Genomic DNA, 56,763 nt, shown 5'->3' with positions numbered 1-56,763 from the left:
ACCGCCTGCCGGGCGCCGACGCGAACCCGTACCTGGCGATTGCCGCGAGCCTGCTCTGCGGTTACATCGGCATGGTCGAAGGCATCGACCCGAGTGCGCCGGTGGTGGGGCGTGGCTATGAACGCCGCAACCTGCGCCTGCCACTGACCATCGAAGACGCGCTGGAACGCATGGAAAATAGCGCGACTGTCGAGAAGTACCTGGGCAAGAAATTCATCACTGGCTATGTCGCGGTCAAGCGGGCCGAGCATGAAAACTTCAAGCGCGTGATCAGTTCGTGGGAACGGGAGTTCCTGCTCTTCGCCGTCTGATGCGCCGGGCGCGGCTGGAAATTGCCGCGCCTTTCACTGAAATCTTAGGAGCATTCGCATGACCAGCAACAACCCGCAAACCCGTGAATGGCAAACCCTTAGCAACGATCACCACCTGGCCCCGTTCAGCGATTTCAAGCAACTGAAAGAGAAAGGCCCACGGATCATCACCAACGCCAAGGGCGTTTACCTCTGGGACAGCGAAGGCAACAAGATCCTGGACGGTATGGCCGGCCTGTGGTGCGTGGCGATCGGCTACGGTCGCGATGAACTGGCCGATGCCGCCAGTAAACAAATGCGCGAACTGCCTTACTACAACCTGTTCTTCCAGACGGCTCACCCGCCGGTGCTGGAACTGGCCAAGGCCATCTCCGACATCGCGCCACAAGGCATGAACCACGTGTTCTTCACCGGTTCCGGCTCCGAAGGCAACGACACCATGCTGCGTATGGTTCGTCACTACTGGGCGATCAAGGGCCAGCCGAAGAAGAAAGTCATCATCAGCCGCAAGAACGGCTATCACGGTTCCACCGTGGCCGGCGCGAGCCTGGGTGGCATGACCTACATGCACGAACAAGGCGATTTGCCGATTCCGGGCATCGTCCACATCGCGCAGCCGTACTGGTTCGCTGAAGGCGGTGAGATGACACCGGAAGAGTTCGGTATCTGGGCGGCCAATCAGCTGGAAGAGAAAATTCTGGACGTCGGCGTAGACAACGTCGGGGCCTTTATTGCCGAGCCGATCCAGGGTGCCGGCGGCGTGATCATTCCGCCAGACACCTACTGGCCGCGCATCAAGGAAATCCTCGCCAAGTACGACATTCTGTTCGTGGCTGACGAAGTGATCTGTGGTTTCGGCCGTACCGGTGAGTGGTTCGGTAGCGATTTCTACGACCTCAAGCCCGACATGATGACCATCGCCAAAGGCCTGACGTCCGGCTACATCCCTATGGGTGGCCTGATCGTGCGTGACGAAGTGGTCGCGGTGCTTAACGAAGGCGGTGATTTCAACCACGGCTTCACCTATTCCGGGCACCCGGTGGCCGCTGCGGTGGCTCTGGAGAACATCCGCATCTTGCGCGAAGAAAAAATCATCGAGCGCGTTCATGCAGAAACGGCACCGTATTTGCAAAAGCGTCTACGGGAACTGAACGATCACCCGTTGGTGGGGGAAGTGCGTGGGGTAGGACTGCTGGGGGCGATCGAGCTGGTGCAGGACAAGGCCACTCGCAAGCGTTACGAAGGCAGGGGCGCTGGCATGATTTGCCGCACGTTCTGCTTCGAGAACGGCCTGATCATGCGCGCCGTCGGCGACACCATGATCATCGCTCCGCCACTGGTGATTACACCGGCTGAAATCGATGAGTTGGTGACCAAGGCACGCAAGTGCCTGGACCTGACCCTGAGTGCATTGCAGGGCTAAGTGCTAGGCTCTGAGCGGGGTGTGACGTTCGCATTTCGCTCAGCGCAAACAATGGTTGGGTCTTTCCTTGAAAGCCTGCCTTGGAAGTTGCCAGGCTACCGGTTGTTGCAGATGCCCAGGAAAGGCCGCTGAACACGTGGTTAAAAAGAAAAATTGGAGCATTACCCATGAAGGCTTTAGGTATCAAGATAGCGGGCAAGACCCTCCTCGCCATGTCCCTGATAGGCGTGATGGCGGGCGCAGTTCAGGCGGACGACAAGGTGCTTCACGTGTACAACTGGTCCGACTACATCGCACCGGATACCGTCAAGAAGTTCGAAGCCGAGTCGGGGATCAAGGTTATTTACGACGTATTCGACAGTAACGAAACCCTGGAAGCCAAGTTGTTGGCAGGCAAGTCCGGCTACGACATCGTCGTGCCGTCGAACAACTTCCTGGCCAAGCAGATCAAGGCCGGCGTTTACCAGAAACTCGACAAGTCCAAGCTGCCGAACTGGAAGAACCTGAACCCTGACTTGCTCAAAGCTGTATCGGTGAGCGACCCGGGCAACGAACACGCGTTCCCGTACATGTGGGGGTCGATCGGTATCGGCTTCAACGCCGAGAAGGTCAAGGCCGCACTGGGTGCCGATGCGCCAACCAATTCCTGGGATCTGATTTTCAAACCTGAAAACGCCGCCAAGTTGAAGTCGTGCGGTATCAGCTTCCTCGATTCGCCAACCGAGATGATTCCGGTGGCGTTGCACTACCTGGGCTATCCAACCGACAGCCAGGACAAAAAACAACTGGCCGAAGCCGAAGCACTGTTCCTGAAGATTCGTCCTTCGGTGGGCTACTTCCACTCGTCCAAGTACATCTCCGACCTGGCCAACGGCAACATCTGCGTGGCCATCGGTTACTCGGGTGACATCTACCAGGCCAAGTCCCGCGCGGCTGAAGCCGGTGACAAGGTGAAAGTCAGCTACAACATTCCGAAAGAAGGTGCGGGTAGCTTCTACGACATGGTCGCCATCCCTAAAGATGCCGAAAACGTCGAAGGCGCCTACGCGTTCATGACCTTCCTGCAGAAGCCGGAAGTCATGGCTGAAATCACCAACGCCGTTCGCTTCCCGAACGGTAACTCGGCGGCCACGGCATTGGTCGATAAAGACATCACCAGCGACCCAGGTATTTACCCGCCAGCGGACGTGCTGGCCAAGCTGTACGCGATTGCCGACTTGCCGGCCGCGACCCAGCGGATCCTGACTCGCAGCTGGACCAGGATCAAATCCGGCAGGTAAGTAAAAACCCCTGTAGCCGTTACCGAAGGCTGCGGTAGCGGCTACAGGGATCTTCATAACATTTGCTGGAACGGTTTTTCGAGGGTAAGTTGCGCGCCGGTTTTGTTGGCGGGCCGCCATGGCTGTCATGTAACGCTGGGCAACTTGGGCCCAACTAATTTTAGAGGACTTCCACGTGCCTATTTTTTCTTTGTTGCGCAATGCACTGCTGACCGGTGCCGGACTGACGCTTGCCGTTAGTGTCCAGGCCGCTGGCACTGTGCATATTTATAATTGGTCGGATTACATCGGTTCGACGACCCTGGCCGACTTCCAGAAAGAGACCGGCATCAAACCGGTTTATGACGTTTTCGACTCCAACGAAACCCTGGAAGGCAAGTTGCTGGCCGGGCGTACCGGTTATGACGTGGTCGTGCCGTCCAACCACTTCCTTGGCAAGCAAATCAAGGCAGGCGCTTTCCAGAAGCTCGACAAGTCCAAGCTCACCCACTATGCCAACCTCGACCCGGTGCTGCTCAAGCGCCTGGAGCAAAACGATCCGGGTAACGTGTACGCTGTGCCGTACCTGTGGGGCACCAACGGCATTGGCTACAACGTCGATAAAGTGAAGGCTGTACTGGGCCTCGACAAGATCGATTCCTGGGATGTGGTGTTCGAGCCGCAAAACATCAAAAAACTGCACAGCTGCGGCGTAGCGTTCCTCGACTCTGCCGATGAAATGATGCCCACGGTCCTCAACTACATGGGCCTGAACGCCAACAGCACCAATCCGGAAGACTACAAAAAGGCCGAAGCCAAGTTGCTGGCGGTGCGCCCTTACGTGACCTATTTCCACTCCTCCAAATACATCGCGGACCTGGCCAACGGCAATATCTGCGTGGCGATCGGTTTTTCCGGCGACATGTTCCAGGCCAAGGCCCGCGCGGCTGAAGCCGGCAAAGGCTTGAACATCGCCTACTCGATTCCGAAAGAGGGCGGCGCGCTCTGGTTCGACATGTTGGCGATCCCCAAGGATTCGGCCAACGTCAAGGAAGCCCATGCCTTCATCAACTATTTGCTGAAACCCGAGGTGATCGCCCAGGTCAGTGATTACGTAGGCTACGCCAACCCTAATCCAGGGTCGGACAAGCTGATGGAACAATCCATTCGCACTGACGAGTCGGTTTATCCACCGCAAACCGTCCTCGACAAGACTTACGTGTCTATCGAGTTACCACCAAACATTCAACGTTTGATGACCCGCAGCTGGACCAGGGTCAAGTCGGGTAAATAGCAACAAGGCTCAAACTATCCAAAGTTCGCTCGCCTCGGGCGAACTGCACTCTTTTTTTCTGGGAGTTTCGTAAATGGCAGTTGCCTCCGGCGCCTATAAGAAAGCCCTCGAGGGCGACCAGTCACCTAAACAGGTGTTGGTCAAAATCGACCGGGTCACGAAGAAGTTCGACGAGACGATTGCGGTGGACGATGTGTCCCTGGAAATTAAGAAAGGCGAGATTTTCGCCCTGCTCGGCGGTTCGGGATCGGGCAAATCCACGTTGCTGCGCATGCTCGCAGGCTTCGAACGGCCCACGGAGGGGCGCATTTTCCTCGATGGCGTAGACATCACCGACATGCCGCCGTATGAGCGGCCGATCAACATGATGTTCCAATCCTACGCCCTGTTCCCGCACATGACCGTGGCGCAGAACATCGCCTTCGGTCTCAAGCAGGACAAAATCCCGGCGGCTGAAGTTGATGCCCGTGTCGCGGACATGCTCAAGCTGGTTCAGATGACGCAGTACGCCAAGCGCAAGCCGCACCAGTTGTCCGGTGGCCAGCGTCAGCGTGTGGCCCTGGCGCGTTCCCTGGCCAAGCGGCCGAAGCTGTTGCTGCTCGACGAACCGATGGGTGCTCTGGACAAGAAGCTGCGTTCGCAAATGCAGCTTGAGCTTGTCGAGATCATCGAGCGGGTCGGCGTAACCTGCGTCATGGTGACCCACGACCAGGAAGAAGCCATGACCATGGCCGAGCGCATCGCGATCATGCACCTGGGCTGGATCGCCCAGATCGGCAGCCCGATCGACATCTACGAAACCCCGACCAGCCGCCTGGTCTGCGAGTTCATCGGCAACGTCAACATCTTTGACGGTGAAGTGATCGACGACGCTGAAGGTCACGCGATCATCACCTGCAAGGACCTGGACCGCCAGATTTACGTGGGCCACGGCATCAGCACGTCAGTGCAGGACAAATCCGTGACCTACGCGATCCGTCCGGAAAAACTGCTGGTTACCGCCGACATGCCGACCTGTGAATACAACTGGTCCAGCGGTAAGGTCCACGACATCGCCTACCTCGGCGGGCACTCGGTGTTCTACGTCGAACTGCCGAGCGGCAAGCTGGTGCAGTCGTTCGTGGCCAACGCCGAACGCCGTGGCCAGCGCCCAACCTGGGGCGACCAGGTTTACGTGTACTGGGAAGATGACAGCGGCGTGGTACTTCGCTCATGAACATGCGCAAATTCAAACGCCGGCTCAATCGAATAATTCCCGGTGGCCGTCAGCTGGTCGTCGGGGTGCCGTTCATCTGGCTGTTCATGTTCTTCATGCTGCCGTTCTTCATCGTCTTGAAGATCAGCTTCGCAGAAGCCGACGTGGCCATTCCTCCGTACACCGAAATCTACAACTTCGTTGATCAGAAGCTGCAGGTGCTGCTCAACCTCGGCAACTACGCGCTGCTGGCTGGCGACGAGTTGTACATTGCCGCTTACCTCGGCTCACTGAAGATGGCGCTGATCAGCACCGTCCTCTGTCTGTTGATCGGCTACCCGATGGCCTACGCCATCGCCAGCGCCCGCAAAGAGCTGCAAACGGTGCTGGTGCTGCTGATCATGATGCCGACCTGGACCGCGATCCTGATCCGCGTGTATGCGTGGATGGGCATCCTCAGCAACAACGGTCTGCTCAATGGTTTTCTGATGACCATGGGCTGGATCGACGAGCCTCTGCAAATCCTCAACACCAACCTTGCGGTGTACATCGGCATCGTTTATTCGTACCTGCCGTTTATGATCCTGCCGCTCTACGCCAACCTGGTGAAGCACGATCACAGTCTGCTGGAAGCCGCGTCGGACCTGGGTTCGAGCACCTTCAACAGCTTCTGGAAAATCACCATTCCGCTGTCCAAGAACGGCATCGTCGCCGGCTGCATGCTGGTGTTTATCCCGGTGGTGGGCGAGTTTGTGATCCCGGAACTGCTCGGTGGTCCGGAAACCCTGATGATCGGTAAAGTGCTGTGGCAAGAGTTTTTCAACAACCGCGACTGGCCGGTGGCGTCTGCCTTGGCGGTGGTGATGCTGTTGGTTCTGATTGTGCCGATCATCCTGTTCAACCGCAGTCAGGCCAAGGAAATGGAGGGTAAAGAATGAAGAACTTCCGTTTCTCAAGTTTCATGCTGGTTGCGGGTTTGCTGTTCATCTACACGCCGATGCTGATCCTGGTGATTTACTCGTTCAACGCCTCGAAACTGGTAACGGTGTGGGGTGGCTGGTCGATCAAGTGGTACGTCGGCTTGATGGACAACACCCAACTGATGGGCTCGGTGGTGCGTTCGCTGGAAATCGCCTGTTACACGGCGGTGGCGGCGGTGGCGCTGGGGACGTTGGCGGCATTCGTGCTGACCCGTATCACTCACTTCAAGGGTCGCACGCTGTTCGGTGGCCTGGTCACCGCGCCGCTGGTAATGCCTGAAGTGATCACCGGTCTGTCGCTGTTGCTACTGTTCGTCGCGATGGCGCAAATGATCGGCTGGCCGCAGGAGCGCGGCATCATCACCATCTGGATCGCCCACACCACCTTCTGTGCGGCGTATGTGGCAGTGGTGGTCTCGGCGCGTTTGCGTGAGCTGGACCTGTCCATCGAAGAAGCGGCCATGGACCTTGGTGCGCGGCCGTGGAAGGTGTTCTTTCTGATCACCATCCCGATGATCGCGCCATCGTTGGGTGCCGGCGGCATGATGTCCTTCGCCCTGTCCCTGGATGACCTGGTATTGGCGAGCTTCGTGTCCGGCCCGGGTTCGACGACCCTGCCCATGGAAGTGTTCTCGGCGGTGCGTCTGGGCGTGAAACCCGAGATCAACGCCGTGGCCAGTCTGATTTTGCTGGCGGTATCGATAATGACGTTCCTGGTCTGGTTCTTCAGCCGCCGTGCCGAAGAAAGTCGCAAACGTGCGATTCAGCAGGCGATCGAAGAAAGCGCTGCCGAGTCCTGGAAACAACCGGACGTGCGTCGCGCTCAGCAGGCGCCGGACGCGGCTTAAAGGTTGGCCACAAATGTGTGGCCAACCCCGATCCAATGTGGGAGCGAGCCTGCTCGCTCCCACCACTTTTGCACTTCAGTTTTTCAGACTGTCATACGCCTCAAGCGTGCGCAGCGAGTAGATATACGCTGCCCCCGCATTCAGCGAAATCGCCGTTGCCAGTGTCGCAGCAACTTCCTCGCGACTCGCCCCAGCCTTGATTGCCGCATCGGTATGAGCAGCAATACAACCATCACAACGGGTGGTGACAGCCACGGCGATAGAAATCAGTTCGCGAGTCTTGACATCCAGCACTTCATTTTCCGCGCCGGCTTCACCAAGGGCCATGTAGGCCTTGACCATTTTCGGGTTGCTCTTGCCCAGTGCGCCAAAGGCTTTCTGGATGGTGGGCAGCAGTTCGGACCAGTTATTGAACATTGCGTTAACTCCTGAGCGGGTTGGGTGTACTGTTTCGACACGCTCAGTTTTGCCCTTTGGCGCGGTTCGGGTTTGTTCGATCCGCTCAGTCATTTCCTCGATACGCTCAAATGAATCCGATCGATAAACTCATCACCCTGGCCAACGTTCGCGGCAGTCTGGATTTGCGCTGCCAATTCCAGGGCGACTGGGCGTTGGCCCACGAGCAACAAGCGTTGGGGATGGCGCCTTATCACATCGTGTTGGCGGGGGAGTGCCGTGTGGAGTTTCCCGACGGCCAGCGCCTGCCCATGCGGGCGGGCGACATCCTGCTACTGCCTGGCGGCACGCCCCACGTTATCCACAGTCCCGGAAAAACCGTCGCCCCCACTGCGCAGAAGATCATCCGCAGTGGTGCGTTGCCGGTGCATCGCATCGGCGGTGCCAGCGCAGATCTGGACATGATCTGCGGGACCTTTCATTACAACCGAGCCTCGCTGCTGTTTGCCTCGCTGCCCGACTATCTGGTGATCCCCAGCGGCGCGCTGCCCGCCAACGGACCGTTGCCGGCGTTGGTCGAGGTATTGCGCGGTGAGGCGGAAGGCAATCAGGCGGGGGCCAAGTTCTTGCTCGACGCGCTGTCTCAGGCGTTGTTCACCCTGATGCTGCGGGCGCATCTGGCAACACTGGGGCCGGCCGGCGGCACTCTGGCGTTACTCGGCGACAAACGCCTGGGCCGCGCTTGGCAGGCCATGCTGGCCGATCCGGCCCATGAGTGGACCATCGAAAGCCTGGCCGAAACGGCAAGCATGTCCCGGGCGACGTTCATGCGTGGGTTCGTGAAGGTGGCCGGGGTGTCGCCGTGGGTGTTGCTGACGCAAGTGCGGATGGAGTTGGCGTTCAGTTTGCTGAGCCAGTCGCATCTGGGGTTGAGCGATATTGCTTTGCAGGTTGGGTATCAATCACAAGCGGCGTTCAGCAAGAAATTCAAGGAGGCTTATGGGGAGGCGCCGGGGAGGGTGCGGCGGGGGATTTAGATTTTTAATGCCTGTGATGGCCCCTTCGCGAGCAAGCTTGCTCGCGATGGCGTCCGCTCGGGCAACAAAAATCTACTGCGCAGCCCGCGCCGGCAACAGCTTCAAGGTACTGCGCGTATTGGCCGTGACTTCTTCATCGTTGAGATGCGCCTGGTAGTAGATCCCTTCGATATACGCCTCGGCCTGATCGTCATAGTGGCTGTCGAACGGCACGCCACTTTGGCCAACCGGGTTGACGGTCAGGCTGTGGGCGGGGTCGGCGAAGTCGATCAGGCGGCGGGTCGACGGACCGTACGTCACTGGCCAGGGCGCCGGGCCCATTTTGGCCGAAAGGTTGTTCGGTACTTCATGGCTGCCGGGTGCCGCGAAGGGGCCGACATTGAAGATCCGGTCCAGCGGTTTTTGCTGCCCCAGCGGATGGCCATGGGTCAGCGTGTGCGCCTTGCCCCACTGCCATTGCGCGAAATCGCCGCCGAGGGTGGTTTTGAGATGAGCAATGCTCGCCTGCCACGCAACCTTGACCGTATCGGCGCGGGTTTCCTTACCGAGGGTGTTGCGGTTGTCCCACCACGGCGAATCGGCCGTCGCGGCCAGGCGAGGCAGTGCGGAATCAATCACCCGGGTCGACAGCAACGTCTCGAAGAAGTCATTGCCCAGTTCGTCGTGCATCGTCGCGTCAGCCAGGTTGAACAGGAACTGGTTGAACAGCGTGGCGCTGGTGGAATCGAGCGGGTAGTCGCCTTTCCATTGGGCCAGTTGCTCAACCAATTTGAGCTCGGTGGGATCACTCACCACCTCACGCAATACCGGCAACAACGGCGCCAGCAAGCGCGGGCCGTAAGCGGTGGTAGTGCCCAGTTGCAGCTTCTGGCTGGCGTCCAGATCCCACTTGATGGTTTTGTCGCTGAGCTGGCGATCGAGCTGCTGGCCTCGATCGGCCAGGTTGTAGTAACCGGGAATCTCCATGCCGGTCGGCGACACCGGCTGAAAGTTGGCCGAGACGATGTAACCGCGTGCCGGGTTCTCTTCCTGTGGGTTGGCGCTGAACGGGTAAAAACCTTCCTTGTCCGCCTCGGCGGTGCTGCCATCGAGGATGAACCCCGGGCGCACACCCGCCGGGCGTTTTGGCAGTTGCGCCGCTGCCCACCAACCGATGTCGCCCTTGGCGTTGGCCCAGACGATGTTCAGGCCCGGCGCCTGGATCTTTGCGCAGGCACTGCGCGCCTTGGCCAGGGTGTCGGCGCGGTTGAGCTGGTAGAAGCCCTCAAGGATCGGATTCTGGCTTTCGAGAAAACCCCACCACATGGCGATCGGGGTTTTACCGGCGCCGCTGCCCAGCGCATCGTTGACGATCGGGCCGTGCGGCGACTGGCGCAGCACCAGTGTTACCGGTGCCTGACCCTTGACCGCGATCTGCTGTTCGCTGGTCACCATGTCCACCCACTTACCGCGATACCAAACCTGATTGGGGTTGTCCGGGTTGACCTTCTCGGCGATCAGGTCCAGGTCGTCGTTCTGGAACATGGTGATGCTCCAGCCGAAGTCGCGGTTCATCCCGAGAGAGGCGAACGGCATCAATGCCTGATAGTGGCCGTAGAGCTCAAAACCCGGCGCCGAGAGCTGCGCTTCATACCACACCGACGGCGCGGAAAAACGGATATGCGGGTCGCCGGCCAACAGTGGTTTGCCGCTTTTGGTCCGACTGCCGGAGACAACCCAGGCGTTGCTGCCCTCGAACTGCGGCAAGCCGTTGTCGGCCAGTGCCTGTTCGCTGAGGCGGGCGAGGGCGTTGAGGTCTTTCCAGTCGGTACTGGTGAGGGCTGGCATGGCACCGTTGCGGTTTTTCGCCAGCACGCCCTTGGGCTGCCAATCGAGATCGAAGACGTTCAGGTAGTCGGCGCCCAACTGATCGCGCACGTAGGTCAGCAACGGTTCGGTGCGAAACGCTGCGGCAAAACTGTAGGCCATGTAACCGGCGATGCTGATGGTGTCCTGGGCGGTGAAGGGGCGTTTGGGAATGCCCAGAACATCGAACTCTATGGGTTTTGGATGGCTGTCCTGATACTGGTTGATGCCATCCAGATAGGCTTGCATGGCGATAAAGGCCGGCGACTGTTTGTCCATGTTCGCCAGGTAGGTGTCGGCGCGTTCGCGAATGCGCAAGCTGCGCATCAGCTTGTCGGTGTCGAGCAGTTTCGGGCCCAGGACCTCGGCCAGCTCGCCACGGGCTAGGCGACGCAGGGTTTCCATCTGAAACAGCCGGTCCTGGGCGTGCACGTACCCGAGGGCGCGGTACAGGTCGGTTTCGTTCTCGGCGCGGATGTGCGGGATGCCGCGCTCGTCGTAGCGCACGGTGACCGAACCTTGCAGGTGTTGCAGTTCCACCATGCCCTGACGTGACGGCTGCTTGCTGAAAACGTACCAGCCTGCACCTGCGGCGAGCGCGGCAACCAGCAGGGCGAGGACGGTCAGGCTACGTTTCATGGTGACTCCTTGTTGTTATGAGTGGCAGCAGTTCCCTGGCGCCACTGTTTAACACGGCTTGCCGACAGGGTCATCGCACTTAGGAGGTATTCGCGTCTCCTGCCAGCGTTACTTCACTGCGTCGACAGGCCACGGGCAGTAACACCCCACAGCCAACGTATGCGTGGCATTCACCGCACGCCCTTCGTTCAACGCTTGCAGAATCGGTTCGATAAAGCTGTTACTGGAATTGCAGGTCAGGCCTTCGCTGTACGGGCCGAAATACGCCAGTTTGCCGCTGCGATCCCAGATCGCCACGGCCGGGCTGGCGGGGATCTGTTCGGAACCTGGCAGGACGACGATACTTTTCAGGCTGCTTAAGGTGCTCGGTAACTGGCCGTGGCTGCCAGGCTTTTGTAGCGCATAAAACTCCACGCCTTGCGGTACATAATGCTCAACCAGTTCGCTCAAGTGTTGCTGGTTACCGACGTTGCACGGACAGGCAGGGTCCCAGAAGTGCACGAGACGGATGGCGCCGGGGCCGGCGAGATGATCGGGCAGGCGCAGTGGGTCACCGGAGAACACTGCGGTGTGCTCGCTGAACGCTCGCAGGTAGCGGCCCTGAAACCAGTCGTAAGCAGCCCACAGCACGCCGGCACACACGAGGGCGAGCAGGCTGGCAAGCAGTGTGGCGCGGTAGGGTGAGCGCATGGATTTCAGTCCTCGAAGGTGCGCTAGCTTGCCATGCTTGCCGCAACAGATGAATATCGCAGGCCCATAAAGTCCGTTTCGCGTTCTGGAATTGCTCATGTCTGCCACTTTCGACTCCGATCATCTGCGTGCCAGCCTGCGGCCGCTGGCCGACTGGCAGCCGCTGTCGGTGGAAGCGCTGGCTTACCAGCGTTTCTACGGGCTGGATTTTGCGGGGCGCAACGTGCGCAGTGGCCTTGGGCGTTTCGCGGTCGATGGTTATGACGTGGTCAGCCAGGTCTGGTGGCCTGCGCAGGCGAAGGCGACGCTGTTTCTGTTCCACGGTTTTTACGATCACACCGGGCTTTATCGGCATGTGATCGAATGGGCGCTGGATCAGGATTTTGCGGTGATTGCCTGCGACCTGCCGGGACACGGGCTGTCCAGCGGCGAGCGGGCCAGCATCAAGGATTTCACCGAGTATCAGGACACGCTGCAAGGATTGTTCACCGAAGCACAATCCCTCGGTCTGCCGCAGCCGTGGCACCTGTGCGGGCAAAGCACTGGCGGCGCGATCGTGATCGATCATGTACTCAATCAGGGCGCTAGCAGTCCGGCCCAGGGCCAGGTGATTCTGCTGTCGCCGTTGGTAAGGCCGCGGGCCTGGGGTTGGTCACAACTCAGCTATTACCTGCTCAAGCCTTTTGTCAACGCCATCGCCCGGCGCTTCAGCGAGAACTCCAACGACCCGGATTTTCTGCCCTTCCTGCAAGCGGACCCGTTGCAGCCGCTCCGTTTGCCGACTGCCTGGGTCGGTGCGCTGGCGCGCTGGATCAAACGCATCGAGGCCGCGCCGTATAGCATGCGGCGACCGCTGATTGTGCAGGGGCAGGCAGACATGACCGTGGATTGGGAGCATAACCTTGAAGTGTTGCGGGGCAAGTTCGATCGGCCGCAGGTGCTGATGTTGCCTGAGGCGCGGCATCACCTGGCGAATGAAACGCTGGCGTTGCGGCAGGAGTATTTCGGGTTTTTGACGAAGCGGATCAAGGGGCGGAATCTTTAGCGCAGGCGCTAACAGTTACTGGCGAAGCGTTGAAGTATCCTGCCCCACCGCCAGCCCCGCGCGAATCGCCGCCAATGCTGCCTGGTAATAAGCCTTGCCCTCGGTGGACTCGGCGAAGGTCGCAAACTCTTCCAGTTCTTCGTCCGCCAGATCGCGATAAACATACAACAGCGTGTTGTTCAGGTCGTTGCCGATCTGGTCCATCAAGCGCTGACGCTGACCATTCAACATGCCTTGAGCCTGCCCCCCGCCGAACAGGCCGGGGATCATCGAGCTGAGGCTGTCGGCCGCGACGCCAGCAATCGCCAGGCTGACTTCCGCACCAGCCTCGCGAGCGGGCAGGGCCTGGGCCAGATGGCCAATGATCAGCATGCGGCTGTCGCTGGCCTGGATCTTGGGCAAACCCTTGGCGTTTTTTGCCAACTGATCGCGACGGGTCGCCAGCAATTCGGCGGCAACGATTTTCTTGCCCAAGGGTGATTGAAAGAACGTTAGCGCAGGTTTCGGATCGACGAGGGTCGTGCGCAATTGCGCTTCGGCGCGCTGGTCGACGGCCTGGGGAGCAAAGCGCTGATTGCTATTATTCACCAGCGCCTGGAACACTGCCGACGGCAGGCTGTTCTGGTACCGCTGCTGAGCGGCCGAGAGCGCGTCGTTGAAATGCGCGCGTTGTTCTGGCCAACCGGCGACCTTGTACAACTGGTCGTAGTCGTCTGCCCAAGCGGGCAATACACAGAACATCAACAGTGAAAAAAACAAACGGCGCATAGGGACTCCTGTCAGCAGGCGACTATTCTCCGTGTGGCATTCGTCCTTGTCGAGAATTCGTGTCAACCCGCTGCGCGGCTCTGTCGGATTTGCAGGCACAGGAATACTATGCGCGGCATGCGAATACCCTCTGATCACCCGCTGCTGTTACGTATCGTCGACGACCTGGCTGAGCACGGCTGGTCGCAGCAGAATATTTTCCTTCCTCTGGGTCTGACCCGGGAACTGGCGGCTGAGTGCCGTAAACGTGCTGCGGAGGGCGAACTGACCCCGGCCGCCGTGGGTCGTGGGTCGACATCGGAGATTCGCGAGGGGATTCGCGGCGACCATATCCAGTGGATCGAGCCCGGCCAGGCGTTGGCGTGCGACAGCTATCTGGATTTGATGGACAGCCTGCGCGAGGCGATGAATCGTGGTTTGTTTCTGGGCCTGGAAGATTTCGAAAGCCATTTCGCGCTGTACCCGCCCGGTGCGTTCTACCTTAAACATGTCGACCGTTTCCGCGACGACGACCGGCGCATGGTGTCGGCGGTGGTCTATCTCAATGACGCCTGGCTACCGCCGCACGGCGGCCAGTTGCGCATGTACCTGGATGAAAGCGTCGAACATGATGTGGTGCCCACGGGTGGATGCCTGGTGGTGTTCCTGTCGGGTGAAGTGCCCCATGAAGTCCTGCCCGCGACCCGCGATCGCCTGTCGTTGACCGGCTGGTTCCGGCGGCGTGGCAGCGAGCCGTTCTGATCATGCAAAAAATTCTGGTTAGCCGCTGCCTGCTGGGCCACCGCGTACGTTATGACGGCGGGGCGAGTGGGCCGTTCGATCAGCTTCAACAGTGGCTTGATGAAGGTCGGGTGGTGCCGTTGTGTCCAGAGGTTGCCGGCGGGTTGTCGACGCCAAGGGCGGCGGCGGAAATTCCGGGTGGGCAGGGTGCTGAAGTGCTTGATGGCCGCGCCTCAGTGATCACCACCGAGGGCGAAGACGTCAGCGTCGAGTTTCTCTCGGGGGCTTATCAGGCATTGGAACTGATGCAAAAGCACGGCATCCGCATTGCCGTACTCAAGGCCAACAGCCCGTCTTGCGGAAATCTGTTGACGTATGACGGGACGTTCAGTGGTGTGAAGGTCAGTGGTGAAGGCGTGACTGCGGCGTTGCTCAGGCGCCATGGCGTTCAGGTCTTCAGTGAGCTGGAGTTACCCAAAGCGGCCGCAGTCCTGGCAACCTTAAACTAGCGCCGTACACATAAATCTGAAATCAGGGTTTGGGCGGCACACTCGTATCCGCCCCCAACCACTTCTGCGACAACGCCTCCAGGCGCCCATCCGCCTTGATCCGCTGCATCGCGTTTTCCAGGCTGGCATGAAACGCCGGGTTACCTTTCTGAAACGGAATCGCCAGGCTGACTGCCGGGCCAGGCTTCGGCTTCTCTTCCGTCAGCGACTGCACCAGCAACATCGAGCGCGGTTGCTCTTCCTTCTGCGCGATCAATGGCGCATCGGTGTAGCTGTAAGGTTCGCTGAAGTCGAAACGATCCTTGAGGTTTGCGGTCACTGCTATGTGGTTGATGGCGACGTCGTACTTGCCGGTTTCAACGCCTTGCAACAGATCGCTGGAGTCGGTAACGACGAAGTCGGCCCGCACATCCAGTTCGTTGGCCAGCAGTTGCCCCAATTCGACTTCGAACCCGGTGAGTTTGCCGTCTTCCTTGAAATTGAAGGGCGGTGTATTAGCCTCCAGGGCAATACGCAATTCGCCACGGTCGTTTACATCGTCAATCAGTTCGGCATGGGCCAAAGGGCTCAGAAGGGGTAGCAGGCAGATCAGTCCAGGCAAAAAGCGCATGGTCACTCCTTTGAATTCATTATCGCGATGCTCTGATTCAGGCTCGCTTTGCTATGGTTGTCGAATGCCTTCGACAACAAATGGTCGTGAAGTTGTCATGGCCACACGGATTTTACGAAAAAACTGGAGAAAAGAATGAAAACCTTTATGTCACGAGCAGCATTGGCTGGCCTGTTGATGGGGGCTTCGATGCTGGCAACGGCTGCTACACCGGCTCCCAAAGGTGCAGAGGTGTCCATCGTTTCTCCTGCGGACGGTGCCACGGTTGCGCAAACTGTCGTCGTCAAGTTCGCGGTCGAGAACATTGCGCTGGCGCCAGCGGGCGATGTCACCAAAAACACCGGCCATCACCATTTGCTGATCGATGTCGATCAACTGCCAGCCGCCGGTACGCCGATCCCCAGCGATGCCAACCATCTGCATTTCGGCAAGGCGCAGACCCAGGCTGAAGTAACGCTGACGCCAGGCAAGCACACCTTGCAACTGGAACTGGGCGATAGCGGGCACATGCCGTTCGATCCGCCGATCGTGTCGGAGAAAATCACCGTCAACGTTAAGTAACCTGCTCGGAATAAAGAACCGCGCCCATGAAAAAGGAGCCCTTAAGGGCTCCTTTTTTTGTCGCTCAAGTCACTATCAGAACAACACGCGGCAACGAATGGTGCCGTTGATGTGCTGCAGCTTCTCTTGCGCCATTTCCGAGTAATCGGCGTCGACGTCGATCACGACGTAGCCGACTTTCTCGTTGGTCTGCAGGAACTGACCGGAAATGTTGATACCGTTTTCGGCGAAGACCTTGTTGATCTCGCTCATCACACCCGGAATGTTCTCGTGGATGTGCAGCAGGCGGTGCTTGCCAGGGTGAGCCGGCAGCGCTACTTCCGGGAAGTTCACCGACGATACCGACGTACCGTTGTCGCTGTATTTGACCAGCTTCTCAGCCACTTCCAGACCGATGTTGGCTTGCGCTTCAGCGGTGGAACCGCCGATGTGCGGGGTCAGGATCACGTTGTCCAGACCACGCAGCGGGCTTTCGAACTCTTCGTCGTTGGAGCGAGGCTCTACCGGGAAGACGTCGATGGCGGCGCCGATCAGGTGCTTGTCCTTGATCGCGTCCGCCAGCGCTTGCAGTTCAACTACAGTGCCGCGCGCCGCGTTGATCAGAATGCCGCCCTTCTTGATTGCACGGATTTCTTTCTCGCCGATCATCCACTGGGTCGCAGCGGTTTCCGGAACGTGCAGGGTGACGATGTCGGACATGCCCAGCAGTTCGGTCAGGTTGCCGACCTGAGTCGCGTTGCCCAATGGCAGCTTGGTCACGGTGTCGTAGAAGTACACCTGCATGCCGAGGCCTTCAGCCAGAACCGACAATTGCGTACCGATCGAGCCGTAACCGACGATGCCCAGCTTCTTGCCACGGATTTCGAAGGAGTTGGCCGCGCTCTTGATCCAGCCGCCACGGTGGCAGGAAGCGTTCTTCTCAGGGATGCCGCGCAGCAACAGGATCGCTTCTGCCAGCACCAGTTCCGCTACGGAACGTGTGTTGGAGTACGGTGCGTTGAACACCGCGATGCCACGTTCGCGGGCAGCGTTGAGGTCGACCTGGTTGGTGCCGATGCAGAAACAGCCGACAGCGACCAGTTTCTTCGCCTGATCGAAGATCTCTTCGGTCAGTTGAGTGCGGGAGCGAATGCCGATGAAGTGCGCATCAGCGATCTTTTCCTTCAGCTGGGCTTCCGGCAGAGAACCTGTGAGGTACTCGATGCTGGTGTAGCCCGCCGACTTGAGGACGTCGACAGCCGATTGGTGGACGCCTTCGAGAAGAAGGAACTTGATCTTGCTCTTATCGAGAGAAGTCTTGCTCATCTGCGTAAACCTGTATCCCGGAGAAAAATGGCAGGAAATAGCCAGCAGACGCTGACCCGGACGGCAGGAAGGCCGTCGCCACAGAATAGCCGTTGGGCACTATCCTGCGGGGTCGGTATGCTAGCATATGCACCCCGCTAAACACTCATTCCTGCGACGTGAAGCGTTCTCAGGATGACCATGAATTGTTCGAGAGTTCTGTCGATGACCAATCCTGCCCTGATTGAAGAGCTGAAGACCCTGGTTGAGCCTGGCAAGGTGCTGACCGATGCCGACTCCCTGAATGCTTACGGTAAGGATTGGACCAAGCATTTTGCCCCGGCCCCGACCGCCATCGTGTTCCCCAAGACCACCGAGCAGGTCCAGGCCATTGTCCGTTGGGCCAATGAGCACACAATTGCGCTGGTGCCGTCCGGCGGTCGCACCGGGCTGTCCGCCGCTGCTGTAGCCGCCAATGGCGAAGTCGTTGTGTCCTTCGACTACATGAACCAGATCCTCGACGTGAACATGACCGACCGCACCGCGGTCTGCCAGCCGGGCGTGGTCACCGAACATCTGCAGAACGTCGCCGAAGACAAAGGCCTGTACTACCCGGTGGATTTTGCCTCGGCAGGCTCCAGCCAGATTGGCGGCAATATCGGCACCAATGCCGGCGGAATCAAGGTGATTCGCTACGGCATGACCCGTAACTGGGTCGCCGGCATGAAAGTGGTCACCGGCAAAGGCGATTTGCTGGAACTGAACAAAGACCTGATCAAAAACGCCACGGGTTACGACCTGCGTCAGCTGTTTATTGGCGCTGAAGGCACCCTGGGTTTTGTGGTCGAAGCCACTATGCGTCTGGACCGTGCCCCGAAAAACCTCACTGCAATGGTCCTCGGCACCGCTGATTTCGACTCGATCATGCCGGTGTTGCACGCCTTCCAGAGCAAGCTGGACCTGACCGCGTTCGAATTCTTCTCCGACAAAGCCTTGGCCAAGGTCATGGGCCGGGGCGACGTACCTGCGCCATTCGAAACAGATTGCCCGTTCTACGCGCTGCTGGAATTCGAAGCGACCACCGAAGAAGTGGCCGATCACGCCCTGGAAACCTTCGAGCACTGCGTTGAGCAAGGCTGGGTGCTGGACGGCGTGATGAGCCAGAGTGAAACCCAGTTGCAGAACCTCTGGAAGCTGCGCGAATACATCTCCGAGACCATTTCCCACTGGACGCCGTACAAAAACGACATTTCGGTCACTGTGTCGAAAGTCCCGGCATTCCTGAAGGAAATCGACGCGATCGTCGGTGAGCACTACCCGGATTTTGAAATCGTCTGGTTCGGCCACATCGGCGACGGCAATCTGCACTTGAACATCCTCAAGCCGGAAAACCTGAGCAAGGATGAGTTCTTCGCCAAGTGTGCGACCGTCAACAAGTGGGTGTTTGAAACCGTCGAGAAGTACAACGGTTCGATTTCCGCTGAACACGGCGTGGGCATGACCAAGCGGGACTACTTGACCTATAGCCGCTCGCCGGTTGAGATCGAGTACATGAAAGCCGTCAAAGCGGTGTTCGACCCGAACGGCATCATGAACCCGGGCAAGATTTTCGCTGTTTGACTTTTGAATTTAAGCGCTACGAAACAGGAGTCGGTAATGAGCTATCAGCACCAGTATGTCGACGGTACGCGTATTCATTTCCCGCTGGGGAAAGTGGTGTGCATCGGCCGTAACTACGCCGAACACGCCAAGGAGCTGGACAATCCGGTGCCTACAGAACCGCTGCTGTTCATCAAGCCGGGCAGCTGCGTAGTGCCGCTGGAAGGTGGTTTCAGCATTCCGACCGAACGTGGTTCGGTGCATTACGAAGCGGAAATCGCGGTGTTGATCGGCAAACCTTTGTCGACCAAGCCGAGCCGTGAAGAAGTGCTCGATGCTATCTCCGGTTTTGCTCCGGCCCTGGACCTGACCCTGCGCGACAAGCAGGCCGAACTCAAAGCCAAGGGCCTGCCTTGGGAGATTGCCAAGTCCTTCGACGGTGCTGCGGTGATTGCGCCATTCGTGTCCGGCAGCGCGTTCGCTGACCTGACCGACATCGGCATCCGCCTGACCATCAACGGCGAAGTGCGTCAGGACGGCAACAGCAGCGCGATGCTCAACCCGATCGTGCCGATGATCCAGCACATGGCCGGCTGCTTCTCGCTGCAGGCCGGTGACGTGATCCTGACGGGTACGCCGGTGGGCGTTGGTCCGCTGAATGTCGGTGACGAACTGGTGCTGGAATTGCCAGGCGCCAGCAGCTTCACCAGCAGCGTTCGCTAGTCCACGCCAAATGATCGTTCCCACGCGCTCGGGAACGATCATTGCGTAGGGATTTCCCGCCATTTCCCGTTTTTTTCACATCTTGTCCGGATAATTCCGGGACTTGCGGCGTTTGAGCCGGTCCCACTTATGCTATTACCCATAGCCTGAATTTCTGGAACGCATCCCTCGATGGTCACCCAACCACTGCCCAAGCTTAAAACTGCCCGCCGCTCGCGCTTTGCCATGCGTTGGTATTCCTGGCTTTTGCTGGTGGTCGCCGCCACGTATGGCCTGGCGTTTGTAATGCATTGGGATGACCGTGGTGTGCTCTGGGTGCTGGAGCGTTTCGAAAGCCCCGACGAACGTCAGGAGAGCATCTGGCTGCCGGATTACCGGGCAGTGATCGACGCCAAACTGTTGCCGGGCATGGAAAAGGACGAGGCGTCCGACCTTGCCTACAACCCTCAAACCAAAACCCTGTTCTCGGTCATGGGCAAGAACCCGTTCCTCGTCGAGCTGACCCTGCAGGGCGACGTGCTGCGCAAGATGCCGCTGGTGGGCTGGAGCAACCCGGAAGGCGTGACCGTGATGGGCAACGGTCTGTTGGCCATTGTCGATGAGCGCGAACACATGCTGTCCATCGTCAAGGTCGATGCCGATACCCGCGAGCTGAACATCGCCAACTTTCCGAAATACGACCTCGGCCCTTCGGAAGACCAGAACAAGGCGTTTGAAGCCATCGTCTGGGATTCACGCAATCAGCAAATGTTGCTGGGTGAAGAGCGTCCACCGGCGTTGTTCACTTGGAAAAGCAGCGATGGCCAGACACTCACCGGCGACAAGCAAAAACTCACCAGTGACGAACTGGACATCCGCAACCTGTCAGCACTGGCCATCGATACGCGCACTGGCCACACCCTGGTGCTGTCTGCCGACTCCCACTTGTTGCTGGAGCTGGACGAGAAGGGCGAGCAGGTCAGCTTCATGACCTTGCTGGGCGGCTTCAATGGTTTGAAGAAGACCATTCCTCGCGCCGAAGGCGTGACCATGGACGAGGCGGGCACGCTGTATGTGGTGAGCGAGCCGAACCTGTTCTACCGTTTCGAAAAGCAGAAATAGGCGCCCGAATCCAGGAGTTGTGGTCAAAGGCCACTGGCCTTTAAGCTTGAATTCATACAGGTGTGATATTTCATCCGCCTGTTCCTGTTTCCGAGCTCGCCCTGAATGCGCCGACTTGCCCGTCCCAAGCCCCTCATTTTGATCCTGACAGTGATTGCACTGATCGCGCTGGTTGCGGCCGGCCAGTACTTGCGCCTGTTCGAGCGCGCCTGGTTCAACCTGCACACCCTCTGGCAACCGCTAAACAGCGAGTCCATCGGTCTGGATCAATACCGGGTGGAGATCGAAGCCCGGGTCATTGACGGGCTGAACGACGATGTTTCGGCGCTGACCTTCGACCCGGTGCGCAAAAGCCTGTTCACCGTCACCAACAAAAACTCAGAGCTGATCGAACTGTCGCTGGACGGCCAGATCGTTCGACGCATTTCGCTGGTCGGTTTTGGCGATCCTGAAGCCGTGGAATTCATCAGCGCCGACACTTACGTGATCACGGACGAACGCCAACAACGCCTGATCAAGATTCATCTGGACAAGAACACAACGTTCCTCGACGCAGCGGATGCCGAGCAGATGACCCTTGGCGTGCACATGAGCGGCAACAAGGGCTTCGAAGGCCTGGCTTATGACTCGGTGGGCAAACGGTTGTTTGTCGCCAAGGAACGCGACCCGATGCTGATCTACGAAGTGCATGGCTTTCCCCATTACAACCCAGAAAAGTCCTACACGGTGCACGTAGTGAACAACCCCAAGCGCGATGCCGGGATGTTCGTGACGGACCTGTCGAGCCTGCAATACGACGAGCGCAGTGGCCATCTGTTGGCGTTGTCGGATGAGTCGCGGCTGATTCTGGAGCTCGATGTGGACGGGCGACCGCTGAGCACCCTGTCACTGAGCAAGGGGCGTCAGGGGTTGCAGAAGACAGTGCCACAAGCGGAAGGGATTGCCATGGATGACGACGGTACGATGTACCTGGTGAGCGAGCCAAACCTGTTCTACGTCTTCAAAAACCACCACAACCCTAAATACACTGTGGGAGCTTGCTCCCACAGGTTTTGTGTACGGCTTACTTGGCGCGCAGGGTTTTCACGCCTTCGCTGGTGCCCAGCAGCAGCAAGTCCGCCGGACGTGCCGCGAACAAGCCGTTGGTGACCACGCCGACGATGGCGTTGATCTGCGTCTCCAGCTCCGCCGGGTTGGTGATTTGCATGTTGAACACGTCGAGAATGATGTTGCCGTTGTCGGTCAACACGCCTTCACGGTAGACCGGGTCGCCGCCGAGCTTCACCAGTTCGCGGGCCACGTGGCTGCGGGCCATCGGGATCACTTCCACCGGCAGCGGGAATGCACCGAGCAGCGGCACCAGTTTGCTGGCGTCGGCGATGCAGATGAAAGTCTTGGCCACGGCCGCCACAATCTTCTCGCGGGTCAGGGCTGCGCCGCCGCCCTTGATCAGGTTCAGGTGCTCGTCGCTTTCATCAGTGCCGTCGACGTAGAACTCCAGGTCGCTGACCGTATTCAACTCGTACACCGGAATGCCGTGGCCCTTGAGGCGGGCGGCGGTGGCTTCGGAGCTGGCGACCGCGCCGTCGAACGCGCCTTTGTGCTTGGCCAGTGCATCGATGAAGCAGTTGGCGGTAGAGCCGGTGCCGACACCGACGATGCTCTTGTCGTCGAGTTTCGGGAGGATGAAGTCGACGGCGGCCTGAGCCACTGCCTGTTTGAGTTGATCCTGGGTCATGCGGGCTCCGAAGCGGGCAAGGGAAGAACGGAAAGGCCGGCATTATAGCCCCATGCCCGGCTAAAACCTCTTGATTCGTGTGGTCGCCTGCCCGAAAGCCGGGTTAGACTCCTTGGCCCTGCCCAACCCGCTCAGTGATGCTTTCCGATGCTTGAACAGTACGTCAAAAAGATCCTCACCTCGCGCGTTTATGACGTTGCCGTAGAAACCCCATTGCAGACTGCCCGTCAGCTCTCCGAGCGGCTGGGCAACAGTATTTTGCTCAAGCGCGAAGACTTGCAGCCGGTGTTCTCGTTCAAGATTCGCGGTGCCTACAACAAGCTCACGCAGCTTTGCGATGAAGAGCGCGCTCGCGGTGTCGTGACCGCTTCGGCGGGCAACCACGCGCAAGGCCTGGCCCTGGCGGCGAAAGTGTTGGGCGTGAAAGCGACCATCGTGATGCCCAAGACCACCCCGGAAATCAAAGTCGAAGGCGTGCGTTCACGCGGCGGCAAAGTGTTGCTGCACGGGGATTCGTTCCCGGAAGCCCTGGCCTACTCGCTGAAACTGGTCGACGAAAAAGGCTACGTCTACATCCACCCTTACGATGATCCCCACACCATTGCCGGGCAGGGCACGGTGGCGATGGAGATTCTGCGACAGCACCCTGGCCGTCTGGACGCGATCTTCGTCCCGGTGGGCGGTGGCGGGCTGATCGCCGGGATCGCGGCGTACGTGAAGTACTTGCGGCCTGACATCAAAATCATCGGCGTCGAACCGGACGATTCCAACTGTCTTCAAGCCGCCATGGCCGCCGGCGAACGCGTGATCCTGCCGACCGTGGGCCTCTTCGCCGATGGCGTTGCCGTGGCGCAGATCGGTCAACATACCTTTGATATCTGCAAAGACTATGTCGATGAAGTGATCACCGTCACCACCGATGAAATCTGTGCGGCCATCAAAGACATCTACGACGATACCCGCTCGATCACTGAGCCTGCCGGCGCATTGGGTGTGGCCGGGATCAAGAAATACGTCGAGCAACGCGGCGTCACCGGTCACACCTTTGTGGCCATCGATTCCGGCGCCAACGTCAACTTCGACCGTCTGCGCCACGTCGCCGAGCGCGCTGAGCTGGGTGAGGGCCGCGAAGCAATCATCGCCGTGACGATTCCCGAGAAACCGGGCAGCTTCAAAGCGTTCTGTGAAGCCATCGGCAAGCGCCAGATCACCGAGTTCAACTACCGCTACAACACCGGCAGCGAGGCACACATTTTTGTTGGCGTGCAGACTCACCCGGAAAACGATCCGCGCAGTACACTGCTTGCCAGCCTGACCGAGCAGGGTTTTCCGGTGCTCGACCTGACCGACAACGAGTTGGCCAAGTTGCACATCCGTCACATGGTCGGCGGGCGTGCTGTTCAGGTGGTCGATGAAGTGGTGCTGCGCTTTGAGTTCCCGGAGCGTCCGGGCGCGCTGTTCAACTTCCTCAGCAAGCTCGGCGGGCGCTGGAACATTTCGATGTTCCACTACCGCAACCATGGCGCCGCGGATGGTCGTGTGGTCGCGGGGCTGCAAGTGCCTCACGATGAACGCCACCTAGTGCCCGCAGCGCTGGAAGAAATCGGTTACCCGTACTGGGACGAAAGCGACAACCCGGCCTATCAGCTGTTTCTCGGCTGAGCGGCTACGCTGATGGGCAGACCATAAGGAAATCGAACAATGGAAACGTTAACCGCCCTGAAAGTCGCTCATATGGTGGCGACGGTGTTGCTGCTGGTCAGCGCACTGGGTCTGGCGATCTGGGTCTGGCGTACGCGCCGTAACGGTGACGCAACGGCTCACGCGCGTACATTGCAGCGCCCGCGCGTGTTTATCTGGCTGGTGATGGGGCTGGCGCTGCTGAGCATGCCGTTTACCGGCTGGTGGATGGTGCACCTGGTGGGCTGGCCGTTGGGGCAGATCTGGTTGTTGGCTTCCAGTGTGCTTTACACCGTCGCGGCGTTGAGTTGGTTCTGGTTGCTGGTGCGGCTTAACACGTTGCGCACGGTTGCGGGAGGCAACGGCAAGTTCACCTTCGCCCTCGCAGTGTTCAGCTTTGTTTGTTTTATCGCGATTGCGGGCTTGATGGGCGCGAAGCCGGTTTAAGGTTTTAGCCGCGCAGACTGATCACCGGCCAACCCCGCTTTTCAGCTTCTGCCCTTAGGTTCGGGTCCGGATCGACAGCCATCGGATGGGTCACCTGCTCCAACAACGGCAAATCATTCATCGAGTCGCTGTAGAAATAGCTGTCCTCCAACGAATACCCGGTTTCTTCCAGCCAACGATTTAACCGCGTCACCTTGCCTTCACGGAAGCAAGGGACGTCGGTGCTGCGCCCGGTATAGCGGTCATCAACCATTTCACATTCCGTGGCGATCAGGGTGTCGACGCCCAGGCGCTGGGCAATCGGCCCGGTAACAAAACGGTTGGTGGCGGTGATGATCACCAGTTTGTCGCCGGCCGCGCGGTGCTTGGCCAGCAGTTCGAGACCCTTGGGCAACACAATCGGCTCAATGCAATCGCGCATGTAATCCTGATGCCATTGATCCAGCGTGGTCATCTCGGTGCGGCCGAGCACTTCCAGGCAGAAGTTCAGGTAGGCCTCGTTATTCAGCTTGCCGGCCAGGTAATCCTGGTAGAACTCGTCGTTGCGCGCCTTGTAGGCGACGGCGTCGAGGAAGCCGCGTTCGCACAGGTAATCGCCCCAAGCGTGGTCACTGTCACCGCCCAAGAGCGTGTTGTCCAAGTCGAATAAAGCCAGCCGCATTGCAGTTACTCGCTGAAAAGTCTGTAGAAAGGCGTCCAGAATACGGACTTTTCACAAGAGTGCACATAAGGTAGACCGGCTCGTTGCTGCTATCACAACCTTTGTGGAACAATGCGCCGACATGCGTTTGCGAGGTTGTTGCCGTGATCGACCCCGATGGTTTCCGCCCCAATGTCGGGATCATTCTCACGAATGATGCCGGACAGGTGCTATGGGCTCGCCGTATCAATCAAGATGCCTGGCAGTTTCCTCAGGGCGGGATCAACCCCCAGGAGACGCCGGAAGACGCCTTGTATCGCGAGTTGAACGAAGAAGTGGGGCTTGAGCGCGAAGATGTTGAAATTCTTGCCTGCACCCGGGGCTGGTTGCGCTATCGTTTGCCGCAACGTCTGGTCAGGACACACAGCCAACCGCTGTGCATCGGCCAGAAACAGAAATGGTTTCTCCTGCGCCTGGTCTCCAACGAGCAGCGGGTGCGGATGGATTTGACCGGTAAACCGGAATTCGATGGCTGGCGCTGGGTCAGTTATTGGTATCCGTTGGGCCAGGTGGTGACATTCAAGCGCGAGGTGTATCGACGCGCTCTCAAAGAGCTTGCCCCGCGCCTTTTATCGCGCGACTGACGACGGAGTTCGACCCCGAGCCATGCTCAATACGCTGCGCAAGATCGTCCAGGAAGTTAACTCCGCCAAGGATCTCAAGGCGGCGTTGGGGATTATTGTGTTGCGCGTCAAAGAGGCCATGGGCAGCCAGGTCTGCTCGGTCTACCTGCTTGACCCTGAGACCAACCGTTTCGTGCTGATGGCCACCGAGGGCTTGAACAAGCGCTCGATTGGCAAAGTCAGCATGGCACCCAACGAAGGTCTGGTTGGCCTGGTCGGCACGCGTGAAGAACCCTTGAACCTCGAAAACGCTGCGGGTCACCCGCGCTATCGCTACTTCGCCGAGACCGGTGAGGAGCGCTACGCCTCATTCCTCGGGGCACCGATCATTCACCACCGCCGCGTCGTCGGCGTGTTGGTCATTCAGCAAAAAGAACGTCGCCAGTTTGACGAAGGTGAAGAAGCCTTCCTCGTGACCATGAGCGCGCAGCTCGCCGGCGTTATCGCCCACGCCGAAGCCACCGGTTCGATCCGGGGGCTTGGCCGTCAGGGTAAGGGCATCCAGGAAGCCAAATTCATCGGCGTACCGGGTTCGCCGGGTGCGGCGGTGGGTACTGCGGTGGTCATGCTGCCGCCGGCCGATCTGGACGTGGTGCCGGACAAGACCATTACCGACATCGCCGCCGAACTCGGGCTGTTCAAGACCGCCATCGAAGGCGTGCGCGCCGACATGCGCGCCTTGTCCGCCAAGCTCGCGAACCAGTTGCGCCCGGAAGAGCGCGCGCTGTTCGATGTCTACCTGATGATGCTCGACGATGCCTCGCTGGGCAGTGAAATCACCACCGTGATCAAGACGGGTCAGTGGGCCCAGGGTGCGTTGCGTCAGGTGGTCACCGAACACGTCAACCGTTTCGAATTGATGGACGACGCCTACCTGCGTGAGCGCGCGTCGGACGTCAAAGACCTTGGTCGCCGCTTGCTCGCCTACTTGCAGGAAGAGCGTCAACAGACCCTGGTCTACCCCGACAACACCATCCTGATCAGCGAAGAACTGACGCCGGCGATGCTCGGCGAGGTGCCGGAAGGCAAGCTGGTCGGTCTGGTCTCGGTACTCGGCTCCGGCAACTCCCACGTGGCGATCCTGGCGCGAGCCATGGGTATTCCGACGGTGATGGGCCTGGTCGACCTGCCGTATTCGAAAGTCGACGGCATCCAGATGATCGTCGACGGCTACCACGGCGAGGTCTACACCAACCCCAGCGAATTGCTGCGCAAGCAGTTCGCCGAAGTGGTCGAGGAAGAGAAACAACTGGCCCTCGGGCTGGACGCTTTGCGTGACTTGCCATGCGTGACCCTCGATGGCCACCGCATGCCGCTGTGGGTCAACACCGGCCTGCTGGCGGATGTGGCGCGGGCGCAGAAGCGTGGCGCTGAAGGCGTTGGCCTGTACCGCACCGAAGTGCCGTTCATGATCAACCAGCGCTTCCCGAGTGAAAAAGAACAGCTGGCGATTTATCGCGAGCAGCTCGCCGCGTTCCACCCGCAACCGGTGACGATGCGCAGCCTGGACATCGGCGGTGACAAGTCGCTGTCGTACTTCCCGATCAAGGAAGACAACCCGTTCCTCGGCTGGCGTGGCATTCGCGTCACGCTCGACCACCCGGAAATTTTCCTGGTGCAGACCCGCGCCATGCTCAAGGCCAGCGAAGGCTTGAACAACCTGCGGATTCTGCTGCCGATGATTTCCGGCATCCACGAACTGGAAGAGGCCCTGCACCTGATTCACCGCGCCTGGGGCGAAGTCCGCGACGAAGGCTGCGACGTGCCTATGCCGCCGATCGGCGTGATGATTGAAATTCCGGCGGCGGTTTATCAGACCAAGGAACTGGCGCGGCAAGTGGACTTCCTGTCGGTCGGCTCCAACGACCTGACCCAGTACCTGCTGGCCGTGGATCGAAACAACCCGCGGGTAGCCGATCTCTACGACTACCTGCACCCTGCGGTGCTGCAAGCGCTTCAGAGCGTGGTGCGTGACGCTCATGCCGAAGGCAAACCCGTGAGCATCTGCGGTGAAATGGCCGGCGACCCGGCGGCGGCGGTGCTGTTGATGGCGATGGGTTTCGACAGCCTGTCGATGAACGCCACCAACTTGCCGAAAGTGAAGTGGATGTTGCGTCAGATCAACCTGAGCAAGGCCAAGGAATTACTCGCCGAGCTGATGACCATCGATAACCCGCAAGTTATCCACAGCTCGCTGCAACTGGCGCTGAAGAACCTTGGGTTGGCGCGGATGATTAATCCGGCTTCGGCCAAGACCCTCTAAAACGCGGCTGGCCTCATCGTCGGAACGCTCGCGATGAGGCCAGCCCTGACAGCACCCATTTAAACCCTGATCTGCACCTCCCCCAAATGCCCGCCATACGGCCCAAAACTCCGCTCAACCAGCCACCGCGTCCCATCCGCCTGAACAATCAATGCCGTACTCGCTCGAGTCCCATAAGTCGGGCTGGCAATAAACACACTCGACAGCAACGTCTCGGTGGCTAACCCGACCCCGGTATCCGGCAGTTCGGCAAATGGCGCCGTCTGCTGATCACTGAGCAACGCCAATAAAGCCTGAGGTTGCGGATCGTCCAGCACGTCCTCCAGCGCTGCCCGCGCCTTGAGCAGTTTCGGCCAGGGCGAATCCAGCCCGGCGTTCGACAACCCATAAACCCCCGGTGGCAGTATCACCGGCTCAGTCTCCCGGGCATTGAAGTGCCACAGTTCGTTGGTATCGCCGATCAGCAGATTAAATCCGGCGTATTCCAGCGAACGTGCAACCACGTCGCTCAAATAGTCATTTATCGACCTATCCCCGCTAAGAAACCGCGCCACCAGTTCACCTCGCGATTTGCGCGCGGGCGGCTGATGCGGATCGCGGATATTGGTCAGTGCGGCGAAGCGTCCATTGGCGCCAACACCGAGCCAGGTGCCTCCGGCCTCCAGATCGCGACCGGCATGCACGTGCGGTGCTTCGGGCCATTGCGCCAGCGGCAGGCTGGGCCGGGCATAGAATTCGTCGCGGTTGGCCGCCACGATCAGCGGCTGGGGGTGACCCGGTCGCCAAGCGAAAACAATCAGGCACATAAGGTAGTCCTTGTGTGTTTTCTGCCCACTCTACTCAGTCATCGAGTGGGTATCCATCGCCATCCAGTGGAGCTTGAGGCCATGCATCCGTTACCATGCCGTTCTCATTTGGGGATGCGCATGGAATTTCTGCTCTATCTGGCGCTTGGCGCCTGTGCGGGTGTGCTGGCCGGGCTGTTCGGGGTCGGTGGCGGGATCATTATCGTTCCGGTGCTGGTTTACAGTTTCAAGCTGCAAGGGTTCGATCCGTCGATCCTCACGCACCTGGCGGTCGGTACGTCCCTGGCGACGATCATTTTCACCTCGGTCAATGCGATCCGCGAACATCACCGTCGGGGTGCCGTGCGTTGGCCGATTTTTGCCTGGATGACCCTCGGTATTCTCATCGGTGCCGGTTTCGGCGCGCTGACGGCGGAGGCGATCTCCGGGCCCAACTTGCAGAAAATCATTGGCGTCTTCGCCCTGGTCATCGCTGCGCAACTGGCACTGGATTTCAAACCCAAGGCCAGCCGAACGGTGCCGGGTAAAGTCGGTCTGACCGTGGCCGGCAGTGTGATTGGCTGGGCCTCGGCGATTTTCGGGATTGGTGGCGGCTCGCTGACGGTGCCGTTCCTGACCTCGCGTAGCGTACCGATGCAGCAAGCCGTGGCGACTTCATCCGCCTGCGGCCTGCCGATTGCCTTGTCCAGTGCATTATTTTTCATGATTCTGGGTTGGCACGATCCATTATTGCCGGCCCATAGTCTCGGGTTTGTTTATTTGCCGGCGCTGCTGGGTATCGCCCTGACCAGCATGTTCTTCGCCCGCCTCGGCGCACGACTGGCTCACAGCCTGTCGCCGAAGTTGCTGAAAAGACTGTTCGCCGCTTTGCTGTTCTGCGTGGGCCTGAATTTCCTGCTCTGATGCACCGCAATCCTGACTTAACCCTCGCGTGACAGCGTCGCCCGGGAATTTTTAAAGTTTCAACTCTAACAAGGAGTCGCAATGCTGCCTTACCCGCAGATCGACCCGGTGGCATTGGCCATCGGTCCGCTGAAAATCCACTGGTACGGCTTGATGTACCTGATCGGCATCGGCGGTGCCTGGCTGCTGGCGTCGCGCCGGTTGAACCGCTTCGACCCGACCTGGAGTAAAGAGAAACTCTCCGACATGGTGTTCTGGATGTCGATGGGGGTCATTGTCGGCGGACGCTTGGGCTATGTGCTGTTCTACGACCTGAGTGCTTACCTCGCCAACCCGCTGTTGATCTTTGAAGTGTGGAAGGGCGGCATGTCGTTCCACGGCGGGTTGATCGGCGTGATGTTGGCCGCGTTGTGGTTCGGTAAAAAGAACGGCAAGTCGTTCTTCCAGCTGATGGACTTCATCGCACCGATGGTGCCGATCGGTCTGGGTGCCGGACGTATTGGCAACTTCATCAACGCTGAGTTGTGGGGCAAGGCCACCGATGTGCCGTGGGCGATGGTCTTCCCGACCGATCCGGCGCAACTGGCGCGTCACCCGTCGCAGCTGTATCAGTTCGCGCTCGAAGGCGTAGCGCTGTTCGCCATTCTCTGGATGTTCTCGCGCAAGCCGCGGCCGACCATGGCGGTGTCCGGGATGTTCGCGCTGTTCTATGGCATCTTCCGTTTCATCGTCGAATTCGTCCGCGTACCGGACGCGCAACTGGGCTATCTGGCCTGGAACTGGCTGACCATGGGTCAGGTACTGTGCGTACCGATGATCGTCGGCGGTCTGTACCTGATCTGGCTGGCGTATCACCGTGCACCGGCGGCTCCAGCGGCGGCGGTATAAATTCGAACCCCGGGGCGACGGTCCCGGGTTCAAGGACACAGGTAACTCATGAAGCAATATCTCGAACTGGTCGCCCACGTCATCAAGAACGGCACCAAGCAAGCCAACCGCACCGGCGTGAACACCATCAGCTTCCCCGGCGCGATGCTGCGTTATGACCTGAAGGAAGGCTTCCCGGCGATCACCACGCGCAAGATGGCCTTCAAGTCGGCCATCGGCGAGATGTGTGGTTTTTTGCGCGGGGTGAACAGCGCTGCCGAATTCCGTGCGCTGGGCTGCAAGGTCTGGGATCAGAACGCCAACGAAAACGCCCAGTGGCTGGCCAACCCGTTCCGTCAGGGCGAAGACGACCTGGGCGAGATCTACGGCGTGCAATGGCGCAAATGGCCGGCGTACAAGCAGATTCCGGTCAGCAACCAGGCCGCCATCGAACAGACCCTGAGTCAGGGCTACCGCCAGATCGCTGAAGGCGAAGAAGACGGTCAAGCCTATGTGGTGCTGTACAAGGCGATCGACCAGATCCGCCAGTGCGTCGACACCATCATCAAGGACCCGGGCAGCCGCCGCATCCTGTTCCACGGCTGGAACGTTGCCCAGCTCGATGAAATGGCCCTGCCGCCGTGCCATTTGCTGTACCAGTTCCACCCGAACGTCGAGACCAAAGAGATTTCTTTGACTCTGTACATTCGCTCCAATGATTTGGGCCTGGGCACGCCGTTCAACCTCACCGAAGGCGCAGCGCTGCTGAGCCTGATCGGTCGCCTGACCGGCTATACGCCGCGCTGGTTCACCTATTTCATCGGTGATGCCCACGTCTACGAAAACCACTTGGACATGCTGAACGAACAGCTCAAGCGCGAGCCGTTCCCGATGCCAAAACTGGTGATTAGCGACCGTGTACCGGAATTTGCCAAGACCGGTGTTTATCAGCCGCAGTGGCTGGAGTTGATTGAGCCAAGCGATTTTTCGCTGGAAGGTTACGAGCACCACGCGCCAATGACCGCGCCGATGGCGGTCTAGCCCCGCCTGATCGTTCCCGCGCAGTGCGTGGGAACGATCATGGCTGTTAATGGCCGTGGCTTCTCCTGACATGAGAATGCTCACTCTCCGTCGCCACAACCCCGCCACTGACCTCCAGCCGCTGCAAAATCCCGCACTGATCGATATCCGGCCCTTCGCTGCACCGTTGGCGCAGGTCGAGCAGTTGTGTCTGCAACGCCATCAATCCATCGATCCGCGCTTTCACGTGATGAATGTGTTCGTCGATCAATGCATTCACGCTTTCACATTGATCTTGCGGACTGTCGCGCAGGGCCAGCAGGCTGCGGATTTCTTCCAGCGTCATGTCGAGCGTGCGGCAGTTGCGGATGAAGGTCAGGCGCTCGGCATGGGCCTGGGTGTAGACGCGGTAGTTGCCGTCGCTGCGGGCCGGCTCCGGCAGCAGGTTTTCGCGCTCGTAGTAGCGAATGGTTTCCACGGCGCAGTCGGTGAGTTTGGCCAGTTCTCCGATCTTCATGACGACAATCTCCAAAAGGGTGCTTGACCCTATAGTGGCTACAGGGTCTTTACTTGGCAACAGGCACCTTTATGGACGCGACCCGATGAGCGATTCCCTTCACACGCACAAACCCGAGGCTGACGATCACAGCCACAAACTGCAGCCTGTGCCCCAGCATGACCATGGCGGGCACGGGGATTCCTGCTGTGCATCCAAAGTGGCAGCACCTTCGCTGATCAAGTTAAGCGAAACGCCGACCGCTGGCGCGCGACTGAGCAGTTTCCGCATTGACGCCATGGACTGCCCGACCGAGCAGACGCTGATTCAGAACAAACTCGGCAAGCTCGTGGGCGTGCAGCAACTGGAATTCAACCTGATCAACCGAGTGTTGGGCGTCACCCATGACTTGCCGAGCACTGCGCCGATCATCGACGCCATCAAGTCCCTCGGCATGCAGGCCGAGCCGATAGAGCAGGGCGCTGAACCGCCAGCGACGTCGCCCGAGAAAAAGCCCTGGTGGCCCCTGGCGCTGTCGGGTGTTGGCGCACTGGTCGCCGAAGTGATCCACTTCACCAGCGCTGCGCCGAACTGGGTCGTGGCGGTCATCGCGTTGATCTCGATCCTCAGCGGTGGGCTCGGGACCTACAAGAAGGGCTGGATCGCGCTTAAAAACCTCAACCTGAACATCAACGCGTTGATGAGCATCGCGGTGACCGGTGCGATTTTGATCGGTCAGTGGCCGGAAGCGGCGATGGTGATGTTCCTGTTTACCGTCGCCGAGTTGATCGAAGCCAAGTCGCTGGACCGGGCGCGCAACGCCATCGGCGGTTTGATGCAGATGACCCCGGAACGGGCCACGGTGCAGCAGGCCGACGGCAGTTGGATCGAGCGGGATGTCAAAACCATCGAGTTGGGGGCGCGAGTGCGGGTGCGTCCCGGTGAGCGTATTGGTCTGGACGGTGAAGTGGTGGCGGGCAGTTCAACCATCGATCAGGCACCGATCACCGGCGAAAGCCTGCCGGTGGAGAAGACCATCGGCGATAAAGTCTTCGCCGGCACCATCAATCAGGCCGGCTCGCTGGAATACAGCGTGACCGCGGCGGCCAACAACTCGACTCTGGCGCGGATCATCCACGCCGTCGAGCAGGCCCAAGGTGCGCGGGCGCCGACCCAGCGTTTCGTCGATCAATTCTCGAAAATCTACACCCCGGCCGTGTTCATCTTTGCGCTGGCGGTGGCGGTGATTCCGCCGCTGTTCATGGGCGCGGTGTGGTTCGACTGGATCTACCGAGCGTTGGTGTTGCTGGTGGTCGCCTGCCCATGCGCGTTGGTGATTTCCACCCCGGTGACCATCGTCAGCGGCCTCGCGGCAGCGGCGCGCAAAGGCATTCTAGTGAAGGGCGGCGTCTATCTGGAGGGCGGTTACAAGCTCGATTACCTGGCCTTGGACAAGACCGGCACGATCACGCACGGCAAACCGGTGCAGACCGATTACCTGTCGCTTGATCCGACCGCGGACGAATCAGCCCCGGCGATTGCAGCCGCACTGGCCGGTCGCTCCGATCACCCGGTGTCCTTGGCCATTGCCAACGCGGCGGTGGATCAACAACTCGCGCCGCTGATGGTGGATAACTTCGAAGCGCTGGCCGGTCGCGGCGTACGCGGCGAAATTAACGGTCAGGTTTACCACTTGGGTAATCACCGTTTAGTGGAAGAACTGAACCTGTGCTCGCCTGCACTGGAGGAAAAGCTGTTTGCGCTGGAGAAACAGGGCAAGTCCGTGGTGCTGCTGCTCGACACATCCGGCCCATTGGCGCTGTTTGCCGTGGCCGACACCGTGAAAGAGTCCAGCCGCGAGGCGATCCAGCAACTGCATGACCTGGGCATCAAAACCCTGATGCTGACCGGCGACAACGTCCACACCGCTCAGGCGATTGCCGCGCAAGTCGGCATCGACGAGGCCAAGGGCGATCTGCTGCCGACCGACAAGCTGCAAGCCATCGAAGCCCTTTATGCACGGGGCCATACCGTCGGCATGGTCGGCGACGGCATCAACGACGCTCCGGCGCTGGCGCGGGCCGAGATCGGTTTTGCCATGGCGGCGGCGGGCACCGATACCGCCATCGAGACTGCCGATGTCGCCCTGATGGACGATGATCTGCGCAAGATTCCGACCTTCATCCGGCTGTCTCGGCAAACCTCAAGTATCCTCAAACAGAACATTGCCCTCGCTTTGGTCATCAAAGCGATCTTTCTTGGGGTAACCTTCGCCGGGATCGCCACCATGTGGATGGCGGTGTTCGCCGACATGGGCGTGAGCCTGTTGGTGGTGTTTAACGGTTTGCGCTTGTTGCGCAAATAGACGATGAGGAAAGGGTGTGCTGAGTGCCGAGCTGAAGGCGTTTTACATGGTTGCCCGCCTGGGCAGCATTACCCTGGCGGCGAAAAAACTCGGCCTGAGCCAGCCCACGGTAACCACGCAGATTCGCAATCTGGAAAGTCAGTACTCGGTTGAATTGTTTTACCGTGGTGGCCGCCGCCTCAGCGTCAGCGATGAAGGTGCGCGGCTGTTGCCGATGGTCAAGGCGCTGCTGCAGCAGGAAGCCGACATCGAGTTTTTCCTGCGTAACAGCGGTCAGGTTCAGGGGACGTTGCGCATCGCGGCCACGGCGCCTTACTACATCCTTGATCTGGTGAAGACCTTTCGCGAGCGCTTGCCGCAGGTGGAAGTGTCGGTGGAGATCGGCAACTCCCAGCAGGTGCTGGAGGCGCTGGAAGATTACCGGGTCGATATCGCCGCGTCTTCGCAGTTATTGGAGGATGCGCGGCTGATTCGCCGGGTGCTCGGCAGTGATCCGTTGGTGCTGGCGGTGCATCGCAATCATCCGCTGGCGGTCCACGACCCTGTGCCGCTCAGTGCGTTGGCCGGGCATACGTTATTGATGCGCGAACCGGGTTCGACCACTCGACGCCTGACCGAGGAATTGCTGGCCAGCGCCGGGGTGAGTTTCGGGCCGCTACTGGAAATTGGCAGCCGTGAGTCGATCCGTGAGGCGGTGTTGCGCAATATTGGCATCAGCATCATTGCCCGGCAGGAAGTGCCGCATGATCCACAACTGCGCGTGCTGACCATCGAGAATGCGCCGCAGATCCCCGAGTATTTGTACTGCCTCAAGGAACGAAAAGGCGCACGGCTGCCGGCGGCGTTTCTGGGGTTGGCGCAGGAAATGGCCCCGGCTTGAGTTCAGCGGTGACGGGGCCGGCCTGTTCGCGAAGGGGCCTGACCGGACAACCAATACCTTCAACCAAAATCCCTGAATACCACTATCAGCGGTTTTTGCCTCACTGCCACATGATGGACGCATTACAAATCTAGGATGGCCTTCATCTGCTTGATGAGGCCTTTCCATGAACCACTCGATCGCAACTGCCCTGACCAACCCCGGCGCCCCGATGAAAGTGCGCGGCGTGCAGAAGCGCTTCGGCGCCTTCACCGCGCTGGATAACGTTTCCCTCGACGTGGCGGCCGGTGAACTGGTGTGCCTGCTCGGTCCGTCGGGTTGTGGCAAAACTACCTTGCTGCGTTGCATCGCCGGTCTGGAGAGGCAAGACAGTGGCGAGCTGTATCTCGGCGATCGCGACGTTTCCCGCCTGGCGCCTCAGGCCCGGGACTACGGCATTCTGTTTCAGTCCTACGCGTTGTTTCCCAACCTCACCGTCGAAGAGAACATCGCCTATGGCCTCGCTGGCAGTGGTCGCGATGAAGTGCGCAAGCGTGTCGGTCAGATGCTGGAACTGGTCGGCCTGATCGGCAGTGAAAAAAAGTACCCCGGCCAATTGTCCGGCGGCCAACAGCAACGCGTCGCACTGGCTCGTGCCTTGGCACCGGCGCCTTCGTTGTTGCTGCTTGACGAACCGATGTCGGCCCTAGACGCCCGAGTCCGCGAGCATCTGTGCACCGAACTGCGCCAACTTCAGCGCAACCTCGGCATCACCACCCTGATGGTCACCCACAATCAGGACGAAGCCATGCTGATGGCCGACCGCATCGCCGTGATGAACAACGGCAAGGTGGAGCAATACGCCACGCCACAGGAAATCTACGACCACCCGGCCACACCGTTTGTGGCGGAGTTCGTCGGTCAGGGCAACTGGCTGCCATTCCAGCGTAGCAGCGACAGCCACGCCCAGGTCGGCGGGATGAACCTGCGCCTGGCGGCCGATTCGGGCAACGCTGCATCGGGTCGTCTGTTTTGCCGCCCCGAAGCGATCAACGTCAACCCGCCTGTGCAGGAAGAAAACCTGTTCCCGGCCAAAGTTCGCGAGATCACCTTCCTCGGCAACCGCTGTCGCATGAGTTTCGAACTCGATCAACTGCCAGGTCATGCGCTGTTGGCGGAACTGGCGCCGGAAGCGATGCCGCGTCTTGGCGCGCAGCAAATCATGGTCGCTTTGCCTCCGCGCAGCCTGCAGGTGTTTGCCTGATGAGCGCGAACCTCGCGCTGCCGATACCGCACAAGCAGGGTCGGCAGACCTCCCGTGCCGAGATCGGCGACCGGGTGTTTGTGGTCGGCGGCAAAGTCCTTTTGCTGGTGTTACTCGGCGTCGCGGTGTTGATGCCGTTGCTGGCGATCTTCTGGCGGGGTTTCAGCTCTGAGGCCGGGCAGGGCGGTGGTCTGGACGCTGCACGAGAGCTGGTCACCAGCGCGAATTTCCACTGGTTGCTCGGCAATAGCCTGAAGGTTTCCCTCAGCGTAGCGGCGATTGTCGTACCGCTGGCCTACCTGTTTGCCTACGCCCTGCAACGCACATTGATACCGGGCAAAGGCATTTGGCGCGGCATGTCGCTGTTGCCGCTGATGGCGCCGTCGATGTTGCCGGGCATTGCGCTGGTGTATCTGTTCGGCAACCAGGGCCTGTTGCGCGGTTTGCTCTCGGACAATATCTACGGCTTCTGGGGCATTGTTCTGGGCGAGGTCATCTACACCTTCCCACACGCCTTGATGATTCTGCTGTCGGCCCTTTCGCTGGCAGACGCGCGACTCTTCGATGCTGCCTCCAGCATGGGCGCTAGTCCGGCGAAAGCTTTCCGTAGCATCACATGGCCTGCGACTCGTCAGGCTGTGTTCGCGGCGTTCTGTCTGGTGTTCACCCTGACCATCACCGACTTCGGTGTGCCCGTAGTGGTCGGTGGCGATTATCAGGTGCTGGCGCTGGAAGCCTACAAAGCCGTGGTCGGCCAACAACAATTCGGTCGCGGCGCATTGATCGGCATGGTCCTGCTGGTGCCGGCGCTGTTCAGCTTCAGTGTCGACGCCTGGTTGCGTCGGCGTCACGGCGACTCCATGAGCGGTCGGGCACAGGTCTTTCAACCGGCGCCGTCGAAACTGCGGGACGGCTGCTACCTGGCCATCGTGCTGCTGATCTGCGCGGTGTTGCTGCTGGTGTTCGGCATGGCGGTGTATTCGTCACTGGTGAAATTCTGGCCGTACAACCTGTCGCTGTCGCTCAACCATTACCAGTTCAATGACACGGCGGGCGGAGGCTGGCTGGCCTATAGCAACAGCGTGAAGATGGCCTTGTGCACGGCGTTGATCGGCAGCGTGCTGATCTTCACCGGTGCTTATCTGATGGAAAAAACCAAGGGCCAGCGCGGGCTGAATCTGACACTGCGCATGCTCAGTTTCGTACCGATGGCGGTGCCGGGGCTGGTGCTGGGTCTGGGCTATGTCTTTTTCTTCAACCTCAGCGGCAACCCGCTGCATGTGCTCTACGGGACCATGACCCTGCTGGTGGTCTGCACCATCGCTCACTATTTGACCACCGCGCAAATGACCGCCACCACCGCCCTGCGCCAACTCGATGCTGAGTTCGAAGCTGCCGCGCTGTCGCTAAAAGCGCCGCTGTATCGGCACTACCTGCGGGTCACCGTGCCGATTTGTCTGCCGGCATTGCTGGACATCGTGCGCTACCTGTTCGTCTCGGCCATGACCACCGTGTCGGCAGCGATCTTCCTCTACAGCCCCGACACCATCCTTGCGGCGGTGGCGGTGCTGAACATGGACGATGCCGGCAATGTCGGCGGCGCGGCGGCAATGTCGACTTTGATTCTGTTCACCTCGGCGGGCGTTTCCCTGCTGCTGGCCTGGGCCTCGCGCGGTTTGCTGCGTCGCTCCCAAGCCTGGCGGCAGACCGCGCCTGGCAACTGATTCGCTGCTCCTAAAACCGAAAGCCCCTCAACTCAAAAACAGGAAAAGATCATGTTCAAGCCTATGGCCCTGGCCGCTGCTGTCCTTACCGCTTTCAGCCTGAACGCCTTCGCGGCGAAAACCGAGTTGACGGTGTACACCGCCCTCGAAGCCGAACAACTGAAGACCTACAAAGACGCCTTCGAAAAGGCCAACCCGGACGTCGAGATCAAGTGGGTGCGCGACTCCACCGGTATCATCACTGCCAAACTGCTGGCCGAAAAAGCTCGCCCGCAGGCTGACGCCGTCTGGGGCCTGGCCGCGTCGAGTCTGGCGATCCTCGATCAGCAAGGCATGCTGCAAAGCTACGCGCCGAAGGACTTGGGCAAAATCGGCAGCAACTACCGCGACGCCGCCAACCCGCCGGCCTGGGTCGGCATGGACGTCTGGGCTGCGACCATTTGTTTCAACACTGTCGAAGCCGAAAAGCAGGGCTTGAGCAAACCCGTGAGCTGGCAGGACCTGACCAAGCCTGAGTACAAAGGCAAGATTGTCATGCCTAACCCGGCCTCGTCCGGCACCGGTTTCCTCGACGTCAGCGCCTGGCTGCAAACCTTTGGCGAGAAGCAGGGCTGGGCCTACATGGACGACTTGCATCAGAACATCGGCCAGTACGTTCACTCCGGCTCCAAGCCCTGCAAACTCGCGGCCTCGGGTGAATTTCCGATCGGCATTTCCTTTGAATACCCGGCGGTCCAGCTGAAACGCCAGGGCGCCCCGCTGGACATCATCCTGCCGAAAGAAGGCCTGGGCTGGGAGATCGAAGCGACGGCTGTGATCAAGGGCACACCGCACGAAGAGGCGGCGAAAAAACTGGCGGACTTCTCTTCCAGCGAGGCGGCGATGGAGCTTTATAAAGAAAACTTCGCGGTGCTCGCGCAGCCAGGTATCGCCAAGCCGCAGACCGAATTGCCAGCGGATTATGAGCAGCGTTTGATCAAGAACGACTTCGCCTGGGCGTCGAAGAATCGCGATGAAATCCTGACCGAGTGGCGCAAGCGCTATGACGGCAAGTCCGAGAAAGTGGCTGCCAAGTAACATCTTCATCGGCTGACAGAGCCCCTCGCGAAGGGGCCCTGGGTTCAGGACAAAACCCCATGACACAACACAACGACATGCTGATCGTCGGCGCGGGCATTCTTGGACTGTCCCATGCCTACGCTGCCGCCAAGCGAGGCCTCAAGGTCACCGTTTTCGAGCGCAGCGAAACGCCTTTGGGCGCCTCGGTACGCAACTTCGGCCAGGCACTGGTCACGGGTCAACCACCGGGCCTTATGCTTGAACTGGCCAAGGCTAGCCGCGAGGTCTGGGGCCAATGGGCACAATTCGCCGGCCTGCAACTCAAGCGCAACGGCTCGTACCTGTTTGCCCGCACCGAAGCCGAAGAGCACCTGCTGGAAGCCTTCTGCGCCGGTCGCGCCGTGGAACACGGTTACCGTGTCGACCTGCTGCGCGGCGCCGCATTGCGTGATTTGTATGGCGGCCAATTCAGCCATCACCGCGCCGCATTGCACGGGATGGACGATCAGCAACTGTATTCCCGTGAAGCCATTCCCGCGCTGATTGACTACCTGCGCCGCGAACTCGGCGTCGCGTTTCACTTCTCCACTCTGGTGCGAGACATCGAGCCTGGGCGCTTGTACAGCACCGCAGGATCCTTCTGCGCCGAGCAGATCGTCGTCTGTTCCGGCCACGATTATCAGACGCTACTGGCCGAGCCGATCGCCGAACTCAACCCGCAAATCTGCCGCCTGCAAATGCTTCGCGCTCGACCGCAAATCAACCTCAACCTGCAACATGCGTTGCTCACCGGTTTGAGTGGCGTGCACTACGGCGCCTTCGCCGATCTGCCAGAGGCCGCCGCCGTACAGGCGCAAATTCTGCGGGCCGTGCCGCACCTGCATGAAAACGGCATTCACCTGCTGATCAGCCCGACGCCTTACGGTGAGTTGATCATCGGCGACTCCCACCATTACGGCAGCGATCCGTCGCCGTTCAATGCCGAGCAAGTGGACAACTGGATGATTGAGCTCGCGGAACACACCTTGGGTTGCAAGGTGCAAGTGGTCGAACGCTGGCAGGGCGTCTATGGTTCACGGGGGCCGGGGCCGTTTTCGTTCTTGCGTCCGATGCAGGGTGTGAGCGTGGCGCTGATGCACGCGGGTGTCGGCATGAGCGTCGGGCCGGCGATGGCTGAGCGTAACGTAGCAACGTTGTTGGGAGAGCGTTGATGGACCGCAATGAGCAAGTGATCGCCGAGGTGTTCGCGCTGTACGAGCGCTTTGGTGACAGCGATTACATCGGCGAGCCGGTGTCGCAGATCGAGCACATGTCCCAGGCCGCTGAACGGGCTATGGCTGAAGGCTTTGATGATGAAGTGGTGTTGGCTGCGTTCTTCCACGACATCGGCCATATCTGTACCGAGAGCGCCGAAAACATGGGTGGGTTCGGCGTGGTCAGTCACGAGCGGCTGGGCGCGGATTATTTACGCCGCGCAGGTTTCAGCGAGCGCATGGCGCGGCTTGTGGAATACCACGTTCAGGCCAAGCGCTACCTGACGCTCAAAGAGCCCGGGTACTACGGGCGCTTGAGTGAAGCCAGCCGCCGGACCCTGGAATATCAGGGTGGTGTGATGACCGCGGAAGAGGCTGAAGCTTTCGAGCAGGATCCGTTGTGTGCGGTCAGTTTGCGCATGCGCCAGTGGGATGAGTTGGCGAAGGAGATGGCGGTGCCGGTGATGGATCTTGGTCTCTTGAAAGCAAAGGCGTTGCGCGTGTTGGCTGCATGATCGTTCCCACGCCGATCAGAACGTGGGAACGATCAATTCAGAGTTGCTGCGCCAGCACTTCGATCTGATCCTGCCTTTGCGCCTGATTCAACTTCGGATGAGGATTAAGCAACGACCACTGCGGATGCGCCCGAGCCTTGTTCAGTGCCTCGGGCAGTTTGCCTTCGCGCCAGGATTTGTCCTGGGGCGTGGCCACTTGAATGCTGTCCATCGCCGCATGCCCACGCGCATTGAGCGCTTGCAGCAGTTGCCGCTGGCGTAATGCCAATAGCCGCAGCACGCTGTCATTGATGGTCAGCTCTCGCTGGCCTTTGATCTTGCCCAGCAAGCGGCTGCCATAACTGCGGGCGGTTTGCAGGGCGCCGCCGGCAATTGCGCCGACGAGCGCCGTTGCGCCAAGGGTCAGTCCGCCCACCAACAGATCGACTCCGGCGCCTGCTGCCGCGCCGGCCGCGATACCGCCACCAAGCCGCACACCCAGCTGTTTCAGGGTTTCCGGGTTGAACAGGTCATCGCCCCAGCGGCCATCGAGCAGAGGCAGGTCACTGGCCGCCGCGTCCTGTGGACGGAAGGCATAGAGCGTGAGCAGCGCTTCGACGCAGCGTTGTTCCCGTTGTCGAACCGCCTTGCGCAATTCGCTGATGGCTTGCTGTTCTTGCTCGTCATCACTGACCACGCTACGCCGACACGCCGCGCAGTCGATCAATAATTCGGCAATCAGCCGCGCCGCACTCTGTTGACGAGCCAGGCGTTGCGCTTGCTGATCGGCGATCAGGCGCTCCAGTTGTGGGCGGGCGCTTTCCAGCAACAGCGCGAGGCTTTCATAGAGTCGACGTTCGCCATCCTCAGGCGGTGCGACGCTGTCGAAGCGGACCAGTGCGTGCAAGCCCAAACGCGCCAATGCCTCGCGCCAATCCGGTTCGCGGTGGTCGGCGCTGCTCACGAAGTTCAGCACCGGCAGCAACGGTTTGCCGCAGCTGGCCAGCACTTCCAGTTCGTCGCGGTATTTGGCCAGCACCGGTTCCCGGGCATCGATCACGTAGAGACCGGCGTCGCAGGTCAGCAGTTGCCGCAGCACCTTGGCTTCCTGTTCGAAACGCTGCCGGGCTTCGCTGCCTTCAAGAAATCGCACAAGACGCGCCGGGCCGTCCAGGCGTTCACCCGGTCGTTCCAGACGTTCGAGGTAGTCGAGCAGAGCGATGGCGTCTTCCAGGCCTGGCGTGTCGAAGAGGTCGAGCAACGGCTCGCCATCCACCGACAACCGCGCGCCTTCGACGTGTCGTGTGGTGCTGGGACGGTGAGACACCTCACCGAAACCGACATCGCGGGTCAGGGTGCGCAGCAACGAGGTTTTGCCGACGTTGGTGTGGCCGACCACTGCGAGCTTCAAGGGCGGGTTCCTGGGGTTAGTCATGACCGGTCTCCAGCCAGTTCAACGGCGCGCAATCGGCGAACGGCAGGTCCAACTGCCGCAGCGCCACGTGCCAGTCGCCCAGCCTTTGGGCATCCAGCGCTTCGCCCGGCGGTGCTTGCAGCAACCAGACGCGGGTGGTGCTGGCGCTACGAGCCAGTTCGGCGATCAGTGCCAGACTGCCGCGGTCCGGCGAACGTCGCGGATCGCAAGCGATGGCCAGGCGGGCTGGGGGAAAGCGGCTCAGCTGCTCGAGGAGTTTGTGTCGCGATTGGCGACTGTCGAGGATGCCAGCGTTGCTCACGGAGCTGGGCAGTGGCGGCGGCCAGGGGCGTTGATCGTCCAGCTCGATGGCTACCAATAACGCGCCATCGCTTGGCAGTTCGCTGACACCGCTTTCAATACGATGCAATTGCTCTGGCGCAGCGTCGCTGACGCCCAGGCGTTCACTGGTCGGCATCAGCCGTTCGCGCAGTTGGGCGTAACCGGGCAGGTTCAAATCCAGACGCAATGCCGCGTGCCCGGTTTTCCAGCGCCACAGGCAGAACAGCGCCAGCAACAGGCGCGGCAAAACACCGTAGACCACCAGCACGCCGACCAGCCATGTTGCCCAGGCCTGACGGGCGCTTTCGATGTTAAGCGCGGCATCGCCGCTGGCGCGGATCATCTCTACGGTCGGTACGTTGAAACCAAGCATGGCCGGCAGGGCGCCGAGGGCCTGGGTCATGGCGACGAAGGTGTCGCCGCCCAGGAGCGTGGTTTCCCAGACGAAGCCGTAACGCCGGGTCGCCATCAGCATCAACAGCATCAACAGCGCGCTGAGCATCGCCAGCAACCACAGGCTATTGACCAGCACGCCGACCGCCCAGCGATTGAGTTTTTGTCGTTGCAGCAAGAGCAGCAGGGCCGGGGCCAGTTGCGCGGCTTTGGCATCGCGAGCGAGTTTTTCGCTGAGCCATAACCATAAGCGGCCGAGGGTCGCGCCGTGGTCGCCAGCGAAGACCAGGCCCAACGCCCAGCTCAACAATAGAATCAGGTTCAGTCCGAGCAAACTGCCCAAGGCCCAGAACACATTCACCGGAGTGTGTCCGTCACCCAGCGCGGCAAACGCCAGGCCGGCGCCGCTGGCGACGGCGAGAACAGTCAGCACCAGCAGTGCCAGCCGCGCACCTTGCAGCCAATGCTTGAGGGCGCTGGTCAGTCCATCGCGGTCGGCCAGCCACAGGGCACGGCGTTGAATGCGTGTCGGCAGATCACCGCCCGCGCTGCGGGCCAGTCGGTTGGCTTCCAGATCATCCAGTGGGCCGGCGTGTTCTTCACGCAGGCGCACCGTCTCGGTCAGCCAGAGGTTTTGCAGTGGGGTCAGTTCAGACACGCGGCATCCCGTCGCTCAATTGAACGGTGAGCATAACCGCTGTGGCGCTTATCGGGGTACGGGAGGCTCTGGTATCCTCGTCGGCATGACTAAATCACTCCCCCTTAGCCTGATCGCAGCCCTCGGTGAAAACCGTGTGATCGGCGTCGATAACAGCATGCCCTGGCACTTGCCGGGGGACTTCAAATACTTCAAGGCGACCACCCTGGGCAAGCCGATCATCATGGGTCGCAAGACCTGGGATTCTCTCGGTCGTCCGTTGTCGGGCCGGTTGAACATCGTGGTCAGCCGTCAGGCGGAACTGCAACTGGAAGGCGCTGAGGTTTATCCCTCGCTTGAAGCGGCGGTGGTTCGGGCGCAGGAATGGGCGAACGAGCAGGGCGTCGATGAGCTGATGCTGATTGGCGGGGCGCAGTTGTATGCGCAAGGGATGGCACAGGCTGATCGGCTGTATTTGACGCGCGTAGCGCTGAGCCCGGAAGGGGATGCGTGGTTTCCGGCGTTTGATTTGAACGCGTGGACGTTGGTGTCGGATGTTCCGAATCCAGCAGAAGGTGACAAGCCCGCGTACACCTTCGAGGTGTGGGAGCGCACATAGATCGTGAACCAACGCCCCGTAAGCCTAACGCCTTGATATCTATTGAATTAATACAAAAAACATCTGAATGCTGTCGTTTTTGGAATAGGTGGGTGTCGCTGAAAGAGATGCGGCTGGCGCAATAGGCACGTTAACGGTCGCAGGTGGGCGAGGAATGTCATATTAATTTGATAGCGTCGATCTCTTTGAATCATGGTCTTTTAATAAGGGAAGCATGCCGATGAAGCTCGCACCGAAATTTCTGGTCGCTGCACTCTGCTTGGGCCTTGCCGGCCAGGTATTCGCCACGGACTTGAAGCATTGGCCAGCCGATCAGGCCAAGGCACTGGACGCAATGATCGCCGCCAATGCCAACAAAGGTAACTACGCGGTGTTCGACATGGACAACACCAGTTACCGCTACGACCTCGAAGAGTCGTTGCTGCCGTTCATGGAAAACAAGGGCCTGATCACCCGCGAAAAACTCGACCCCTCCCTGAAACTGATGCCGTTCAAAGACACTGCCGACCACAAGGAAAGCCTGTTCAGCTACTACTATCGCCTCTGCGAAGTCGACGACATGGTTTGCTACCCATGGGTCGCTCAAGTGTTCTCCGGTTTCACGCTCCAGGAGCTCAAAGGTTACGTCGATGAGTTGATGGCGTCCGGTAAACCGGTGCCGGCGACTTATTACGAAGGCGACGTGGTCAAGAAGCTCGACGTCAATCCGCCGAAAATATTCACTGGCCAGAAAGAGCTGTACAACAAGCTGATGGAGAACGGCATCGAGGTCTACGTGATGACCGCCGCCTCCGAGGAACTGGTGCGCATGGTCGCCGCCGATCCGAAGTACGGCTACAACGTCAAACCGCAGAACGTGATCGGCGTGAGCTTGTTGCTCAAGGATCCGAAGACCGGCGAGCTGACCACGGCGCGCAAGCAGATCACTGCGGGCAAGTATGACGAGAAGGCCAACCTCAGCCTCGAATTGACCCCGTACCTGTGGACTCCGGCGACCTGGATGGCCGGCAAGCACGCGGCGATCCTGACTTACATCGATGAGTGGAAAAAACCGGTATTGGTGGGCGGCGATACGCCGACCAGTGACGGTTACATGCTGTTCCACGATGTCGACGTGGCGAAGGGCGGCATCCACTTGTGGGTCAACCGCAAAGACAAATACATGACCCAGATTAACGGCATGATGGCCAAGCACGCCGCAGCTCAGGCCAAGGAAGGGTTGCAGGTCACGGCGGACAAGAACTGGGTGATCGTGAAGCCAGAAGAAATTCAGTAAACGCAACGAACGGCAGAAAAATGCCCCGCACTTGGCGGGGCATTTTTTTGTTCAACGGTTAAGCATCACAGTCCGTCGAGCATTGCCTTGTTACGCACGGCACCCTTGTCGGCGCTGGTCGCCAACAGCGCGTAGGCCTTCAGTGCGGTGGTCACCTTGCGTGGACGTTTTTCCACAGGTTTCCAACCTTTTTGATCCTGCTCGGCACGACGGCCGGCCATTTCTTCGTCACTGATCAACAGGTTGATCGAGCGGTTCGGAATGTCGATCAGCACTTTGTCGCCATCCTGCACCAAGCCAATCGCGCCGCCCGCTGCTGCTTCTGGCGAAGCGTGGCCGATGGACAGGCCCGAGGTACCGCCGGAGAAACGGCCATCGGTGAGCAGGGCGCAAGCTTTGCCCAGGCCTTTGGATTTCAGGTAGGACGTCGGGTACAGCATTTCCTGCATGCCCGGGCCGCCTTTCGGGCCTTCGTAACGAATGATCACGATGTCGCCGGCCTTCACTTCGTCAGCGAGGATGCCGCGTACGGCGCTGTCCTGGCTTTCGAAGATCTTCGCGTTGCCTTCGAAGACGTGGATCGACTCGTCGACACCGGCGGTTTTCACCACGCAGCCGTCCAGCGCGATGTTGCCGTAGAGAACGGCCAGGCCGCCTTCTTTCGAGTAAGCGTGTTCGACGCTGCGGATGCAGCCGTTTTCACGGTCGTCGTCCAGGGTTTCCCAGCGGGTCGACTGGCTGAACGCGGTTTGCGTCGGGATGCCCCCAGGGCCAGCCTTGAAGAAGTGATGCACTGCTTCGTCGTTGGTCTGGGTGATGTCCCACTTGGCGATGCCTTCAGCCAGGGTTTTGCTGTGCACGGTCGGCAGGTCGGTGTGCAGCAGACCGCCACGGGCCAGCGAGCCGAGGATGCTGAAGATCCCGCCGGCGCGGTGCACGTCTTCCATGTGGTACTTCTGGATGTTCGGCGCAACTTTGCACAGTTGCGGCACGTGGCGGGAGAGACGATCGATGTCGTGCAGGTCGAAATCGATCTCGGCTTCCTGGGCCGCGGCCAGTAAATGCAGGATGGTGTTGGTGGAACCGCCCATCGCGATGTCCAGCGTCATGGCGTTTTCGAACGCCTTGAAGTTGGCGATGTTGCGCGGCAATACCGACTCATCGTTGTCGCCGTAGTAACGCTTGCACAGCTCGACGATGGTGCGGCCGGCCTGCAGGAACAGCTGTTCGCGGTCGCTGTGGGTCGCGAGGGTCGAACCGTTGCCCGGCAATGCCAGACCAAGGGCTTCGACCAGGCAGTTCATCGAGTTGGCGGTGAACATGCCGGAGCACGAACCGCAGGTCGGGCAGGCGCTGCGCTCGTACTCAGCGACTTTCTCGTCAGAAGCGCTGGAGTCGGCGGCGATCACCATGGCGTCGACGAGGTCGAGACCGTGGCTGGCCAGTTTGGTCTTGCCGGCTTCCATCGGGCCGCCGGAAACGAAGATCACCGGGATGTTCAGGCGCAGGGCGGCCATCAGCATGCCAGGGGTAATCTTGTCGCAGTTGGAGATGCAGACGATGGCGTCGGCACAGTGGGCGTTAACCATGTACTCGACGGAGTCGGCGATGATCTCGCGGCTCGGCAGCGAATACAGCATGCCGTCGTGGCCCATGGCGATGCCGTCATCCACGGCAATAGTGTTGAATTCTTTGGCTACACCGCCGGCGCGTTCGATTTCGCGGGCGACCAGTTGGCCCAGGTCCTTGAGGTGGACGTGGCCCGGTACGAACTGGGTGAAGGAGTTGGAAATGGCGATGATCGGCTTTTTGAAATCGTCATCTTTCATCCCCGTTGCGCGCCACAGTGCGCGGGCGCCGGCCATATTGCGGCCATGGGTGGATGTTTTTGAGCGGTAATCAGGCATGAAGCACTCCGGGCGGCTAATCAGGTATCAAAAGGGAAGTGAGCTTCTATTGACGTCTGGAACACTCAGAAATGGCCGTGTGTCCGGAAGTTGCCGATAACTTTGCGGGATCGCCGCGCGCATCAGCTTGAGCTCATAAACCCGCCGGGGGATGACTGGCGATGAATGTCGCGATTCTACACGGCTGGCGTCAGGAGGGAATGCCGGAAGATGTTGAACCGACGCTGACTGGGTGTGCGGGATGACGGCCGGCGGTTATCCCCCTCGATTCAGTGCCAGCTGCCGACGTGTGATCAGTGTGATGAAGGAAACGCCGGTAGTGCTCAGGACGAGGAAGCTCAGTGCCAGGGTCGTTTGCGGGTGGGCCGCGCTCAGGGTGATCAGGGCGCTGATTAGCCCCCCGAAGATGAAGATCAGCGTGTTCCCGGCCGACGCCGAGGTCCCGGCCATGTCCGGGAACACTTCCATTGCTTTGGAAGTGGCAACAGGGCGAGCGATGGTCGTGCCGGCGGTGCAAATAATCATCGGGATCAGCACCGTCGGGGTAGAAAGCCCCAGCAGGTTTGAGAGTAAGAGCATCACCAGCCCCGAAATAAAGATCAGGCCCAGGCCGACGACGATCTGTGTATTGGGTGCGATCCGCCCAGCGAGGACTCGAGCGACAATGCCGCCGATGATGTAGGCCACGCCATACAACAGCAGTGTCAGGGAAAACGCGTAGGGCGAAAGCTGCAACTGCTCCATGAAGATCAGGGGCGAGATGACAATGAAGGAAAAGTGGCAGGTGAAGGCGATTGCGGCGATCAGCCAATAGCCAAGGAAACCAGCATCGCGACACACGCGCCGGTAGGACTGAATAATGCTTCGGCGCGGGGTTGTGGCGGTGTGCCGGTTTTCAAGAAAGAAGCAGGCCTTGAGGAACACGGCGGCGGCGAGGGCAATAAAGACAATGAAGCTTGCTGGCCAGTCCAGTGCCTGTTGCAACAGAGTGCCAGCCAGTGGCGAGACGGAAATGAAGATCCCGCTGGCGGTGACCATCAGAATCCGCAGTTGATCCCGCTCCTTGCCGTCGAACAGGTCCTGGACCAACGCCTGCGAGAGCACGAAGCAACCGCAGCCGATGGCCTGCACCACCCGGAACGTCAGGAACCAGGCGTAGTCGGTGGACAGCACGCAACCCGTCGCACCGACAATCGAGACCGCCATTCCCGCCAGCAGCAGACTTTTGCGCCCGATGACATCCGAGAGCGGCCCGACCAGTAGTTGGGAAAGTGCTATCCCGATGGCAAACAGGCTGATGGAAAACGCGATGTCGGCTGGCGTGGTCCGGAAGTGTTCGGCCAGCGCCGGGAACGATGGCAGCAGGACATCCAGAGGGAAGACCCCGAGCATTACCATGGTCATCAATAGGATGATTGCAGCGCGGCGGTGTTTGACACTGACCGCAGATTTTCCTTCATCCATCGATAAGTCCTGCCTGTGCGAAGAACTGCTGGTTAAAACGCAGGTCGAAAAAGCCTGCCTTTTCCATTGCCTGTAGCGTCGCGCCTGCACCTGATCGGGCGCGCTGAAGGCAGGCTTGCGGGCCGGTAAGGGCGCTGAGGATTTCTGCGACGCAACTCTCCCCGAGGCCCACGCTGTTCAGGCTTTCCTTCAGCCATCGCTCATCGACCTCAAAGAACATCAGGATGATGTCGACCAGCAGCTTCGCGGCGAACGTGCGCTGGCTGCTGTTCAGGGTCAGCCATAGGTAATGGAACACTTCGCAAAAATAACGACTGTGTCGGGCCTCGTCGGTGAGGTGATCCCTGAGCATTTCCTGGACGCTGGATACCAGCTCGTTGCGACAAACCTCGAGCAGTTCCCTGGCGATGATGGTCTCGGACACGAAGCCGACGAGAAACCAGGCCAGCGCCTTATGCCTGTCCGGTGCGTGCTCAAGCAGGGCGTTCAGTCGTGTAATGCGGTGCGGCATCACCGGGCGTTGGGTCATGCCGTAGAGGTCGGCGATTTGCTCGGCGAGACTATTGGAGAACAGCGCGTGATACCCCTCATCGGTATAGAGCTGGAGGGCGGCGGTTTTCATGCGTCGGGGGATGGGCGCGCCGAGCTCATCGTGGACGATGGTTTCCACGGAGCGGTTGACGATCCGATGTTCGAGCCGGGTGGTGTAGTCGAGGAAATACACCAGATGGTTGGCTGATAATCGATGGGTGATCGCGCTGCCGGCTGCTTCGATCGCCGGGTGATTCAGGTAGGGCAGGAAGGCCGGGGGGAACCAGTGTCGTGTTTCCAGTTGCTGTTCCAGATCTGATGGCAATTGATAGGTGTGCTCGCTGGTTCGTACCGAGGCGCGGGTGTTCCAGTCGCCGAGGGTGAAGCGCTGCGCCCAAGCGTCGGACAGTGACGGGTCGTCTGTGCGGGGCTCGGTCATTGTTGTGAGCCTCGGCTGCTTAACAGTGCTTTCAATTCCTTGCACATCACTTGTCCGTCACTCTGGCCGCAGCCCACAAAGAACAACGCTTGTTCGGCGCTGTCCTCGATCCCCAGCAACGTTTCGACCTGATCGTCCGCTAACGCACCGGTCAGCCAGGTGCTTAATCCCAGTGCGGTGGCCACCAGTTGAAAGGTCTGGGAAATATGACCGGCCTCGACGTAAGCCATTCGGTACGCGCGCGAGTGTTCATATTTCCACCACAGTTTGTCGAAGCGAGCAGTGATGAACAGGCCGACTGGCAGGTTGTTGATGAAATGCTGCCCGCACAACAACTGGCCCAAGGGTGAGTCAGGCGCCGGACTGACGAAGCTCAAAGCATGTTCGTCGGGGTGGTAGGCGTAGAGCCCGGGATTCAGGCCGCTAACGTTCTGAACATGAAGAAAACCTTCGCAGGCATTCAGCCCGCCACCGGATGGACTGCTACGCCGGGCGCCGAGACCTTCGGCGATGGTTTCGTCGATGTCGCTATCGCGCTCACGCAGATAGCCAAGGGACAAATACAAAAGAGTGCCCACATCGTCGAGAGAAACCTCTTTCCCCGTGAAGGCGCGACAGGTTTTTCGGTCGATCAACGTCTTTGCAAGTGCGCTTTGCGGCAGACAGCAAGGTTGGGGCAGGGCAATCCGTTCGCGTGTCAGGCGTTCTGTGAGTCTGACCTGCGGGGCAGGAGTGGCCAGTACTTCGGCGCAATGGTCCAGATAGTGTCTCGATCATTCATTAATATCGTGGGGGACATATTCACAAGGAATGTTCTTGGTGCCGATATGAAATATCTTCGACAGTTCATCCCAGCCCCATTCAAGGGCAGCGTGTATTGAAAGTGTGAGTATTCCCGCATTCAGGAGTTGGGCGTCTATTAGGTTGTTTTCATCAAACTTTTCAGGGTTGTCGATAAGGTGTGCGAGACGGGTTGAATATTCAAGGTTCAGTTCGAACTGTTTGTGGTTCTTGTAATCCCAGACTATTTGTTCGGGCGAACGAGGCAGTATGAATATATAAGGGTTTATCTGCATAGCTGGCGACTCACTCTGGTCTTTGCCATAGAAAACGCTGGGTAGCCGGCACTCCCCAGCGTTTCATTTACTTAGCGGGCTTTTGGCGCAACCAGAAAAGCCAGGTTAGCGATTTTGTTGGTTTCCAGAGTAATTGCTTTCATGTTTTGAACTCCTTGTAATTGATAGTGAGTGTCACTCCTTTGTGACGACTTAATCATAGTTTGTAATGAGTTCTTATCAAGGGGGAATTGGGTAGGAATGTTCCAGTAATTTTGTCGGATCAATCTTCGGGCAGGATGAGTCTTGTAAGTTCTGTCCGCCAAAATAAAAGACAAAGCGAAACGTCCTGCAAGTCATGAAGACCGCTGGAGTAGGAAGGTGGAGAGTTCAATAACAGATAATAGAATGGGGAGCCGACTGGCTCCCCGTCAAACCAGCGCAATCAGCTGTTTGGCAGCAGACGGCAGGTGATGCTCTTGATGTAGCGGGTTTCGGCGATGGCCGGGTGAACCGGGTGATCCGGGCCCTGGCCGCCACGCTCCAGCATCTGGATGTTGCGGTCCAGGTGACGGGCGCTGGTCAGCAGGATGTTCTGCAGATCGTCTTCCGGCAGGTGCATCGAGCACGAAGCACTGACCAGGATGCCATCCTTGCTGAGCAGGCGCATGGCTTGCTCGTTCAGGCGACGGTAGGCGCCTTCACCGTTTTTCATGTCTTTCTTGCGTTTGATGAACGCCGGAGGGTCGGCAACGATCACGTCGAAGCGCTCTTCGCTGGCTTTCAGTTCTTTCAAGGCTTCGAACACGTCACCTTCAATGCAGGTCATCTTGTCAGCGAAACCGTTCAGCGCGGCGTTGCGCTCGACGCCGTCGAGGGCGAAGGCCGATGCGTCGACGCAGAACACTTCACTGGCGCCGAACGCAGCCGCTTGCACGCCCCAGCCACCGATGTAGCTGTACAGGTCCAGCACGCGTTTGCCTTTGGCGTAAGGTGCCAGACGCGCGCGGTTCATGCGGTGGTCGTAGAACCAGCCGGTTTTCTGTCCCTGGATGACGGGTGCTTCGAATTTCACGCCGTTTTCTTCCAGGGCAACCCACTCCGGCACCAGGCCGAACACGGTTTCGACGTAGCGGTTGAGGCCTTCGGCATCACGGGCCGCGGAGTCGTTCTTGAACAGAATGCCGCTAGGCTTGATCACTTGGGTCAGCGCTGCGATCACGTCTTCTTTATGGGCTTCCATGGTGGCCGAAGCGATCTGTACCACCAGGATGTCGCCGAAACGGTCGACTACCAGACCTGGCAGCAGGTCGGAATCGCCGTAGACCAGGCGATAGAACGGCTTGTCAAACAGGCGATCGCGCAGGGACAGTGCGACGTTCAGGCGATGCACCAGCAGCGACTTGTCCAGCGGCAACTTGATGTCGCGCGACAAGAGGCGTGCGCAGATCAGGTTGTTCGGGCTCATGGCAACGATACCCAGCGGCTTGCCGCTGGCCGCTTCGAGGATCGCCTGGTCGCCGGCCTTGAAACCGTGCAAAGGCGTAGCGGCTACATCGATTTCGTTGCTATAGACCCACAAGTGGCCGTTTCGCAGGCGACGGTCGGCGTTGGCTTTGAGGCGCAGGCTAGGCAGGGACATGACGTCGCTCCGGAAAAAAGAGCGGAAGTATAGCGTGTTGCGCAAGGCCACGGTTTGGCGGATGGACATGCGGTGAGGAAGGCCCGGGCATTTGATGAAACTTCAGGCGATGTGCTGGCCGAGGTGTCGGATCCAACTTTATAAGGGTTAGAATCGCCGCCTGTCCCCGAGTGTGTACTTATGTCCCCAGAGCTGACTTCCGAACAGATTAAACAGTCCCTGCAAGGCATCAGCGTGCCGGCCCAGCCGCAAATCATGGTGGATTTGCAGATGGAACAGTACATGCCCGATCCGGATCTGGAGGTGATCGCGAAGCTGATCTCCCAGGACCCGGGCCTCTCTGGCGCCTTGTTGAAAATCGTCAACTCGCCGTATTACGGCTTGAGCAACAAGATCGCCTCGATTCAACGTGCAGTGAACCTGTTGGGCAGCCGCTCGATCATCAACCTGATCAACGCGCAGTCGATCAAGGGCGAGATGAACGACGACACCATCGTCACCTTGAATCGTTTCTGGGACACCGCTCAGGACGTGGCGATGACCTGCCTGACCCTGGCCAAACGCATTGGCGCCCAGGCCGGCGATGAGGCGTACGCTCTGGGTCTGTTCCATGACTGCGGCGTGCCGCTGATGCTCCAGCGCTTCCCCAACTACATGACTGTTCTGGAAGAGGCCTACGCCAGTGCCAGCGCCGAATGCCGGGTGGTGGACACTGAGAATCGGGTGTTCAATACCAATCATGCGGTGGTGGGTTATTACACCGCCAAATCCTGGCGCCTGCCCGAGCATGTCACCGCCGCCATCGCCAATCACCACAATGCGTTGGCGATCTTCAGCGATGAGTCGTCGCGCAACAGCCAGCTGAAAAACCTGCTGGCGATCCTGAAGATGGCCGAGCACATTTGTGCGTCTTTCCGGGTGCTGGGCAACCAGCGTGATGACCACGAGTGGAACAGCATTGCACCGCTGGTTCTCGACTACGTCGGGCTCTCGGACTACGACTTCGAGACCCTCAAACAAACGATTCGTGACCTTGGCGCTCATCGCTGAGCGTTGCACAGCCTGATTCGAGAGCACCATGCCGGAACTGCCTGAAGTCGAAACCACCCGCCGCGGAATTGCGCCACACCTGGAAGGCCAGCGCGTCAGCCGGGTGATCGTGCGTGAGCGGCGCCTGCGCTGGCCTATTCCCGAAGACCTGGATGTGCGGCTGTCTGGTCAGCGCATCGTGCTGGTGGAGCGACGCGCGAAGTACCTGCTGATCAATGCCGAAGTCGGCACGCTGATCAGCCATTTGGGGATGTCGGGAAATCTGCGTCTGGTGGAAGTCGGCACGCCGGTGGCCAAGCATGAGCATGTGGACATCGAACTGGAATCCGGTCTGGCCCTGCGTTACACCGACCCACGACGATTTGGTTCGATGCTCTGGAGCCTTGACCCACTCAACCATGAATTGTTGATTCGCCTGGGGCCGGAGCCGTTGACCGACCTGTTCGACGGCGAGCGCTTGTTCCAGCAATCGCGCGGGCGATCCATGGCGGTCAAACCGTTCATCATGGACAACGCGGTGGTGGTCGGCGTGGGCAATATCTACGCAACCGAAGCGTTGTTCGCCGCCGGTATCGACCCGCGTCGCGAGGCCAAGAGCATCTCTCGAGGGCGTTATCTGAAACTGGCGATCGAGATCAAACGCATCCTGGCGGCCGCTATCGAGCGCGGCGGCACTACACTGCGCGACTTTATCGGCGGTGACGGTCAGCCGGGTTATTTCCAGCAGGAACTGTTCGTGTACGGCCGTGGCGGTGCGCCTTGCAAGGTCTGTGGCACGGAGTTGCGGGAAGTGAAACTCGGGCAGCGCGCCAGCGTCTTTTGCCCGCGCTGTCAGAGCTGAAACGCCTAGGCTCTATTGTCGGTGTGCTGACTGCCTGGCCCAAAGACTGCGCCATGAACCTGTTTCGAACCGTTGTCGTCGTTTTGCTGCTGAGCGCCAAACGAATCAAGCCTTACCGGTAATGATCCGGTACTTCACCATCAACTGCTCTTCAGTCTCCGGATGCGCCTCGTCCAGTGGAATGCAATCCACCGGGCACACTTGCTGGCACTGAGGTTCGTCGTAGTGGCCGACGCACTGGGTGCACAGGTTCGGGTCGATCACGTAGATCTCTTCGCCCTGGGAGATGGCGGCGTTCGGGCACTCGGGTTCGCAGACGTCGCAGTTGATGCAATCGTCGGTGATAATCAGGGACATGCTAACTCCAGCCAGGGCGCAGGGCCCGGGCGCAATAAACCAATGCGCACAATTGTGCCGCATTGGCGCCCGCAGTGCACGCGGGCGCCGCTTGAGCGGTTGTTACTTCTTGAAGCGTTCGGTCAGGGCATCCGCCACAGCTGGGTGAACGAATTTGGTGATATCACCGCCCAGGGCTGCGATTTCACGCACCAGCGTCGAGGAAATGTACGAATAACGCTCGGACGGGGTAAGAAACAGACTTTCCACATCCGGCGCCAACTGACGGTTCATGTTGGCCAGCTGGAACTCGTATTCGAAGTCCGACACCGCACGCAAACCACGCAGGAAAACGTTAGCGTTCTTCTCTTTGGCGAAGTGCGCCAGCAGCGTCGAGAAGCCGACGACCTCAACGTTGGGCAGATGTTTAGTGACCTCGCGGGCCAGCGCCACACGCTGTTCCAGGGGAAACAACGGGTTTTTCTTCGGGCTGGCGGCAACGGCGATGATCACATGATCGAACAGGCGCGCGGCGCGTTCGACCAGATCGCCATGGCCCTTGGTAATAGGGTCGAAGGTACCTGGGTACAACACTCGGTTCATCGCGTCGTCCTGGCGGGAGTCCGTTGGGGAGTCGGATGGTATCGCAGCCTTCCCGGTCGGCCAAGTCGCCTTTTGGGTAACAAAGCACTATAGGCGATCGGAATATTCTCCATTTTCATGGGTTTTTCAAACGTTCGGCCAAAGAAGTTGCCAGCTGCGCCGTCAGCCCGTAGACCGACAATTGCGGGTTTGCGCCAATGCTGGTGGGGAACAGCGAGCCGTCATGAATCGACAGATTGCCTAACTGATGATGCCGGCCGAGGCTGTCGGTCACGGCGTTTTTCGGGTCTTCACCCATGGCACAACCGCCCATCACATGGGCGCTGCCCAGGCGTGTGCGATACAGCTCAAGGCTCAGGCCGTCGATCAGCGTGCGCGCTTCGGCCAGGGTTTTCACGTAGCGAGCGTCGGCGTGCAGGGGCATTACCGCATTGGCACCGCCGGCGAACTGGACCTCGGCCATGCTGTGGAACGCGCGACGCAATCCGTCCCAGGCATAGGGTGAAACCTGATAGTCGAGCACCGGCGTGCCGTCACCGCGCAACTCGACGTTGCCGCCGGGGCTGTCCGGGTGAAAGCCGTCCCGCAGCAACGCCAACATGGCGTGGGTGTGGGGCAGGCTTTCCATGTGTTGGGCGTTTTCCTTGCCAAAACCGCCGAGCAGGGTCGTGGCCAGTGCCGGGTGCAGCGGCGGCACTTCGAGTTTGTAAGACATTTTTCCGGTGGTGCCGTCCTGCCATTGGAAATGGTCGGAATAGATCGACTGTGGTGCGCCATAAAACGGGTTGATCACCTCGTCGAACAGCCCGGCCGACA

General features: G+C 59.6%; 52 protein-coding genes and 2 pseudogenes (2 of these 54 only partly in view). 34 read left to right on the top strand and 20 right to left on the bottom strand.

Going from position 1 to position 56,763, the window contains the following annotated elements; translation table 11 throughout:
- From ACXPVS_RS04030 to ACXPVS_RS04000, 7 genes are all read left to right on the top strand, one after another.
- Positions 1–311 carry the final stretch of a glutamine synthetase family protein gene (locus tag ACXPVS_RS04030; protein ID WP_458508775.1) on the top strand. It extends 1,048 nt beyond the left edge of the window, so only the last 311 of its 1,359 coding nucleotides appear in the window; its start codon lies off the left edge, out of view; it ends in the stop codon at positions 309–311.
- Positions 312–369: 58 nt separating this feature from the next.
- The gene (locus tag ACXPVS_RS04025) at positions 370–1,734 is read left to right on the top strand and encodes an aspartate aminotransferase family protein (RefSeq protein WP_458508774.1); all 1,365 of its coding nucleotides are present in this window, start codon (positions 370–372) and stop codon (positions 1,732–1,734) included.
- A gap of 167 nt (positions 1,735–1,901) precedes the next feature.
- Entirely contained in the window at positions 1,902–3,014 is a 1,113-nt protein-coding gene (locus ACXPVS_RS04020) for a polyamine ABC transporter substrate-binding protein (RefSeq protein ID WP_458508773.1), read from the top strand.
- Between the two features lie 175 nt (positions 3,015–3,189).
- Complete coding sequence (locus ACXPVS_RS04015; RefSeq protein ID WP_458508772.1) at positions 3,190–4,287, top strand: polyamine ABC transporter substrate-binding protein; 1,098 nt, start codon at positions 3,190–3,192, stop codon at positions 4,285–4,287.
- Positions 4,288–4,360: 73 nt separating this feature from the next.
- Positions 4,361–5,503, top strand: a complete 1,143-nt coding sequence (locus ACXPVS_RS04010) for an ABC transporter ATP-binding protein (RefSeq protein ID WP_458508771.1) — start codon at positions 4,361–4,363, stop codon at positions 5,501–5,503.
- A gap of 35 nt (positions 5,504–5,538) precedes the next feature.
- Positions 5,539–6,420, top strand: coding sequence for an ABC transporter permease subunit (locus ACXPVS_RS04005; RefSeq protein WP_458508941.1), 882 nt, complete (start codon positions 5,539–5,541; stop codon positions 6,418–6,420).
- On the top strand, positions 6,417–7,310 hold the full coding sequence (locus ACXPVS_RS04000; RefSeq protein ID WP_458508770.1) for an ABC transporter permease subunit: 894 nt from the start codon (positions 6,417–6,419) through the stop codon (positions 7,308–7,310). The genes ACXPVS_RS04005 and ACXPVS_RS04000 overlap by 4 nt, the downstream gene beginning before the upstream one ends.
- Before the next feature lie 75 nt (positions 7,311–7,385).
- On the opposite strand, the gene ACXPVS_RS03995 is transcribed toward ACXPVS_RS04000, so the two are convergent.
- Positions 7,386–7,727, bottom strand: a complete 342-nt coding sequence (locus ACXPVS_RS03995) for a carboxymuconolactone decarboxylase family protein (RefSeq protein ID WP_458508769.1) — start codon at positions 7,725–7,727, stop codon at positions 7,386–7,388.
- 110 nt (positions 7,728–7,837) lie between these two features.
- Here ACXPVS_RS03995 and ACXPVS_RS03990 point away from each other — a divergent pair, with 110 nt between their 5' ends.
- Entirely contained in the window at positions 7,838–8,743 is a 906-nt protein-coding gene (locus ACXPVS_RS03990; protein WP_458508768.1) for an AraC family transcriptional regulator, read from the top strand.
- 72 nt (positions 8,744–8,815) lie between these two features.
- Here ACXPVS_RS03990 and ACXPVS_RS03985 read toward each other — a convergent pair whose 3' ends face one another.
- Both ACXPVS_RS03985 and ACXPVS_RS03980 read right to left on the bottom strand, forming a co-directional pair.
- Positions 8,816–11,227, bottom strand: a complete 2,412-nt coding sequence (locus ACXPVS_RS03985) for a penicillin acylase family protein (RefSeq protein ID WP_458508767.1) — start codon at positions 11,225–11,227, stop codon at positions 8,816–8,818.
- Between the two features lie 108 nt (positions 11,228–11,335).
- On the bottom strand, positions 11,336–11,917 hold the full coding sequence (locus ACXPVS_RS03980) for a DUF6436 domain-containing protein (RefSeq protein ID WP_458508766.1): 582 nt from the start codon (positions 11,915–11,917) through the stop codon (positions 11,336–11,338).
- A 97-nt stretch (positions 11,918–12,014) separates the two neighbouring features.
- Here ACXPVS_RS03980 and bipL point away from each other — a divergent pair, with 97 nt between their 5' ends.
- Entirely contained in the window at positions 12,015–12,962 is a 948-nt protein-coding gene (gene bipL, locus ACXPVS_RS03975) for a phospholipase BipL (protein WP_458508765.1), read from the top strand.
- A 15-nt stretch (positions 12,963–12,977) separates the two neighbouring features.
- Here bipL and ACXPVS_RS03970 read toward each other — a convergent pair whose 3' ends face one another.
- Entirely contained in the window at positions 12,978–13,730 is a 753-nt protein-coding gene (locus ACXPVS_RS03970; RefSeq protein WP_458508764.1) for a DUF2059 domain-containing protein, read from the bottom strand.
- 108 nt (positions 13,731–13,838) lie between these two features.
- Here ACXPVS_RS03970 and ACXPVS_RS03965 point away from each other — a divergent pair, with 108 nt between their 5' ends.
- Together ACXPVS_RS03965 and ACXPVS_RS03960 are read left to right on the top strand one after the other, a co-directional pair.
- Entirely contained in the window at positions 13,839–14,471 is a 633-nt protein-coding gene (locus ACXPVS_RS03965) for a 2OG-Fe(II) oxygenase (protein WP_458508763.1), read from the top strand.
- Positions 14,472–14,473: 2 nt separating this feature from the next.
- Positions 14,474–14,959, top strand: coding sequence for a DUF523 domain-containing protein (locus ACXPVS_RS03960; protein ID WP_458508762.1), 486 nt, complete (start codon positions 14,474–14,476; stop codon positions 14,957–14,959).
- Positions 14,960–14,981: 22 nt separating this feature from the next.
- Here the strand turns inward: ACXPVS_RS03960 and ACXPVS_RS03955 are convergent, their stop codons facing one another.
- Positions 14,982–15,569 (bottom strand): transporter substrate-binding domain-containing protein, encoded by a 588-nt coding sequence (locus ACXPVS_RS03955; protein ID WP_458508761.1) that lies wholly within the window; start codon positions 15,567–15,569, stop codon positions 14,982–14,984.
- Between the two features lie 135 nt (positions 15,570–15,704).
- On the opposite strand from ACXPVS_RS03955, the gene ACXPVS_RS03950 reads away from it, so the two are divergent.
- Positions 15,705–16,130, top strand: coding sequence for a DUF4399 domain-containing protein (locus ACXPVS_RS03950; RefSeq protein ID WP_458508760.1), 426 nt, complete (start codon positions 15,705–15,707; stop codon positions 16,128–16,130).
- Between the two features lie 75 nt (positions 16,131–16,205).
- Here the strand turns inward: ACXPVS_RS03950 and serA are convergent, their stop codons facing one another.
- Positions 16,206–17,435: a phosphoglycerate dehydrogenase gene (gene serA, locus ACXPVS_RS03945; RefSeq protein ID WP_458508759.1), complete on the bottom strand. Its 1,230-nt coding sequence runs from the start codon at positions 17,433–17,435 to the stop codon at positions 16,206–16,208.
- Positions 17,436–17,639: 204 nt separating this feature from the next.
- Between serA and ACXPVS_RS03940 the strand changes: the two genes are divergently transcribed.
- From ACXPVS_RS03940 to ACXPVS_RS03925, 4 genes and pseudogenes are all read left to right on the top strand, one after another.
- Positions 17,640–19,034: an FAD-binding oxidoreductase gene (locus ACXPVS_RS03940; RefSeq protein ID WP_458508758.1), complete on the top strand. Its 1,395-nt coding sequence runs from the start codon at positions 17,640–17,642 to the stop codon at positions 19,032–19,034.
- Positions 19,035–19,070: 36 nt separating this feature from the next.
- Positions 19,071–19,736 (top strand): fumarylacetoacetate hydrolase family protein, encoded by a 666-nt coding sequence (locus ACXPVS_RS03935; RefSeq protein ID WP_458508757.1) that lies wholly within the window; start codon positions 19,071–19,073, stop codon positions 19,734–19,736.
- A 171-nt stretch (positions 19,737–19,907) separates the two neighbouring features.
- Positions 19,908–20,837 (top strand): SdiA-regulated domain-containing protein, encoded by a 930-nt coding sequence (locus ACXPVS_RS03930; protein ID WP_458508756.1) that lies wholly within the window; start codon positions 19,908–19,910, stop codon positions 20,835–20,837.
- 105 nt (positions 20,838–20,942) lie between these two features.
- Positions 20,943–21,842: pseudogene (locus ACXPVS_RS03925) on the top strand (SdiA-regulated domain-containing protein); the annotation flags it as partial.
- A gap of 58 nt (positions 21,843–21,900) precedes the next feature.
- Here the strand turns inward: ACXPVS_RS03925 and rpiA are convergent.
- Positions 21,901–22,575, bottom strand: a complete 675-nt coding sequence (gene rpiA / locus ACXPVS_RS03920; protein WP_458508755.1) for a ribose-5-phosphate isomerase RpiA — start codon at positions 22,573–22,575, stop codon at positions 21,901–21,903.
- Positions 22,576–22,722: 147 nt separating this feature from the next.
- Between rpiA and ilvA the strand changes: the two genes are divergently transcribed.
- Positions 22,723–24,237 carry a threonine ammonia-lyase, biosynthetic gene (ilvA, locus tag ACXPVS_RS03915; RefSeq protein ID WP_458508754.1) on the top strand — a complete coding sequence of 505 codons (1,515 nt, stop codon included), beginning with the start codon at positions 22,723–22,725 and terminating at the stop codon, positions 24,235–24,237.
- Positions 24,238–24,276: 39 nt separating this feature from the next.
- Positions 24,277–24,702 (top strand): DUF2269 domain-containing protein, encoded by a 426-nt coding sequence (locus ACXPVS_RS03910; RefSeq protein ID WP_458508753.1) that lies wholly within the window; start codon positions 24,277–24,279, stop codon positions 24,700–24,702.
- 4 nt (positions 24,703–24,706) lie between these two features.
- Here ACXPVS_RS03910 and ACXPVS_RS03905 read toward each other — a convergent pair whose 3' ends face one another.
- A complete protein-coding gene (locus tag ACXPVS_RS03905) occupies positions 24,707–25,363 on the bottom strand; it encodes a histidinol-phosphatase (protein ID WP_458508752.1) in 657 nt (218 codons plus the stop codon).
- Between the two features lie 143 nt (positions 25,364–25,506).
- Between ACXPVS_RS03905 and ACXPVS_RS03900 the strand changes: the two genes are divergently transcribed.
- The gene (locus tag ACXPVS_RS03900; protein ID WP_008150514.1) at positions 25,507–25,986 is read left to right on the top strand and encodes an RNA pyrophosphohydrolase; all 480 of its coding nucleotides are present in this window, start codon (positions 25,507–25,509) and stop codon (positions 25,984–25,986) included.
- Positions 25,987–26,008: 22 nt separating this feature from the next.
- On the top strand, positions 26,009–28,288 hold the full coding sequence (gene ptsP, locus ACXPVS_RS03895) for a phosphoenolpyruvate--protein phosphotransferase (RefSeq protein WP_458508751.1): 2,280 nt from the start codon (positions 26,009–26,011) through the stop codon (positions 28,286–28,288).
- Positions 28,289–28,347: 59 nt separating this feature from the next.
- Here the strand turns inward: ptsP and ACXPVS_RS03890 are convergent, their stop codons facing one another.
- Positions 28,348–29,094, bottom strand: a complete 747-nt coding sequence (locus ACXPVS_RS03890; RefSeq protein WP_458508750.1) for an NRDE family protein — start codon at positions 29,092–29,094, stop codon at positions 28,348–28,350.
- Between the two features lie 120 nt (positions 29,095–29,214).
- Here ACXPVS_RS03890 and ACXPVS_RS03885 point away from each other — a divergent pair, with 120 nt between their 5' ends.
- From ACXPVS_RS03885 to ACXPVS_RS03875, 3 genes are all read left to right on the top strand, one after another.
- Entirely contained in the window at positions 29,215–29,997 is a 783-nt protein-coding gene (locus tag ACXPVS_RS03885; RefSeq protein WP_458508749.1) for a sulfite exporter TauE/SafE family protein, read from the top strand.
- 81 nt (positions 29,998–30,078) lie between these two features.
- Positions 30,079–30,885 (top strand): prolipoprotein diacylglyceryl transferase, encoded by an 807-nt coding sequence (gene lgt / locus ACXPVS_RS03880; RefSeq protein ID WP_458508748.1) that lies wholly within the window; start codon positions 30,079–30,081, stop codon positions 30,883–30,885.
- 48 nt (positions 30,886–30,933) lie between these two features.
- Entirely contained in the window at positions 30,934–31,905 is a 972-nt protein-coding gene (locus ACXPVS_RS03875) for a thymidylate synthase (RefSeq protein WP_458508747.1), read from the top strand.
- A gap of 46 nt (positions 31,906–31,951) precedes the next feature.
- Here ACXPVS_RS03875 and cadR read toward each other — a convergent pair whose 3' ends face one another.
- On the bottom strand, positions 31,952–32,401 hold the full coding sequence (gene cadR, locus ACXPVS_RS03870; protein WP_458508746.1) for a Cd(II)/Pb(II)-responsive transcriptional regulator: 450 nt from the start codon (positions 32,399–32,401) through the stop codon (positions 31,952–31,954).
- Between the two features lie 85 nt (positions 32,402–32,486).
- On the opposite strand from cadR, the gene ACXPVS_RS03865 reads away from it, so the two are divergent.
- The 7 genes from ACXPVS_RS03865 to ACXPVS_RS03835 all read left to right on the top strand — a co-directional run bounded on the left by ACXPVS_RS03865 (position 32,487) and on the right by ACXPVS_RS03835 (position 41,419).
- Positions 32,487–34,745, top strand: a complete 2,259-nt coding sequence (locus tag ACXPVS_RS03865) for a heavy metal translocating P-type ATPase (RefSeq protein ID WP_458508745.1) — start codon at positions 32,487–32,489, stop codon at positions 34,743–34,745.
- Between the two features lie 16 nt (positions 34,746–34,761).
- Entirely contained in the window at positions 34,762–35,625 is an 864-nt protein-coding gene (locus tag ACXPVS_RS03860) for a LysR family transcriptional regulator (RefSeq protein WP_458508744.1), read from the top strand.
- 166 nt (positions 35,626–35,791) lie between these two features.
- On the top strand, positions 35,792–36,868 hold the full coding sequence (locus tag ACXPVS_RS03855; protein ID WP_458508743.1) for a putative 2-aminoethylphosphonate ABC transporter ATP-binding protein: 1,077 nt from the start codon (positions 35,792–35,794) through the stop codon (positions 36,866–36,868).
- On the top strand, positions 36,868–38,592 hold the full coding sequence (locus ACXPVS_RS03850) for a putative 2-aminoethylphosphonate ABC transporter permease subunit (protein ID WP_458508742.1): 1,725 nt from the start codon (positions 36,868–36,870) through the stop codon (positions 38,590–38,592). Before ACXPVS_RS03855 ends, ACXPVS_RS03850 begins: the two co-directional genes overlap by 1 nt.
- Before the next feature lie 51 nt (positions 38,593–38,643).
- A complete protein-coding gene (locus ACXPVS_RS03845; protein ID WP_458508741.1) occupies positions 38,644–39,669 on the top strand; it encodes a putative 2-aminoethylphosphonate ABC transporter substrate-binding protein in 1,026 nt (341 codons plus the stop codon).
- Positions 39,670–39,728: 59 nt separating this feature from the next.
- Entirely contained in the window at positions 39,729–40,862 is a 1,134-nt protein-coding gene (locus tag ACXPVS_RS03840) for a TIGR03364 family FAD-dependent oxidoreductase (RefSeq protein ID WP_458508740.1), read from the top strand.
- Positions 40,862–41,419, top strand: coding sequence for a phosphonate degradation HD-domain oxygenase (locus tag ACXPVS_RS03835; RefSeq protein ID WP_458508739.1), 558 nt, complete (start codon positions 40,862–40,864; stop codon positions 41,417–41,419). The genes ACXPVS_RS03840 and ACXPVS_RS03835 overlap by 1 nt, the downstream gene beginning before the upstream one ends.
- A gap of 37 nt (positions 41,420–41,456) precedes the next feature.
- Here the strand turns inward: ACXPVS_RS03835 and ACXPVS_RS03830 are convergent, their stop codons facing one another.
- Entirely contained in the window at positions 41,457–42,833 is a 1,377-nt protein-coding gene (locus tag ACXPVS_RS03830; protein ID WP_458508738.1) for a GTPase/DUF3482 domain-containing protein, read from the bottom strand.
- Positions 42,826–44,205: a DUF2868 domain-containing protein gene (locus tag ACXPVS_RS03825; protein ID WP_458508737.1), complete on the bottom strand. Its 1,380-nt coding sequence runs from the start codon at positions 44,203–44,205 to the stop codon at positions 42,826–42,828. Before ACXPVS_RS03825 ends, ACXPVS_RS03830 begins: the two co-directional genes overlap by 8 nt.
- Before the next feature lie 85 nt (positions 44,206–44,290).
- On the opposite strand from ACXPVS_RS03825, the gene ACXPVS_RS03820 reads away from it, so the two are divergent.
- Both ACXPVS_RS03820 and ACXPVS_RS03815 read left to right on the top strand, forming a co-directional pair.
- The gene (locus ACXPVS_RS03820) at positions 44,291–44,803 is read left to right on the top strand and encodes a dihydrofolate reductase (RefSeq protein WP_458508736.1); all 513 of its coding nucleotides are present in this window, start codon (positions 44,291–44,293) and stop codon (positions 44,801–44,803) included.
- Positions 44,804–45,023: 220 nt separating this feature from the next.
- The gene (locus ACXPVS_RS03815; protein WP_458508735.1) at positions 45,024–46,079 is read left to right on the top strand and encodes a haloacid dehalogenase-like hydrolase; all 1,056 of its coding nucleotides are present in this window, start codon (positions 45,024–45,026) and stop codon (positions 46,077–46,079) included.
- Between the two features lie 65 nt (positions 46,080–46,144).
- Here ACXPVS_RS03815 and ilvD read toward each other — a convergent pair whose 3' ends face one another.
- From ilvD to ACXPVS_RS03790, 5 genes and pseudogenes are all read right to left on the bottom strand, one after another.
- Complete coding sequence (ilvD, locus tag ACXPVS_RS03810; protein WP_458508734.1) at positions 46,145–47,986, bottom strand: dihydroxy-acid dehydratase; 1,842 nt, start codon at positions 47,984–47,986, stop codon at positions 46,145–46,147.
- A 255-nt stretch (positions 47,987–48,241) separates the two neighbouring features.
- Positions 48,242–49,450 carry a multidrug effflux MFS transporter gene (locus ACXPVS_RS03805; protein ID WP_458508733.1) on the bottom strand — a complete coding sequence of 403 codons (1,209 nt, stop codon included), beginning with the start codon at positions 49,448–49,450 and terminating at the stop codon, positions 48,242–48,244.
- A complete protein-coding gene (locus ACXPVS_RS03800) occupies positions 49,443–50,420 on the bottom strand; it encodes a diiron oxygenase (protein WP_458508732.1) in 978 nt (325 codons plus the stop codon). The genes ACXPVS_RS03805 and ACXPVS_RS03800 overlap by 8 nt, the downstream gene beginning before the upstream one ends.
- Positions 50,417–51,496: pseudogene (locus ACXPVS_RS03795) on the bottom strand (SagB family peptide dehydrogenase). The gene ACXPVS_RS03800 and the pseudogene ACXPVS_RS03795 overlap by 4 nt, the downstream one beginning before the upstream one ends.
- A 424-nt stretch (positions 51,497–51,920) precedes the next feature.
- Complete coding sequence (locus ACXPVS_RS03790; protein ID WP_033060516.1) at positions 51,921–53,117, bottom strand: class I SAM-dependent rRNA methyltransferase; 1,197 nt, start codon at positions 53,115–53,117, stop codon at positions 51,921–51,923.
- 234 nt (positions 53,118–53,351) lie between these two features.
- Between ACXPVS_RS03790 and ACXPVS_RS03785 the strand changes: the two genes are divergently transcribed.
- Together ACXPVS_RS03785 and mutM are read left to right on the top strand one after the other, a co-directional pair.
- Positions 53,352–54,167, top strand: coding sequence for an HDOD domain-containing protein (locus tag ACXPVS_RS03785; protein ID WP_161990868.1), 816 nt, complete (start codon positions 53,352–53,354; stop codon positions 54,165–54,167).
- Positions 54,168–54,195: 28 nt separating this feature from the next.
- Positions 54,196–55,008 (top strand): bifunctional DNA-formamidopyrimidine glycosylase/DNA-(apurinic or apyrimidinic site) lyase, encoded by an 813-nt coding sequence (mutM, locus tag ACXPVS_RS03780; protein ID WP_458508731.1) that lies wholly within the window; start codon positions 54,196–54,198, stop codon positions 55,006–55,008.
- Positions 55,009–55,113: 105 nt separating this feature from the next.
- Here mutM and ACXPVS_RS03775 read toward each other — a convergent pair whose 3' ends face one another.
- From ACXPVS_RS03775 to ACXPVS_RS03765, 3 genes are all read right to left on the bottom strand, one after another.
- Positions 55,114–55,365: a YfhL family 4Fe-4S dicluster ferredoxin gene (locus ACXPVS_RS03775; protein WP_458508730.1), complete on the bottom strand. Its 252-nt coding sequence runs from the start codon at positions 55,363–55,365 to the stop codon at positions 55,114–55,116.
- Positions 55,366–55,467: 102 nt separating this feature from the next.
- Positions 55,468–55,947 carry a pantetheine-phosphate adenylyltransferase gene (coaD, locus tag ACXPVS_RS03770; protein WP_074871700.1) on the bottom strand — a complete coding sequence of 160 codons (480 nt, stop codon included), beginning with the start codon at positions 55,945–55,947 and terminating at the stop codon, positions 55,468–55,470.
- 115 nt (positions 55,948–56,062) lie between these two features.
- A protein-coding gene (locus tag ACXPVS_RS03765; RefSeq protein ID WP_458508729.1) for a GMC family oxidoreductase N-terminal domain-containing protein crosses the window boundary here: on the bottom strand, positions 56,063–56,763 show its end. It continues 895 nt past the right edge of the window; 701 of the gene's 1,596 nt are visible here — the last part of the coding sequence; its start codon lies beyond the right edge, outside the window; its stop codon occupies positions 56,063–56,065.

Source organism: Pseudomonas sp. Ma2-10 (assembly GCF_054330215.1).
Note: the sequence above shows the minus strand (reverse complement) of the source record. Positions and strands in the feature narration are given on the sequence as shown.

Coding starts and splice junctions, on each gene's coding strand:
- ACXPVS_RS04025 (WP_458508774.1), top strand. CDS start 370: ATGACCAGCAACAACCCGCAAACCCGTGAATGGCAAACCCTTAGCAAC.
- ACXPVS_RS04020 (WP_458508773.1), top strand. CDS start 1,902: ATGAAGGCTTTAGGTATCAAGATAGCGGGCAAGACCCTCCTCGCCATG.
- ACXPVS_RS04010 (WP_458508771.1), top strand. CDS start 4,361: ATGGCAGTTGCCTCCGGCGCCTATAAGAAAGCCCTCGAGGGCGACCAG.
- ACXPVS_RS04000 (WP_458508770.1), top strand. CDS start 6,417: ATGAAGAACTTCCGTTTCTCAAGTTTCATGCTGGTTGCGGGTTTGCTG.
- ACXPVS_RS03995 (WP_458508769.1), bottom strand. CDS start 7,727: ATGTTCAATAACTGGTCCGAACTGCTGCCCACCATCCAGAAAGCCTTT.
- ACXPVS_RS03990 (WP_458508768.1), top strand. CDS start 7,838: ATGAATCCGATCGATAAACTCATCACCCTGGCCAACGTTCGCGGCAGT.
- ACXPVS_RS03985 (WP_458508767.1), bottom strand. CDS start 11,227: ATGAAACGTAGCCTGACCGTCCTCGCCCTGCTGGTTGCCGCGCTCGCC.
- ACXPVS_RS03980 (WP_458508766.1), bottom strand. CDS start 11,917: ATGCGCTCACCCTACCGCGCCACACTGCTTGCCAGCCTGCTCGCCCTC.
- bipL (WP_458508765.1), top strand. CDS start 12,015: ATGTCTGCCACTTTCGACTCCGATCATCTGCGTGCCAGCCTGCGGCCG.
- ACXPVS_RS03970 (WP_458508764.1), bottom strand. CDS start 13,730: ATGCGCCGTTTGTTTTTTTCACTGTTGATGTTCTGTGTATTGCCCGCT.
- ACXPVS_RS03965 (WP_458508763.1), top strand. CDS start 13,839: ATGCGCGGCATGCGAATACCCTCTGATCACCCGCTGCTGTTACGTATC.
- ACXPVS_RS03960 (WP_458508762.1), top strand. CDS start 14,474: ATGCAAAAAATTCTGGTTAGCCGCTGCCTGCTGGGCCACCGCGTACGT.
- ACXPVS_RS03955 (WP_458508761.1), bottom strand. CDS start 15,569: ATGCGCTTTTTGCCTGGACTGATCTGCCTGCTACCCCTTCTGAGCCCT.
- ACXPVS_RS03950 (WP_458508760.1), top strand. CDS start 15,705: ATGAAAACCTTTATGTCACGAGCAGCATTGGCTGGCCTGTTGATGGGG.
- serA (WP_458508759.1), bottom strand. CDS start 17,435: ATGAGCAAGACTTCTCTCGATAAGAGCAAGATCAAGTTCCTTCTTCTC.
- ACXPVS_RS03940 (WP_458508758.1), top strand. CDS start 17,640: ATGACCAATCCTGCCCTGATTGAAGAGCTGAAGACCCTGGTTGAGCCT.
- ACXPVS_RS03935 (WP_458508757.1), top strand. CDS start 19,071: ATGAGCTATCAGCACCAGTATGTCGACGGTACGCGTATTCATTTCCCG.
- ACXPVS_RS03930 (WP_458508756.1), top strand. CDS start 19,908: ATGGTCACCCAACCACTGCCCAAGCTTAAAACTGCCCGCCGCTCGCGC.
- rpiA (WP_458508755.1), bottom strand. CDS start 22,575: ATGACCCAGGATCAACTCAAACAGGCAGTGGCTCAGGCCGCCGTCGAC.
- ilvA (WP_458508754.1), top strand. CDS start 22,723: ATGCTTGAACAGTACGTCAAAAAGATCCTCACCTCGCGCGTTTATGAC.
- ACXPVS_RS03910 (WP_458508753.1), top strand. CDS start 24,277: ATGGAAACGTTAACCGCCCTGAAAGTCGCTCATATGGTGGCGACGGTG.
- ACXPVS_RS03905 (WP_458508752.1), bottom strand. CDS start 25,363: ATGCGGCTGGCTTTATTCGACTTGGACAACACGCTCTTGGGCGGTGAC.
- ptsP (WP_458508751.1), top strand. CDS start 26,009: ATGCTCAATACGCTGCGCAAGATCGTCCAGGAAGTTAACTCCGCCAAG.
- ACXPVS_RS03890 (WP_458508750.1), bottom strand. CDS start 29,094: ATGTGCCTGATTGTTTTCGCTTGGCGACCGGGTCACCCCCAGCCGCTG.
- ACXPVS_RS03885 (WP_458508749.1), top strand. CDS start 29,215: ATGGAATTTCTGCTCTATCTGGCGCTTGGCGCCTGTGCGGGTGTGCTG.
- lgt (WP_458508748.1), top strand. CDS start 30,079: ATGCTGCCTTACCCGCAGATCGACCCGGTGGCATTGGCCATCGGTCCG.
- ACXPVS_RS03875 (WP_458508747.1), top strand. CDS start 30,934: ATGAAGCAATATCTCGAACTGGTCGCCCACGTCATCAAGAACGGCACC.
- cadR (WP_458508746.1), bottom strand. CDS start 32,401: ATGAAGATCGGAGAACTGGCCAAACTCACCGACTGCGCCGTGGAAACC.
- ACXPVS_RS03865 (WP_458508745.1), top strand. CDS start 32,487: ATGAGCGATTCCCTTCACACGCACAAACCCGAGGCTGACGATCACAGC.
- ACXPVS_RS03855 (WP_458508743.1), top strand. CDS start 35,792: ATGAACCACTCGATCGCAACTGCCCTGACCAACCCCGGCGCCCCGATG.
- ACXPVS_RS03850 (WP_458508742.1), top strand. CDS start 36,868: ATGAGCGCGAACCTCGCGCTGCCGATACCGCACAAGCAGGGTCGGCAG.
- ACXPVS_RS03845 (WP_458508741.1), top strand. CDS start 38,644: ATGTTCAAGCCTATGGCCCTGGCCGCTGCTGTCCTTACCGCTTTCAGC.
- ACXPVS_RS03840 (WP_458508740.1), top strand. CDS start 39,729: ATGACACAACACAACGACATGCTGATCGTCGGCGCGGGCATTCTTGGA.
- ACXPVS_RS03835 (WP_458508739.1), top strand. CDS start 40,862: ATGGACCGCAATGAGCAAGTGATCGCCGAGGTGTTCGCGCTGTACGAG.
- ACXPVS_RS03830 (WP_458508738.1), bottom strand. CDS start 42,833: ATGACTAACCCCAGGAACCCGCCCTTGAAGCTCGCAGTGGTCGGCCAC.
- ACXPVS_RS03820 (WP_458508736.1), top strand. CDS start 44,291: ATGACTAAATCACTCCCCCTTAGCCTGATCGCAGCCCTCGGTGAAAAC.
- ACXPVS_RS03815 (WP_458508735.1), top strand. CDS start 45,024: ATGAAGCTCGCACCGAAATTTCTGGTCGCTGCACTCTGCTTGGGCCTT.
- ilvD (WP_458508734.1), bottom strand. CDS start 47,986: ATGCCTGATTACCGCTCAAAAACATCCACCCATGGCCGCAATATGGCC.
- ACXPVS_RS03805 (WP_458508733.1), bottom strand. CDS start 49,450: ATGGATGAAGGAAAATCTGCGGTCAGTGTCAAACACCGCCGCGCTGCA.
- ACXPVS_RS03800 (WP_458508732.1), bottom strand. CDS start 50,420: ATGACCGAGCCCCGCACAGACGACCCGTCACTGTCCGACGCTTGGGCG.
- ACXPVS_RS03790 (WP_033060516.1), bottom strand. CDS start 53,117: ATGTCCCTGCCTAGCCTGCGCCTCAAAGCCAACGCCGACCGTCGCCTG.
- mutM (WP_458508731.1), top strand. CDS start 54,196: ATGCCGGAACTGCCTGAAGTCGAAACCACCCGCCGCGGAATTGCGCCA.
- ACXPVS_RS03775 (WP_458508730.1), bottom strand. CDS start 55,365: ATGTCCCTGATTATCACCGACGATTGCATCAACTGCGACGTCTGCGAA.
- coaD (WP_074871700.1), bottom strand. CDS start 55,947: ATGAACCGAGTGTTGTACCCAGGTACCTTCGACCCTATTACCAAGGGC.